The 57671-nt window shown below is 72.8% G+C and carries 45 protein-coding genes (1 of these 45 running past the window's edge); 17 read left to right on the top strand and 28 right to left on the bottom strand.

Translation table 11 applies throughout. From position 1 onward, the window contains the following. The 4 genes from sucC to IF89_RS0110005 all read right to left on the bottom strand — a co-directional run. Positions 1-669, bottom strand: partial view of an ADP-forming succinate--CoA ligase subunit beta gene (gene sucC, locus IF89_RS0110020; protein ID WP_030764275.1) — the 5' portion only. 510 nt of this gene lie to the left of the window's left edge; only the first 669 of its 1179 coding nucleotides appear in the window; the start codon lies at positions 667-669; its stop codon lies off the left edge, out of view. Positions 670-961: 292 nt separating this feature from the next. After that, the gene (locus IF89_RS0110015) at positions 962-2143 is read right to left on the bottom strand and encodes a VWA domain-containing protein (RefSeq protein WP_030764272.1); all 1182 of its coding nucleotides are present in this window, start codon (positions 2141-2143) and stop codon (positions 962-964) included. Between the two features lie 83 nt (positions 2144-2226). Next, the gene (locus tag IF89_RS44520) at positions 2227-4515 is read right to left on the bottom strand and encodes a DUF5682 family protein (protein ID WP_043193576.1); all 2289 of its coding nucleotides are present in this window, start codon (positions 4513-4515) and stop codon (positions 2227-2229) included. After that, positions 4512-5618, bottom strand: coding sequence for an ATP-binding protein (locus IF89_RS0110005; RefSeq protein ID WP_030764268.1), 1107 nt, complete (start codon positions 5616-5618; stop codon positions 4512-4514). The genes IF89_RS44520 and IF89_RS0110005 overlap by 4 nt, the downstream gene beginning before the upstream one ends. Positions 5619-5752: 134 nt before the next feature. Between IF89_RS0110005 and IF89_RS0110000 the strand changes: the two genes are divergently transcribed. Next, positions 5753-7096 carry an SWIM zinc finger family protein gene (locus tag IF89_RS0110000; RefSeq protein ID WP_030764266.1) on the top strand — a complete coding sequence of 448 codons (1344 nt, stop codon included), beginning with the start codon at positions 5753-5755 and terminating at the stop codon, positions 7094-7096. Positions 7097-7348: 252 nt separating this feature from the next. After that, positions 7349-8929, top strand: a complete 1581-nt coding sequence (locus IF89_RS0109995) for a DUF5691 domain-containing protein (protein WP_051806934.1) — start codon at positions 7349-7351, stop codon at positions 8927-8929. An 841-nt stretch (positions 8930-9770) separates the two neighbouring features. Here the strand turns inward: IF89_RS0109995 and IF89_RS0109990 are convergent. Beyond that, positions 9771-10172 carry a cobalamin B12-binding domain-containing protein gene (locus IF89_RS0109990; RefSeq protein WP_030764263.1) on the bottom strand — a complete coding sequence of 134 codons (402 nt, stop codon included), beginning with the start codon at positions 10170-10172 and terminating at the stop codon, positions 9771-9773. Between the two features lie 168 nt (positions 10173-10340). Here IF89_RS0109990 and IF89_RS0109985 point away from each other — a divergent pair, with 168 nt between their 5' ends. Next, positions 10341-11123: an esterase/lipase family protein gene (locus IF89_RS0109985; RefSeq protein WP_051806933.1), complete on the top strand. Its 783-nt coding sequence runs from the start codon at positions 10341-10343 to the stop codon at positions 11121-11123. A 164-nt stretch (positions 11124-11287) separates the two neighbouring features. Beyond that, on the top strand, positions 11288-12916 hold the full coding sequence (locus IF89_RS0109980; protein WP_234327714.1) for a M23 family metallopeptidase: 1629 nt from the start codon (positions 11288-11290) through the stop codon (positions 12914-12916). A 159-nt stretch (positions 12917-13075) separates the two neighbouring features. On the opposite strand, the gene pcrA is transcribed toward IF89_RS0109980, so the two are convergent. Together pcrA and IF89_RS0109970 are read right to left on the bottom strand one after the other, a co-directional pair. Then, positions 13076-15592 carry a DNA helicase PcrA gene (gene pcrA / locus IF89_RS0109975; protein WP_030764256.1) on the bottom strand — a complete coding sequence of 839 codons (2517 nt, stop codon included), beginning with the start codon at positions 15590-15592 and terminating at the stop codon, positions 13076-13078. Further along, positions 15576-15923, bottom strand: coding sequence for an ArsR/SmtB family transcription factor (locus IF89_RS0109970; protein WP_043193573.1), 348 nt, complete (start codon positions 15921-15923; stop codon positions 15576-15578). The genes pcrA and IF89_RS0109970 overlap by 17 nt, the downstream gene beginning before the upstream one ends. A gap of 224 nt (positions 15924-16147) precedes the next feature. On the opposite strand from IF89_RS0109970, the gene IF89_RS0109965 reads away from it, so the two are divergent. Then, complete coding sequence (locus tag IF89_RS0109965; RefSeq protein ID WP_030764252.1) at positions 16148-16501, top strand: hypothetical protein; 354 nt, start codon at positions 16148-16150, stop codon at positions 16499-16501. Positions 16502-16642: 141 nt separating this feature from the next. Beyond that, positions 16643-17692: a C40 family peptidase gene (locus IF89_RS0109960; RefSeq protein WP_030764250.1), complete on the top strand. Its 1050-nt coding sequence runs from the start codon at positions 16643-16645 to the stop codon at positions 17690-17692. A gap of 8 nt (positions 17693-17700) precedes the next feature. On the opposite strand, the gene IF89_RS0109955 is transcribed toward IF89_RS0109960, so the two are convergent. From IF89_RS0109955 to IF89_RS0109945, 3 genes are all read right to left on the bottom strand, one after another. Further along, the gene (locus tag IF89_RS0109955) at positions 17701-18804 is read right to left on the bottom strand and encodes an alpha/beta hydrolase (protein WP_030764248.1); all 1104 of its coding nucleotides are present in this window, start codon (positions 18802-18804) and stop codon (positions 17701-17703) included. 138 nt (positions 18805-18942) lie between these two features. Beyond that, positions 18943-19641: a LuxR C-terminal-related transcriptional regulator gene (locus IF89_RS0109950; protein WP_030764245.1), complete on the bottom strand. Its 699-nt coding sequence runs from the start codon at positions 19639-19641 to the stop codon at positions 18943-18945. Beyond that, complete coding sequence (locus IF89_RS0109945; RefSeq protein ID WP_030764244.1) at positions 19638-20933, bottom strand: ATP-binding protein; 1296 nt, start codon at positions 20931-20933, stop codon at positions 19638-19640. Before IF89_RS0109945 ends, IF89_RS0109950 begins: the two co-directional genes overlap by 4 nt. A gap of 131 nt (positions 20934-21064) precedes the next feature. Here IF89_RS0109945 and IF89_RS0109940 point away from each other — a divergent pair, with 131 nt between their 5' ends. Together IF89_RS0109940 and IF89_RS0109935 are read left to right on the top strand one after the other, a co-directional pair. After that, positions 21065-22393, top strand: a complete 1329-nt coding sequence (locus tag IF89_RS0109940; protein WP_030764242.1) for a PspC domain-containing protein — start codon at positions 21065-21067, stop codon at positions 22391-22393. Beyond that, positions 22380-22604: a hypothetical protein gene (locus tag IF89_RS0109935; RefSeq protein WP_030764240.1), complete on the top strand. Its 225-nt coding sequence runs from the start codon at positions 22380-22382 to the stop codon at positions 22602-22604. Before IF89_RS0109940 ends, IF89_RS0109935 begins: the two co-directional genes overlap by 14 nt. Here the strand turns inward: IF89_RS0109935 and IF89_RS0109930 are convergent. The 4 genes from IF89_RS0109930 to guaA form a co-directional block, all read right to left on the bottom strand. Then, positions 22550-23059 (bottom strand): TQO small subunit DoxD, encoded by a 510-nt coding sequence (locus IF89_RS0109930; RefSeq protein WP_030764238.1) that lies wholly within the window; start codon positions 23057-23059, stop codon positions 22550-22552. The two genes, IF89_RS0109935 and IF89_RS0109930, sit on opposite strands and share 55 nt — an antisense overlap. An 18-nt stretch (positions 23060-23077) precedes the next feature. Next, complete coding sequence (locus IF89_RS0109925) at positions 23078-24334, bottom strand: hypothetical protein (protein WP_030764236.1); 1257 nt, start codon at positions 24332-24334, stop codon at positions 23078-23080. A gap of 102 nt (positions 24335-24436) precedes the next feature. Next, entirely contained in the window at positions 24437-25207 is a 771-nt protein-coding gene (locus IF89_RS0109920) for a class II aldolase/adducin family protein (RefSeq protein WP_030764234.1), read from the bottom strand. Positions 25208-25330: 123 nt separating this feature from the next. After that, on the bottom strand, positions 25331-26917 hold the full coding sequence (gene guaA / locus IF89_RS0109915) for a glutamine-hydrolyzing GMP synthase (protein WP_030764232.1): 1587 nt from the start codon (positions 26915-26917) through the stop codon (positions 25331-25333). Between the two features lie 292 nt (positions 26918-27209). Here guaA and IF89_RS0109910 point away from each other — a divergent pair, with 292 nt between their 5' ends. After that, on the top strand, positions 27210-27470 hold the full coding sequence (locus IF89_RS0109910; RefSeq protein ID WP_030764230.1) for a chorismate mutase: 261 nt from the start codon (positions 27210-27212) through the stop codon (positions 27468-27470). Positions 27471-27727: 257 nt separating this feature from the next. Here IF89_RS0109910 and IF89_RS0109905 read toward each other — a convergent pair whose 3' ends face one another. The 7 genes from IF89_RS0109905 to IF89_RS0109875 all read right to left on the bottom strand — a co-directional run bounded on the left by IF89_RS0109905 (position 27728) and on the right by IF89_RS0109875 (position 41854). Further along, on the bottom strand, positions 27728-29368 hold the full coding sequence (locus tag IF89_RS0109905) for an LPXTG cell wall anchor domain-containing protein (protein WP_063831276.1): 1641 nt from the start codon (positions 29366-29368) through the stop codon (positions 27728-27730). A gap of 166 nt (positions 29369-29534) precedes the next feature. Continuing rightward, positions 29535-31343 carry a GMC oxidoreductase gene (locus IF89_RS0109900; protein ID WP_030764226.1) on the bottom strand — a complete coding sequence of 603 codons (1809 nt, stop codon included), beginning with the start codon at positions 31341-31343 and terminating at the stop codon, positions 29535-29537. Between the two features lie 10 nt (positions 31344-31353). After that, positions 31354-32985, bottom strand: a complete 1632-nt coding sequence (locus tag IF89_RS0109895; protein ID WP_030764224.1) for a succinic semialdehyde dehydrogenase — start codon at positions 32983-32985, stop codon at positions 31354-31356. A gap of 102 nt (positions 32986-33087) precedes the next feature. Continuing rightward, positions 33088-34731, bottom strand: a complete 1644-nt coding sequence (locus IF89_RS0109890; protein ID WP_030764222.1) for a serine/threonine-protein kinase — start codon at positions 34729-34731, stop codon at positions 33088-33090. A gap of 125 nt (positions 34732-34856) precedes the next feature. Then, complete coding sequence (locus tag IF89_RS0109885; RefSeq protein ID WP_030764220.1) at positions 34857-37367, bottom strand: protein kinase; 2511 nt, start codon at positions 37365-37367, stop codon at positions 34857-34859. Between the two features lie 78 nt (positions 37368-37445). Then, the gene (locus tag IF89_RS0109880) at positions 37446-39608 is read right to left on the bottom strand and encodes a protein kinase domain-containing protein (protein ID WP_420706900.1); all 2163 of its coding nucleotides are present in this window, start codon (positions 39606-39608) and stop codon (positions 37446-37448) included. A gap of 539 nt (positions 39609-40147) precedes the next feature. Continuing rightward, positions 40148-41854: a glycerol-3-phosphate dehydrogenase/oxidase gene (locus IF89_RS0109875; protein WP_030764216.1), complete on the bottom strand. Its 1707-nt coding sequence runs from the start codon at positions 41852-41854 to the stop codon at positions 40148-40150. A 226-nt stretch (positions 41855-42080) separates the two neighbouring features. Between IF89_RS0109875 and IF89_RS0109870 the strand changes: the two genes are divergently transcribed. Then, entirely contained in the window at positions 42081-43310 is a 1230-nt protein-coding gene (locus IF89_RS0109870) for a nucleotide sugar dehydrogenase (protein ID WP_030764214.1), read from the top strand. Positions 43311-43426: 116 nt separating this feature from the next. Further along, a complete protein-coding gene (locus IF89_RS0109865) occupies positions 43427-43897 on the top strand; it encodes a hypothetical protein (protein ID WP_030764212.1) in 471 nt (156 codons plus the stop codon). A gap of 128 nt (positions 43898-44025) precedes the next feature. Here IF89_RS0109865 and IF89_RS0109860 read toward each other — a convergent pair whose 3' ends face one another. From IF89_RS0109860 to IF89_RS0109845, 4 genes are all read right to left on the bottom strand, one after another. Then, a complete protein-coding gene (locus IF89_RS0109860) occupies positions 44026-45150 on the bottom strand; it encodes a GuaB3 family IMP dehydrogenase-related protein (RefSeq protein WP_030764210.1) in 1125 nt (374 codons plus the stop codon). Between the two features lie 139 nt (positions 45151-45289). Beyond that, a complete protein-coding gene (gene guaB / locus IF89_RS0109855) occupies positions 45290-46789 on the bottom strand; it encodes an IMP dehydrogenase (protein ID WP_030764208.1) in 1500 nt (499 codons plus the stop codon). 113 nt (positions 46790-46902) lie between these two features. Beyond that, entirely contained in the window at positions 46903-47532 is a 630-nt protein-coding gene (locus IF89_RS0109850) for a sigma-70 family RNA polymerase sigma factor (protein ID WP_030764206.1), read from the bottom strand. Between the two features lie 375 nt (positions 47533-47907). Beyond that, the gene (locus IF89_RS0109845; RefSeq protein WP_003948568.1) at positions 47908-48519 is read right to left on the bottom strand and encodes a response regulator transcription factor; all 612 of its coding nucleotides are present in this window, start codon (positions 48517-48519) and stop codon (positions 47908-47910) included. Positions 48520-48908: 389 nt separating this feature from the next. On the opposite strand from IF89_RS0109845, the gene IF89_RS0109835 reads away from it, so the two are divergent. Further along, complete coding sequence (locus IF89_RS0109835) at positions 48909-49235, top strand: WhiB family transcriptional regulator (RefSeq protein ID WP_030027725.1); 327 nt, start codon at positions 48909-48911, stop codon at positions 49233-49235. Between the two features lie 115 nt (positions 49236-49350). Here the strand turns inward: IF89_RS0109835 and IF89_RS0109830 are convergent, their stop codons facing one another. Further along, positions 49351-50250: a LysR family transcriptional regulator gene (locus IF89_RS0109830; protein WP_030764204.1), complete on the bottom strand. Its 900-nt coding sequence runs from the start codon at positions 50248-50250 to the stop codon at positions 49351-49353. 88 nt (positions 50251-50338) lie between these two features. Between IF89_RS0109830 and IF89_RS0109825 the strand changes: the two genes are divergently transcribed. The 3 genes from IF89_RS0109825 (at position 50339) to IF89_RS0109815 (ending at position 52647) form a co-directional block, all read left to right on the top strand. After that, on the top strand, positions 50339-51025 hold the full coding sequence (locus tag IF89_RS0109825; protein ID WP_030764202.1) for an MOSC domain-containing protein: 687 nt from the start codon (positions 50339-50341) through the stop codon (positions 51023-51025). A 31-nt stretch (positions 51026-51056) separates the two neighbouring features. Further along, positions 51057-51830: an SDR family NAD(P)-dependent oxidoreductase gene (locus IF89_RS0109820; protein ID WP_030764201.1), complete on the top strand. Its 774-nt coding sequence runs from the start codon at positions 51057-51059 to the stop codon at positions 51828-51830. 106 nt (positions 51831-51936) lie between these two features. After that, positions 51937-52647, top strand: a complete 711-nt coding sequence (locus IF89_RS0109815; RefSeq protein WP_030764197.1) for an ester cyclase — start codon at positions 51937-51939, stop codon at positions 52645-52647. Between the two features lie 91 nt (positions 52648-52738). Here IF89_RS0109815 and groL read toward each other — a convergent pair whose 3' ends face one another. Further along, a complete protein-coding gene (groL, locus tag IF89_RS0109810; protein WP_030764195.1) occupies positions 52739-54367 on the bottom strand; it encodes a chaperonin GroEL in 1629 nt (542 codons plus the stop codon). Between the two features lie 111 nt (positions 54368-54478). Beyond that, the gene (gene groES, locus IF89_RS0109805; protein ID WP_030011064.1) at positions 54479-54787 is read right to left on the bottom strand and encodes a co-chaperone GroES; all 309 of its coding nucleotides are present in this window, start codon (positions 54785-54787) and stop codon (positions 54479-54481) included. Positions 54788-55046: 259 nt separating this feature from the next. Here groES and IF89_RS40695 point away from each other — a divergent pair, with 259 nt between their 5' ends. Then, positions 55047-55502 (top strand): hypothetical protein, encoded by a 456-nt coding sequence (locus tag IF89_RS40695; RefSeq protein WP_158717833.1) that lies wholly within the window; start codon positions 55047-55049, stop codon positions 55500-55502. Positions 55503-55750: 248 nt separating this feature from the next. Then, the gene (locus IF89_RS0109795) at positions 55751-57145 is read left to right on the top strand and encodes an FtsW/RodA/SpoVE family cell cycle protein (RefSeq protein ID WP_030764192.1); all 1395 of its coding nucleotides are present in this window, start codon (positions 55751-55753) and stop codon (positions 57143-57145) included. Positions 57146-57671 lie beyond the last annotated feature (526 nt).

Here is a 57671-nt window from a genome sequence, read left to right as displayed (position 1 = left end):
CTCGTGACCCGGCTGGCGGAACTCGGCGTTCTCGTCGAGGGAGACCTTGCCGTCGAGGGCGATGACCTCGCCGGAGGCGACCTTCGCGAGCGGGTTGACCTCGACGAGGAGGGCGTCCTCGGCGATGAAGGTGTCCCACAGGGTCACGAGGACCTCGGCGACCTTCTCGGCGACCTCCGCCGGGAACTGCGCCAGCTCGACGATCTCGCGGGCCTTCTCGATGGTCACGCCCTCGTTGGCGTTCACCGGGACCTTGGCGAGCTTCTCCGGGGTCTCCTCGGCGACCTGCTCGATGTCCATGCCGCCCGCGACCGAGGCCATGGCCAGGAAGGTGCGGTTGGTGCGGTCGAGGAGGTACGAGACGTAGTACTCCTCGACGATCTCGGGAGCGGTCTCCGCAATCATCACCTTGTGGACCGTGTGGCCCTTGATGTCCATGCCCAGGATGTCCGTCGCGCGGGCGACGGCCTCGTCCGGGGTGCCGGCCAGCTTCACGCCACCGGCCTTGCCGCGGCCGCCGACCTTCACCTGCGCCTTGACGACCGACTTGCCGCCCAGCCGCTCGGTGGCCTCGCGAGCCGCCTCAGGCGTGTCGATGACTTCACCGGCCAGCACCGGTACACCGTGCTTGGCGAAGAGGTCCCTCGCCTGGTACTCGAACAGGTCCACGCGCGTCCGTCCCTTGTCTTTTTTAAAGATTCGCAGTGATTCGCGGTTGTCTGCTATCTGCGTGGGCGTGCCGCGGAGGGCAACGTGACGGCGCTGTCACTAGGAAGGCGCACACGGTGACCGTGGACGCGGCATGTCCGTCCGGCAGGTTATCCCCGTGGGGCGTGCGACCCTAAATCGCAGATCACACCTGAGCGGTGATACCTGTCACAGAACACCTCACGGTTGAACTGGAAATTCGTGTGATCGGCCCCTTCACACGAGGTGCCCGGACGGGCGTGTCGGGGGCGCCTCAGGGGACGGGCAGGGGCCGCTTCTCCAGCGCGGCGGCCATGACCTCGGGGAACAGGTCGGGCGTGCAGGCGAAGGCCGGCGCGCCCAGCGCGGCGAGGGCCGCGGCGTGGTCCCGGTCGTAGGCCGGAGCCCCCTCGTCGGACAGGGCCAGCAGGGTCACGAACTCCACCCCCGCCCCCTTCATCGCGGCGACGCGCTTCAGCATCTCGTTGCGTATGCCGCCCTCGTAGAGATCACTGATGAGGACGACGACCGTGTCGGCGGGCCGGGTGATCTTCGACTGGCAGTGGGCGAGGGCACGGTTGATGTCGGTGCCGCCGCCCAGCTGGGTGCCGAAGAGGACGTCGACCGGATCGTCGAGCTGGTCGGTCAGGTCGACGACGGCGGTGTCGAAGACGACCAGGCGGGTGGCGATCGACCGCATGGAGGCGAGGACCGCCCCGAAGACGGACGCGTAGACGACGGAGGCCGCCATCGAACCCGACTGGTCGATGCAGAGGATCACCTCCTTCTTCACCGACTGCGCCGCCCGGCCGTAGCCGATCAGCCGTTCGGGAACGACGGTGCCGTACTCGGGCAGGTAGTTCTTGAGGTTGGCCCGGATCGTGCGGTTCCAGTCGATGTCGCGGTGGCGGGGGCGGCTGATCCGCGCGGAGCGGTCGAGCGCGCCGGTGAGGGTGGCCCGGGTGCGGGTCGCGAGCTGCTTCTCCAACTGCTCGACCACCCGGCGGACCACGGCCCGCGCCGTCTCCTTCGTCGTCTCGGGCATCGCCTTGTTGAGGGAGAGCAGGGTGCCGACCAGGTGGACGTCCGGTTCGACGGCCTCCAGCATCTCGGGCTCCAGCAGCAGGGCCGACAGCCCGAGCCGCTCGATCGCGTCGCGCTGCATGACCTGCACCACCGAGCTGGGGAAGTAGGTGCGGATGTCCCCGAGCCAGCGGGCCACGTTCGGCGCGGAGCCGCCGAGCCCGGCCGAGCGGGCCGACCCCGAGGACCGGCGCGGACCCCCTTCACCGCCTCCCCCGTACAGCGCACCGAGCGCGGCGTCCATCGCCGCGTCCCGCCCGGTCAGCGCCCGACCGGTGCCGTCCGCGTCTCCCCCGCCGAGCACCATCCGCCACCGCCGCAGCCGCTCGCCCGCGGCGGTGTCCGCGGTGTCCCGGGCCGTTGCCGTGTTCATCCGCGTACCGCTCATCCGTCCGTCCCCCTGCACTCGTCGTACTCGTCGCTCTTCGATGCGGTCCCCGCAAGGGCGCCGCTCCCTCAGGCCGCCGTGGCCGCGTCGGCAGACGCGAGGAGCATCAGCACCAGCTCGGTCACCGCGTCCGCCCGCTCCGGGTCCAGTTCGGGGGCGAAGCCCTCGGGGGCGTCGTCCGTCGACCGGGTCGCCGACGGGCGGCCTGGGCCGCGGCGGACCAGCTCGCCCAGGCTCCGCCTGACCCCCGGCTCGTACGCGCCGAACGTCCGCCGCAGCAGCGGCAGCACATCGGTGAAGGCGCGCTCCGGCACTCCCGTCAGCCAGGCGTCGATCAGGCCCAGCAGCCGGTCGTCGTGGACCAGCAGGGTGCCGCCGCCCGAACTCCCGCCCGCGAAGCCCTCGATCCAGCCCGCCGCGTCGGCGGGCGGGGCCGCCGGGGACAGCGCGAGCCCCATCAGCCGGGCCGTCTCCTCGGCCTCCAGCCGCCCGTCGTCGAGGAGCAGCCGGGCCGCCCTGCCCCGCAGGACGCCCGGCACGGTGTCCCGGTCGGCCAGCTTCCGCAGCACTGCGGACCAGCGCTCCCGCAGCCCGTCGTCGGCGTCCGCCAGCAGGCCGACGGCCGTGTGCACCCCGTCCACGTGGCCGCGCAGCTCCGCCGCCGCGTCGGCGTCCAGACCGGCCGCGCACGCCGGCGGGAGCGCGACGCATATCCGCTCGGCGAGCCCGGCCGCGACGGCGCCGAGCGCCGTGGCGTCGGTGCCCCGCACGTCGCCGTACCGCAGGGAACGGGCCAGTGCCGGGAGGGCTCGGGCGAGCCGGGCGACGTCGGTGTCGAGCGCGGCGCGGTCGGCGAGGGCCCGCAGGACGGCCGGCAGCGCTTCGGAGAGCCCGGCGAGCAGGCACCGCTCGGCCAGCGCCGTGACGTCGCCCAGCTCCTCGGCGGTCGCCGCGTCCGCCTCGGCCTTGGCCGTGGCCGCGGCGAGGACGGTGGTGCCCCAGATCCCGGCCTCGGCGACCCGGACGGACAGCTCGGGCTCCCAGCGCAGCCGCCAGGTCTCCCGGAAGGTACCGGTGCTGCTCCGGGAGGCGGTCGGGGTGCCCCAGCCGATCCCGAGCAGCCGCAGGCGGTGCAGGAGCAGGGACTTGGCGGCGTCGGTGTCCTTGCGCAGGTCGAGCTCCAGCTCGCGCTCCTGTGCCTCCGCCTTGAGCCGCAGGGAGCGCTGCTGCCGGGTCAGGTCCCGCTGGAGCGGCACGACGGGCGCCCCGTCCGGGACCTCGCCGAGCACGTCGCCGACGACGAGGCGGTCCTCGATGAGCGCGAGCGGAACGTCGGAGCCGTCGCACATCACCGCCCGGACGGCTTCCAGGGTCTCCGTCAGCCCGGGCAGGGGCCGCCCCCTCATCGCGGCCAGCGTCTCGGCCAGCCGGACCGCTTCGATGACGTGCGCGGAGGAGACCTGGCGGTCCTCCTCGCGCAGCAGGCCGGCGACCTTGGTAAGCCACCGCTCCACGGGCCGGTCCCGGGCCGCGAACAGGTGGGCGTACCAGCCGGGGGAGGTGATGCCCGCTCCGTACCCGCCGGCCCGGGCCAGCCGGCGGTGGGTCCACGGCACCCAGGTCGTCTCCACCTTGACCTTCGGCAGGCCGGTCAGCAGCGCCTTGTCGGCGGCCACGGTGGTCCTCGCCCGCAGGGCCGGGACGTGCCAGGCACCGCACACGACCGCGTACCCGTCGCCGAACTCGCGGCGGGCGGCGCGCATCCGCTGCCGCATGTGGGCCTCGCGGACCAGGTCGCGGGAATGGCCGCCGTCGCCGTAGGCCTCGCGCAGGGCGGCCATGGCCTCCCCGAGGGCCTCGAACGCGCCGAGCGCCTCCTCCCCCGCGCCGCCGGTGCCCCGGTGCTCGACGACGTCCTCCCACCAGCGCTCGGGGTCGTCGTAACCGGCCGTCCCGGCGAGCACGGCGAGGGGGTCCAGCCGGACCGCGTCGGACTCGGCATGGTCGGCTTCGGGCTCCGCAGCGGCGGCCAGCGAGTGGGCGGCGGGCAGGTCCATGAACCGGACCGGTACGCCCGCCTCCTGCGCCCAGCGGATCGCCACCCACTCCGGGGAGAAGTCGGCGAGCGGCCAGAACGCGGCCCTGCCGGGGTCGTCGGAGGCGTGCGCGAGCAGCGCCACGGGCGGCCGCATACCGGGGTCGGCGGCCAGTGCGAGCAGCGCGTCCCCTTCGGGCGGCCCCTCGATCAGGACGGCCGCCGGGCGGGCCGCCTCCAGGGCGGACCGGACCGCACGGGCCGATCCCGGCCCGTGGTGACGCACGCCGAGGAGCAGTGGGCCCTGTCGGGCGGTGCTCATGCCGTCACCTCCCGGCAGGCCCGGTAGAAGTCCTTCCAGCCGTCGCGCTCGCGGACCACCGTCTCCAGGTACTCCTGCCAGACGACCCGGTCGGCCGCCGGGTCGCGGACGACGGCGCCGAGGATCCCCGCCGCCACGTCGGAGGGGCGCAGGACGCCGTCCCCGAAGTGGGCGGCCAGGGCGAGTCCGTTGGTGACGACGGAGATGGCTTCGGCGGTGGACAGGGTGCCGCTCGGCGACTTCACCTTCGTCCGGCCGTCGTCGGTGACCCCGTCGCGCAGCTCGCGGAAGACGGTGACGACGCGGCGGATCTCCTCCAGGCCCTCGGGCACGGCCGGCAGGTCGAGGGCGCGGCCCATCTGGTCGACACGGCGGGCCACGATGTCGACCTCCGCGTCCGCGGTCGCGGGCAGCGGCAGCACGACGGTGTTGAAGCGGCGGCGCAGTGCGCTGGAGAGCTCGTTGACCCCGCGGTCGCGGTCGTTGGCGGTGGCGATCAGGTTGAAGCCGCGGACGGCCTGGACCTCTTCGCCGAGCTCCGGTATCGGCAGCGTCTTCTCGGACAGGACGGTGATGAGGGTGTCCTGGACGTCGGCGGGGATGCGGGTGAGCTCCTCGACGCGGGCGGTCGAGCCGTCGGCCATGGCCCGCATGACGGGGCTGGGGACGAGGGCCTCGCGGCTGGGGCCGTGGGCGAGGAGCCGGGCGTAGTTCCACCCGTACCGGATGGCTTCCTCGGGGGTTCCGGCGGTGCCCTGGACGAGGAGCGTGGAGTCCCCGCTGACGGCGGCCGCGAGGTGTTCGGAGACCCAGGTCTTGGCGGTGCCGGGGACGCCGAGCAGGAGCAGGGCGCGGTCGGTGGCCAGGGTCGTGACGGCGACCTCCACGATGCGCCGCGGGCCCACGTACTTGGGTGTGATCACCGTGCCGTCGTCGAGGGTGCCGCCGAGCAGGTAGGTGGCGACGGCCCACGGGGAGAGCTTCCAGCGGGTCGGGCGGGGCCGGTCGTCGGCGGCCGCCAGGGCTTTCAGTTCGTGCGCGAAGGCGTCTTCGGCGTGCGGTCGCAGCGCCTCGGCGCCGATGCCGTTCTCGGGCTTGCTCATGGTCCCCCTCCAATGCTCCGCAGCCGCTCCCGACTGCTGTTCCCACGGTGCACCACGCCACTGACAACGCCCTTCACCCATCACGTCGTTGCAGGTCAGAGCGATTGTCAGAGGGGGTCTCTACGGTGGTTCACATGACTGAGCAGGGGGTCCGCTGGACGGCGGAACAGGTACTGGCTCTGGCTCCTGACGATGCCTCACGCAAGGCGGGCGGCAGACTCGGCGGGGCGGGGCCCTGGTCACAGATCGGAGGTTCCGCTTCCGGTTCTGTATGGGGGTTGTGCAAGGGCAGCGGGAGCAATCCGTACCGGACGGTCGTCGACCTGACGGGACCGGCCTACAAGTGCTCCTGTCCGAGCAGGAAGTTCCCGTGCAAGCACGCGCTGGGACTGCTCCTGCTGTGGTCCGCCGAGGGGGTCGGCGAGCCCGGGGAGGCGCCGGACTGGGCCGCTGCGTGGCTGGCGGACCGGGCGGCCCGGGCCGTGCGGACGGCGACGGGGGCGACCGGCCCGGCCGACGAGGAGGCGGCCCGGCGCCGGGCGGAGCGGCGCGCGTCGCGCATCGCAGCGGGCGTCACCGAGCTGGAACAGCGGCTGGCCGACCTGCTGCGCGGCGGTCTCGCCGGTCAGGAGCACGGGGGGTACGCGGCGTGGGAGGAGACCGCGGCCCGGATGGTGGACGCGCAGGCGCCCGGACTGGCCGCGCGGGTCCGCGAGTTGGGGACGATACCCAGTTGCGGCCCCGGCTGGCCCGCCCGGATGCTGGAGGAGGCGGCGCTGCTGCACCTGCTGGACCGGGCCTGGATGGGGGTGACGGGCCTTCCGGACGGGTTGGCGGCGACCGTGCGCAGCCGGGTGGGACTGCCGGCCTCCGGGGAGGGGGAGGCCGTGCGGGACCGTTGGCTGGTGCTCGCCCAGTACGACTCGGTGTCGCCGGACGGCCGGCTCACCACGCGCCGGATATGGCTGCGCGGGCTGTCGGGGGGACGGCCCGCGCTGGTGCTGGACTTCGGACCGCCCGGGCGGCCACCGGGGCTGGCGCTGCCGGTGGGGCTGGTGCTGGAGGCGGAGATGCGCTTCCGGCCCGGCTCTGCGGGGCTGCGGGCGGACCTCGGGGAGAGGTTCGCGGCAGCCGCGCCGTGCACGGAGGTGCCGGCCGGTGTCAGCACGGGGACGGCCCTGGAGTCCTACGGGGCCGCGCTGCGGGAGGACCCGTGGATCGAGTCCTGGCCGGTCGTGCTCGGCCAGGTGGTTCCGATACCGGGAGAGCTCGGCTGGCAACTGGCGGACGCGGAGGGCGACTCCGCCCTGCCGGTGCCCCTCACCGGGGCGGGCAGCCGCTCCCGCGGAGGGCTGTGGCAGCTGGCCGCGTTGTCGGGCGGGGGACCGGTGACGGTCTTCGGCGAGTGCGGCCACCGGGGGTTCACCCCGCTGACGGCATGGCAGCCCGGCTCGTCGGAGCCGGTCGCCCTGTCCTGAGCGGGCTGCAAGGAAAAGGAACCCGACGTCACAGGGGGCCTGGGGGGTCCTGTGCCGTCCCACGAGGACGGCCGGGAGTGCGGCGCCGGGGGGCGCCGTACACGCAACGACGAGAAGCCGGGGGGCTTTCATGAACGACAACCACGCCAGTTGACCGAAGCCGCACGAGACACAGACAGCCCCGGTCCCGCGGAGGGGGCGGGACCGGGGCACCGGACACGACCGAGGACGAGCAGCGAGGGAGGGGCACCGATGGGCGAGGGTGACGAGGGGTACGGGGAGTGGCAGGAGCTGGTCGGTGCCGCGCTGCTGGGCACCGACCGGCGCCGGGGCGGGGGCCCGGCCGGCTCCGCGGAGGCACTGCTGGACGCGGCGGCCGTGCATGCCGTCCGCCGGCGGGCCGGGCTGCGGCCGGCGCCGGCGCTGCCGCGACCGGAGCCCGCGCCGCGCGACCCCCGGCCGGCTCCGCCGGAGGCGGCCGGGCGCCGGCTCGCGCAGTTGCTGGCGGGTCGCAGCGGCCCGGTGAACGGCGGCGGGCGGCGCGGTTCGGCCCCCGATCTGACCGAGCTGCTCCCGCAGTGGCTGTCCGCGGCCGCGCGGCACGGCTACCGCGCGCCCGACGCGCTCGTACCGGCCCTGCTGGACGCGGCCCGGGCCCGTACGGACCTGCGGCCGCAGGCCCTGGCCCTGGCCGGGACGCGCGGGCTGTGGCTGGCCCGGATGAATCCGGACTGGCGGTTCGCACTGCGCGGTGGGGCGGGCGGCGGGGAACTGCCCGATGTGACCGACCGCTCCGCGGTGGAGCGGCTCTGGGAGGAGGGGCTGTTCGCGGAGCGCGTGGCCCTGCTCGGGGCCGTACGGGCCCATGAGCCCGCGGCCGCGCCGCGGCTGCTGTCGACGACCTGGGCGAGTGAACGGGCCGAGGACCGGCTGATGTTCCTCGATTCACTGCGGGCGGGGCTCTCCCTGGAGGACGAGGCCTTCCTGGAGGCGGCGCTGGGCGACCGCAGCCGCAACGTCCGCGCCACGGCCGCCGAACTGCTCTCCGCGCTCCCGCAGTCGGCGCTGGCGCAGCGGATGGCCGAGCGGGCCCTGGCCTGTGTGGGACCGGAAGGGGTGACACCGCCCGCCGAGTGCGATGCCGGGATGCTCCGCGACGGTGTGGTCAAGCGGCCGCCCGCCGGGCGCGGGGAACGCGCCTGGTGGCTCGGCCAGCTGGTGGAGGCGGCGCCGCTGTCGTGCTGGCGGGAGCGGTTCGGGGGGCTCGGCCCCGCGGAGCTGGTCGCGCTCCCGGTGGCGTCGGCCGAGGGGTGGACGGAGGAGCTGCACGCGGCGTGGTGTCGGGCGGCGGTGCGCCAGCGCGACCCGGAGTGGTCGCGGGCGCTGCTCGGCCCTGCGTCGGCGCCGCCCGCCGCCGGCCCGGGCACGGCCTCCCTCGCGGAGCGGGCCAGACTGCTGGAGACCCTGCCCGACGAGGAACGGGCTGCATGGGTCGCCGAGTTCATACGCGCCCACGGGCTCTCCGAGGCCTTCCAACTGCTCGGGGTGTGCCTGGTGCCGTGGGCGGGCGAGCTGGGCCGGGCGGTGGTGGACGCGCTGGACATCGCCCGCGAGGCCGGCAGCTATCCGTGGAGCTTCAGCGGGGTGATGGGACTGGCGGAGCGCTGCCTCGATCCCGTCGAGGCCGGCCGGCTGGAGGCCCTGACCGCCGCCGCGGAAGAACCCCCGGACGCGGCTCCGGGCGCGGCGGCGTACTGGGCGGAGGCCTTCCAGCGACTGGTGGCCACGCTCCGACTCCGCGCGACGATGCAGGCGGAACTGGCCCCCGCCTGACCGCGGCGCCCCGCCCGACGGCGGCCCGGGAGGGACGGCGGCGCCGACCCCCTCCTGAGCGCTGGCGCGCCCGGCCGGAACCGGGGACCGGGGCGGGTCCCGCCCCGGTCCGGGCCCCGCCCCGAGGACCGCCGGCCACAGCCGCAAGGCGTCCCTGGCGAGGCGTCTCCGGCGAAGCGGGGCCTGTCAGGCGGTGGGATGGAGGAGCCGGCCCCCGCATGAGCGCGGCGGCGCGCCCGACCGGAACCAGGGGCCGGGCCGCCGTGGCCGGTCACGGCCCGACACCGGGCCGGGCCGCGGCCCGATGACCGCCGGCCACCGCCGCGAGGCGCCCTGGCGAGGCGTCTTCGGCGAAGCGGAACCTGTTCGGCGGTGGCCAGGAGGGACGGCGCAGCCAGCCCCCGCCTGAGCGCTGCGGCGCGCCGGGCCGGGCCGGGCCCCGGCCGGATGATCGCCGGCCCCAGCCGCGAGGCGTCTCTGGCGAGGCGTCTCCGGCGAAGCGGGGCCTGTCCGGCGGGGGCCCGGGAGGGGTGGCGCAGGGGCAGGCGGCTCCGCGGAGCGGATCGGACACGCCGGGCACTGCCCGGCACCGCGCGGCCGCGGCCGGGAGGCGCACCCGGCCGGGCTGCCGCAGCGCGCCCCGTTCTACGCGCGGCGGGGCGGCCCGGCAGGCGGCGCGGCAGGGGGGCGCGGCCCCACACGGCAAAGCGGGCCCGGCCGGGCGCGGCACCCACGCGGCGGCGCGCCGCTCATCCGGACGGGTGAGCCCGGCAGGGCACGGCCCCACGCGGCAAAGGGGGCCCGGCGGCGGGGCACGGCCCCGCTGCCGGGCCGCCCGGGGTTACTGACGTACGTGGGCGTTGACCCAGTCCACGATGGAGGTCGTCGTCGCGCCCGGGGTGAAGATTTCGGCCACGCCCTTCTCCTTCAGGGGGGCGATGTCGTCCTCCGGGATGATCCCGCCGCCGAAGACCTTGATGTCCTCCGCGTCGCGCTCCTTGAGGAGCTCCAGCACGCGCACGAAGAGCGTGTTGTGGGCGCCCGAGAGGATCGACAGGCCGATCGCGTCGGCGTCCTCCTGGATCGCGGTGTCCACGATCTGCTCGGGGGTCTGGTGGAGGCCGGTGTAGATGACCTCCATGCCCGCGTCCCGCAGCGCCCGCGCGATCACCTTGGCCCCGCGGTCGTGGCCGTCGAGACCCGGCTTGGCCACCACCACACGGATCGGACCGGTCACACCCATCGCACTGCCTCCCGAGTGAACGAACGTTAAGTACAGCATCGCGCACGCTGCCGTTTCGCGGTCAAGCACGAGGGGGAAATCACACATGGGACGGCATTGCGCCACCGTGCCGCCAGCCGCACGGCACGGTGGCGCGGCAGCCGCCCCCGGAGGATCAGGAGGCCGTCGATGGGTCTGTCGTTACCCGTGCCCCTCCCCGTGACCGGTGCTGCTCTGCGGGCCGGCGCACTGGAATTCGTCGTGCTCGGCGGGCATCTGCTGCTCTACCCCACCGGGGTGTGCCAGGAGAAGCTCGTCGCCACCGCGGCCACGGCACGCCCGCCCGTCCTGCTCCTGCACGGGTTCACCGACAACCGCTCCGTCTTCGTCCTCCTGCGCCGCGCCCTCGCGGCCGGCGGCCTGCGCCACGTGGAGGCGTACAACTACTCGCCCCTCACCCTCGACCTGCGCGTCATCGCCCGGCACCTCGCCCGGCGGGTCGAGGAGCTGTGCGAGCGCACCGGACACGAGCGCGTCGACCTCGTCGGGCACAGCCTGGGCGGCCTGGTGGGCCGGTACTACGTCCAGCGTCTGGGCGGCGACACGCGCGTGCGCACCCTCGTCACGCTGGGTACGCCGCATTCCGGGACGCGCGCCGCGCCCTTCATGGACGCGCACCCGTTGGTCCGGCAGATGCGCCCGGGCTCCGAAGTGCTGGCCGAACTGGCGGCGCCCTCGCCCGGCTGCACCACCCGCTGCGTTGCGTTCTGGAGCGACTTCGACTCGCTGATGAGCCCGGTCGACAGCGCCCGCATCGAACACCCGGACCTACTGGTGGAGAACGTCCAGGTCACGGGTATCGGTCACCTCGCCCTGCCCGCGCATCCCGCGGTCATCGCCGCGGTGGTGCGCGCTCTCGACGGCCCTGCACCGAGGGCGGTGACGGGGCCCGACGCCGCTTCCGTCGCCTGACCGCACGACGACCGACAGTCGAACAGATATCGAACTCAAGGCCAAGGCTGCGTCTTTCGACGACCGAAAGGCGGCCGAATGCCCGGTTCCGCTGATCTGGTGACCCGGGGAAGATTGTCGTCGCGAGTAACCGCCGGGTACAGTCACGCCACTGCTCTCCTCCGGTGAACCTCGAGTTCCCGGCCACCCAGGCCCCCACTGCCGAGGCGAAAGAGAAGTTGGTGAACGACCGCCCCCCGTCGGGCCAGTATCCGGATTCCGGGTATGAAGGCCTTTCCACCACCGCTTTCGCTGGTGATTCGACCTACGTTTCCTACGAAACACAGGGCCAGGGGGTCAACTACGCCGCTTACGGCTATGAGACCGGCGCGTACGACACCACCGCGTGGACCTCGCAGGACCCCTACCTGGGCACGATCCCGTCGCAGTCCGCCCCCGAGGACACCACCGGGAGCTGGGACGCGAGCGCCTGGACCGCGGCCGGGGCGGGCACGGACCACTCCGGTCACCCCGGTTATCCGTCGGCCTCCTTCGGCTACGACACCCCCGCCGAGCAGACCGGGCACTGGGCGGTACCGGGCTTCGGCACCACCGGCACCGAGACCGGTGCCTACGACGCGACCGCCTGGAACACCGTCGCGCAGGCCCCGGCCCAGCCCGAGGCCGCCTATGCGTACGACTACCGGCCCGCGCAGCAGGACTACGCCTACGGCACGGCCACCCTCGGCACCGCCGACTACGTCCAGGACACCCACGAGGCGCATGAGGCCCATGGGTTCCAGGAGACCGGCGCGGCCCCGAACTCCTACAGCGAGACCGCCGTTTTCGAGGTGCTCTCCGACGACGCGGCCGCGGTGACGGAGACGTCCGAGTCCCCCGAGGCGCACGAGGCGTACGAGCTGCCCGAGGTCCACGAACTGCACGGCGTCCACGACATGCCCACCCAGGCCATGCCCGTGACCTCCGCCCCCCGCTCGGCGCGGCGCAACGCCGCCAAGGGCGCGGCCAAGACGTCGGGCGCCAAGGCGGCGGCCGGCTCCAAGGCGGCCGGCAGCCGTCGGCGCACCCCGGCGAAGCGTTCCGCCCTGTTGACCGTCGCCGTTCCGTCCGCCTGTGTGATGGGGGTCGCGGGTGTCGCGGCCGCCTCCGTCGGCGGGCTCACCGGGACGGACAAGCCCGCCGAGGACACCACCACGATGGCCGCACCCGACCCGGCCTCGGTGAAGCCGGTCGCGGCGAACACCAAGCTCGACACCCAACTGGTCGCGCTCAGCGCCGACGCGGGCGACTTCGCGGACCGCGCGAGCCGTACGCAGGAGCGCATCGACCTGCGCGAACGCCAGGAAGAGGAAAAGAAGAAAAAGGCCGAGGAGGCCGCGGCCAAGGAAGCCGCCCGCCCGAAGTTCGCGGTCCCCGTCGCCCAGCACGGCCTCAGCGCCAGCTTCGGCCAGTCCGGCGGCATGTGGATGTCGGTGCACACCGGCATCGACTTCCCGGTGTCCTACGGAACCCCGGTCATGGCGGCCACGGACGGCACCGTGCGCACCCAGTACAACAGCGCCTACGGGAACATGGCGATAGTCACCGCTCCCGACGGCACCGAGACCTGGTACTGCCACCTCAGCTCCACCAAGATCCGCGGCGGCAAGGTCAAGGCCGGCGACGTCATCGCCTACTCGGGCAACTCCGGCAACTCCACCGGCCCGCACCTCCACTTCGAGGTCCGGCCCGGCGGCGGCTCCGCGATCGATCCCCTGGCCTGGCTCCGCAGCAAGGGCCTGGACCCGAGGTAGCCACCCCGGCCCGACCGACCCCCCGGCCCGACCGACGGCGGCCCGACCGACGCAGCCCCTGCGGCCCGGACCCCGGACCTCCCGGCCCGACCGACTCCCGCGCGTGCCCGGCAGCGTTCCCGCTGCCGGGCACCCGTACGTGGAGCCCGGGCCGGAGCCCTAGAGCTTCTGCACCGGTGCGTAACGCAGCAGCAGCCGCTTCGGCTTGTCGTCGCCGAAGTCGATGGTGGCCTGGGCGTCCGCGCCGGCCCCCTTGACCTCCATGACGGTGCCCAGCCCGAACTGGTCGTGCGTGACCCGGTCCCCGACCACCAGGGCGACGACCGGCTTGTCCGCCGCCCGGCGCGTCGCGAAGCCGGAGGGTCCCGACTTCGTACGCGACGAGGACAGGAAGGCCTCGGGCGACGTGCCGAACGTGGCCCGGGCACCGCCCGAGCCCGTCCCGTAGCCCGAACTGCGCATCGGACCGGCCGGCTTCTGGGCCGCGCCGGTGCGCTTCCACTGCAGGTACTGGTCCGGGATCTCCTCCAGGAACCGCGACGGCGGGTTGTACGAGGGAGTGCCCCACGCGCTGCGCATGCTGGACCGCGTCAGGTACAGCCGCTCGCGCGCCCGCGTGATGCCGACGTAGGCCAGGCGGCGCTCCTCCTCCAGCTCCTTGGTCTGGCCCAGCGCGCGCATGTGCGGGAAGACCCCGTCCTCCATGCCCGTCAGGAAGACCACCGGGAACTCCAGGCCCTTGGCGGTGTGCAGGGTCATGAGGGTGATGACGCCGGAGCCGTCCTCGTCCTCGTCGGGGATCTGGTCGGAGTCGGCGACGAGGGCGACCTGCTCCAGGAACTCGGCGAGCGTGCCGGGCCCGGCGGGTGCCGCGCCGTCCGGCGCCTCGGCGGCCGCAGCCTCCCTGGCCTGTTCGAACTCCAGCGCCACTGCCGCCAGTTCCTGGAGGTTCTCGATCCGCGTCTCGTCCTGCGGGTCGGTCGATGCCTGGAGTTCGGCGAGGTAGCCGGTGCGTTCCAGGACCGCCTCCAGTACCACCGCCGGGCCGGCGCCCGAGTCGACGATCGTGCGGAGCTCCTCCATCAGCGCGTTGAACCGCTTGACCGCGTTGGTCGAGCGGGCCGCCATGCCGAAGGCCTCGTCCACCCGCCGCAGCGCCTGCGGGAAGGTGATCTTCTCGCGGAGCGCGAGCGCGTCGATCATGGCCTCGGCGCGCTCGCCGATGCCGCGCTTGGGCACGTTCAGGATGCGGCGCAGCGGAACGTTGTCCTCGGGGTTGGCGAGGACGCGCAGGTACGCGAGGACGTCGCGGACCTCCTTGCGCTCGTAGAAGCGGACGCCGCCGACGACCTTGTACGGCAGGCCGACCCTGATGAAGATCTCCTCGAACACGCGCGACTGCGCGTTGGTCCGGTAGAAGATCGCGACGTCGCCGGCCTTGGCGTCACCGGAGTCGGTGAGCCGGTCGATCTCGTCGGCGACGAACTGGGCCTCGTGGTGCTCGGTGTCGGCGACGTAGCCGGTGATGACCGTGCCGGTACCGGCCTCGGTCCACAGGTTCTTGGCGCGGCGGTTCTCGTTGCGCTCGATGACTGCGTTGGCCGCGGAGAGGATGGTCTGCGTGGAGCGGTAGTTCTGCTCCAGCAGGATCGTCGTCGCGTCCTTGTAGTCCTCCTCGAACTGCAGGATGTTGCGGATCGTCGCGCCGCGGAAGGCGTAGATCGACTGGTCGGCGTCACCCACCACGCACAGCTCGGCCGGGGGCAGGTCCGGGTAGCCGGTGCCGACCAGCTCGCGCACCAGCGTGTACTGGGCGTGGTTGGTGTCCTGGTACTCGTCGACCAGGACGTGCCGGAAGCGGCGCCGGTAGTGCTCGGCGACGTCCGGGAAGGCCTGGAGCAGGTGGACCGTGGTCATGATGATGTCGTCGAAGTCGAGGGCGTTGGCCTCGCGCAACCGCGCCTGGTACATCGCGTACGCCTGCGCCAGGGTCTTCTCGAAGCCGTCGGCGGCCTGGTCGGCGAAGGCCTCTTCGTCGATCAGCTCGTTCTTCAGGTTGGAGATCTTGGCGTTGAAGGACTTCGGCGGGAACTTCTTCGGGTCCAGGTCGAGGTCGCGGCAGACGAGCGCCATCAGGCGCTTGGAGTCGGCGGCGTCGTAGATCGAGAACGAGGAGGTGAAGCCGAGCCGCTTGGACTCGCGGCGGAGTATGCGGACGCACGCGCTGTGGAAGGTGGAGACCCACATGGCGTTGGCGCGCGGGCCGACCAGGCTCTCGACGCGCTCCTTCATCTCGCCGGCGGCCTTGTTGGTGAAGGTGATCGCCAGGATCTGGCCCGGGTGGACGTTGCGGGCGGCCAGCAGGTGGCCGATGCGGTGCGTGAGCACCCTGGTCTTGCCGGAGCCGGCGCCGGCCACGATGAGCAGCGGGGAGCCCGCGTGCACGACGGCGGCGGCCTGCTGCTCGTTCAGGCCGTCGAGGAGCGTCGCCGGGTCGATGACGGGCTTGGGCGAGCCGTCCCGGTAGTAGGCGTCCCCGGTCATGGGCACGTCGAAGTGGCCCCCGAAGAGGTCGTCCGCGCCCGCCTCCGGGGCGGGGTACTCCTCGGGCGGCGGGGGGACCTCGTCGGAGGGGGTGAGGTCCGCCAGGAAGCTGTCGTCAAAGAGGCTGCTCATCGCATTCCGAGTCTAGGGGGCGGGACCGACAGGCCAGGACGAGTTCCAGCAGACCGGGGAAGCGGAGCTCCAGGTCGTCGCGGCGCAGCGCGAGGTAGAGCTTGCGGCCCTGCGGGCGCTGGCAGATGACTCCGCTCTCGCGCAGCGTCCTGAGGTGGTGCGTGACGCTCGACCGGGGCAGGTCGGGCACGACCTCCCCGCAGAAGGCCTCCGCGCCGGAGGCGAGCTTGCGGACGATCTCCAGCCGGACGGGATGCCCGAGCGCGGCCAGCACGTCGACGAGCTCGATGCGGTCGGCGGCGGGGTGGGCCAGGTCGGCTGCGGCAGGCATGCCCCCACTGTACGCACTTCTCGTACGAACCCTGGCGCACTGTTCGATGATCTCGTACAGTCCAACCGTCGCTGCGCCGGGCCGTCCCGGCACTCGGCACCGACCCGCGGGTCGTCCGCGTCGACGACAGCGGCCACTGCCTGCCGGAGGAGCAGCCGCGGGCCGTCGCCGAGGAGCCGACCCGCTTCTTCGGCCGACCGCCCGCCGCCGTACGCTCGACTGCCATGGACGTTCTCATCAGTGTCTTCGTGGGCCTGCACATCATCGGCATCGCCGCCCTGCTCGGCGGCTTCCTGACCCAGATGAAGGCGATGGGCGCGGGCACCGCCCGCTTCACGCCCGCCATGCTGCACGGCGCGCTCACCATGCTCGTCACCGGTGTGCTCCTCGTCGGCTTCAACGAGATGGACGGCTCCCCCGTCAACAACGTCAAGGTCGGCGTGAAGCTCGCCCTGCTGTTCGTGATCCTCGCGCTCGTCTACGTCAAGCGCGACGAGGAGCGCGTGGACAAGGCGGTGTTCGGCACGGTCGGCGGACTGACCGTGATCAACATCTTCATCGCCCTTCTCTGGCACTGACCCACCGCGGAACGATCCCCTCCGGTCCGGTGCGGCCAGCTCCGATCGCATCGGGGCATTTACGATCATCGCCTCATCCGCCCGTTGCCCCCGGGTCTAGCGTCCTCCCCAGCACCGGCAGAGGAAGGACGTGAGGCCCTCGTGGCCAGTCATCGAAAGCCCAGGCAGCGCCCGCTCTCCGGCGGATCCGTCCGCACGACCGCCGCCCTCGCCCTCGCGGGCGCTGCCACCGCCACCGCCTTCGAAGGCACCTCCCAGGCCGACCCCCGGCCCACCCCCGCCCAGATCAAGACGGAGGTGGACCGGCTGTACGAGGAGTCCGAGGCGGCAGCGGAGCGGTACAACGGGGCGAAGGAGCAGGCCGACGAGGCCGAACGGGCCCTGACCGGCCTGCGCGAGGAGGCCGCCCGCAAGGCCGACCAGCTCAACACCGCCCGCGGCGCCCTCGGGACGCTCGCCGCCTCCCAGTACCGCAGCGGCTCCCTGGGTACCGCCGTTCAGCTCGCGCTGGCCGACGACCCGCAGGAGTACCTCGCCCAGGCCTCCTTCATCTCCCGCGCCGGCGACCGCAACGCCGCCGGGATCAGCGCCGTGCGCCGCAAGCTGGACGAGGTCTCCGAGCTGCGGGAGCAGGCGTCCGGCCGGCTCGCCGACCTGCGCGCCCGGCAGGACGAACTCGCCGCCCACAAGGCCGAGGCCGAGGAGAAGCTCGCCGCGGCCAAGCGGCTGCTCGCCAAGCTCACCGCCGAGGAGCGCGCCGCCTACGAGGCCCAGGCCCCCAGCGCCGCCTCCGCGGCCCCCGCCGGCCGGACCGCTCCCGCGCCCCCGCCGCCCGCCGACGGCTCCCGTGCGGCCCGCGCCGTGGCCTTCGCCCACGGGGCGATCGGGAAGCCCTACGTGTGGGGCGCGACGGGGCCGGGCTCCTTCGACTGCTCGGGGCTGACCCAGGCGGCCTGGCGCTCGGCCGGGGTGTCCCTGCCCCGCACCACCTACACCCAGATCAACGCCGGCCGCCGGGTCTCGCGCGACCAGCTGGCCCCGGGTGACCTGGTGTTCTTCTACTCCGGGATCACCCACGTCGGCCTCTACGTCGGCAACGGCCAGATGATCCACGCCCCGCGCCCCGGGTCGACCGTGCGCCTGGCGCCGATCGACTCGATGCCCTGGGCCGGCGCCTCCCGCCCCGCGTGAGCCGGCCCCTACGGGGCCTTGACCACGCCGCTCAGCCAGCCGAAGGTCTGCGGCAGCTGCCTGGACCACGATTCGAGGTTGTGGCCGCCGACGACCTTCTCCGCGTGCACGAAGGTCGGCTTCTGGGCGAGCCCCTTGAGGTCCATGCCGGACAGGTAGCCGTCCTGCTCCGCACCGGACAGCCACAGCGAGACGGCCGGCGGGGCCGGCTGCGCCGTGAGGATGTTCTTCAGGTTGTGGGCGGTGCGCGTCTGCGGGTCCTGCGCGACGAGCGAGGTGGGCTCCTGGCCGGGGTCGTTGTACCCGGACAGGGAGACGGCCGCGCTGTAGCGGTCGGGGTGGGAGATGGCCAGCTTGGCGGCGCAGTACGCGCCGGCCGAGTAGCCGGCGACGCCCCAGGTGCGGGCCTCGTCCGTGGCACGGAAGTTGTCGACGACCATCTTGCGGACGTCGACGCTGAACCAGCTGTCGGCGTTGACCTTGCCGGGGAGGTTGGCGCAGCCGGTGTCGCCGTTGCCGAGCAGCATGGCGCGCGGCGAGACGAGGATGAACGGCTGCACCTTGCCGCTCTTCATCAGCGGCTCCAGCACCTCGTGGACCTTGAGCCCCTGGAACCAGGACTTGCCCGTGCCCGGGATGCCGGGGATCAGCTCGACGACCGGGAACTTCTTGTCCTTGTAGGCCGGATCGTCGTACTGCGGCGGCAGCCACACCAGGACGTCGCCCTTGACGCCGGAGATCTTGCCGTCGAGATCGGTCTTCTGCACCCGGCCGCCGAGGCCCTCCACCGGCTGGAAGGCCTGCTTGACCTTCGGGGCCTCCGCGGCCTTCTTGCCGCCGAGCCCGTCCGGCCCGAGGTCGGGGGCCGCGGTGACGTACGAGCCGGTGCCGAGCAGGTCGTCCCACGAGTTGTAGAAGTGCTCGGCCCTGTTGACGGCGACGAACACCACGACGACGGCTGTGACCTGGGCGAACACCACCATCAGGAAGCGCAGGGCAGTGCGCACGACGGCGGGGCCGCGCACCTTGCTCCACACGGCCAGGGGCAGGAGGACGGCGAGCGCGGTGAGTGCGATCACCGTGGCGAAGAAGGGTGTCCCGGTCAGGCTCATCACGCCACCGTAGAGGGCTGCCGACCGGGCCCCGGTTGCCGCCTCCACCTGCGGTTTCGGTCACACCCCAGGTCAACGGCACATCGGGGCCGCCACGCATCGGACGTCAGGTGTCCGACATCACGCGCGCCCCGTGCGTCACACCAGTCGTCGGGCCGTCGCCCAGCGGGTCAGCTCGTGCCGGTTGGAGAGCTGCAGCTTGCGCAGCACTGCCGAGACGTGCGACTCCACCGTCTTCACCGAGATGAAGAGCTGTTTGGCGATCTCCTTGTACGCGTACCCGCGCGCGATCAGCCGGAGCACCTCGCGCTCGCGCTGCGTGAGCCGGTCCAGGTCCTCGTCGATCGGCGGCGCGTCCGTCGAGGCGAACGCGTCGAGCACGAAGCCGGCCAGCCGCGGCGAGAACACCGCGTCGCCGTCCTGCACACGGAAGACGGAGTCCACCAGGTCGCTGCCGGTGATGGTCTTGGTGACGTAGCCGCGCGCACCGCCGCGGATCACTCCGATGACGTCCTCGGCCGCGTCGGAGACCGACAGTGCCAGGAACCGCACCGGATGCTCGGCGGCCGCCATCAGCGGCGCGCAGCGCCGCAGCACCTCGACGCCGCCGCCTCCGGGCAGGTGCACGTCGAGGAGGACCACCTCGGGCCGGGTGGCCGTGATGACCGTGACGGCCTGGTCGACGTCGGCGGCCTCGCCGACGACCTCGACGCCGGTCCGGGCGGTCTCGCCGATCTCGGCCTGCACCCCGGTGCGGAACATCCGGTGGTCGTCGACGAGCACCACCCGGACGCGCCTGGTCTCCCCCGCGCCTGTGTTCTTCTCGTCCTCGGTCATGCCGTGTTCGCCGCCCTCTCCATCTCCAGCTCGACTTCCGTGCCGCCGTCGGGCGCGGACCGCAGCCGGGCCGTCCCGCCGTTGCGCTGCATCCGGCCGATGATCGATTCTCGTACGCCCATGCGGTCGCCGGGTACCGCGTCGATGTCGAAGCCCGGCCCGCGGTCCCGTACGGACACGAACACCGTCTGCCCCTCCACCTCCGCGTACACCTGCACCGGCCCGCCCTCGCCACCGTACTTGGCGGCGTTGACCATCGCCTCACGCGCGGCCTGGACCTGCGCGCCCAGCCTCTCGTCGAGCGGGCAGTCGCCGACGACGACGACCTCGATGGGCACGCCGTGGTGGTCCTCGACCTCGGCGGCGGTCTTCTTCACGGCCTCCGCCAGGGTGGCGGGCTCCTCGGCCTCCTCCTTGCCGGTGCCCTCGGGCTTGTAGAGCCAGTTGCGCAGCTCGCGCTCCTGCGCCCGCGCGAGCCGGCGCACCTCGCCCCCGTCCTCCGCGTTGCGCTGGATCAGGGTGAGGGTGTGCAGCACCGAGTCGTGGACGTGGGCGGCGACCTCGGCGCGCTCCTGCGCGCGGATGCGCATCAGCCGCTCCTCGGAGAGGTCCTGCGTCATCCGGATCAGCCAGGGGCCGGCGAGCAGGGCGACGCCGACGAGGACGGCGAGGGTGGCGGTGAGGACGTTGCCGAGCTGGGCGGCGGAGCCCCGTACGACGATGAAGACGGTCAGGCCCACGCCGACCAGGGCGACCCCGGCGAGCGCGCGGGCGGCCTGGAAGAGGCGTCCGCGGTGCCCGGCGGCGGTGCTCCAGTGGGCGCGGCGGGCGTTGTCGGCCTGCCGCCACACGAGGACCACGCCGGCCCCGACCAGCAGTGTGGGCCACACGTAGCGCCCGGACTCGCCGCCCACCTGGACCTTGGAGACGAAGATGGCCGCGCCGATGAACAGGGCGATGAGCGCCGTGATCTGTCCGCGGTCGGGTTTGCGCAGACGGCGGGTGCCGTCGGGGAGGGACTCGAAGAAGGAGCGGTGCCCGGCGCGCCCGCCGACGCCGAGCGGTACGAAGACCCAGAACGCGGCGTAGAGCAGCACGCCCAACCCGTCGCCCCACATGAACAGCAGCAGGAACGCCAGCCGCACCCAGCCCACGGGCAGCCCGAGGTGCCCGGCCAGACCGCGTGCGACGCCGCCGAGCATCCGGCCGTCGGCGCTGCGGTAGAGCTTGCGCTGCGGCGGGTCGTCGGCGTCCGGGGCGTGCGGGGGACGGGTGGCGGCGGCTACGGGCATGTCACCAAGGGTCACACGGCGGGCCGCGGCGCGGCATCAGGGCGTCCCCCCACTTCTGTTCGGGGGATATCAGGGTTGCGCCAGGGTAGGGCCGGATTCCGGGTGCCCGCGGCGGCCGTCACCATGGACGCATGACCGACGTACACGATGCCCCGCCGGCGGCCCCGGGAGCGCCCCGGGCCGCCGAAGCCCGGCCGCCCCTGCGCCGCAGCAAGCGCGACAAGGTACTCGCGGGCGTGTGCGGCGGCATGGGCCGGTATTTCGACCTGGACCCGGTGGTCTTCCGGATCGTGCTGGGCGTTCTCGCGGTCACCGGCGGTGTCGGCCTGATCTTCTACGGCTTCGCGTGGCTGCTGCTCCCGCAGGAGGGCGAGGAGGACAGCGAGGCGAAGAAGCTGCTGACGGGCCGGGTCGAAGGGGCCACGCTCGCGGCGGTGTTCGCGGCCCTGGTGGGCTGTGCGCTGTTCCTGTCGATGCTCGACAACGGCGGTCTGGCGGTCTTCTCGGTGCTGGTGGTGCTGGCGCTGGGCGGGGCCTCGTACTGGTCGCAGCGGCGGCGCCAGTCCTTCGCCCCGGAGACGGAGGCGCCCGCTCCGCGCGCCGCGCACTCCCCGGCGGCGCCGCCGGAGACGCAGGCGCCGCCCGCTCCGGGCGCGCCCTCCTGGTGGCGGGACCCGCTGGTGAAGGACGGCACCACCGGGCCGGTCGGCTCGACCGGCTACCTGTGGGGTCCCGACGTCGACGCCGTCGGCGCGGAGGGCGGCGGGGCCCGCCTGGTGGACCCGTCCCTGTGGCGGCCCGCGGCCGTCCGGGTCGGGCGGCGCGGCGGCATCGGGGGCCGGGTGTTCCTGCTCGCCCTGCTGGCGGGGGCGGCCGGTACCGCGGCGGACTGGGAGGGCAGCCCGCTGGGCGATGCCCTGCAGACGGGGCTCGCCTGCGCGCTGGTCGTCTTCGGTCTCGGCCTCGCGGTCAGCTCCTTGCTGGGGCGCACCGGCTTCGGCACGGTGGTGCTGGCCCTGTTCACCTCCGGCCTGCTGGCGGGCGCCGCCGCCCTGCCGCGCGACATCGGCACCGACTGGGGGAAGTTCGAGTGGCGGCCCGCCGCGGTGGCCGACGTACGGCCCGCGTACGAGGCGGGCACGGGGCTGGCCGTTGTGGACCTGAGCCGCCTGGACGTGCCCAAGGGCACCAGGGTGACCGTCAGGGCCTCCATCGACATGGGCCGGCTCCATGTGGTGCTGCCCCGGGAGGTGACGGCGGAGGCGGACGTCACCGTCCGGCACCTCGGCGACATCCAGCTGCCGGGCGACGACGCGGGCCGTATCGAACGGGCCGGGCCCGGGCAGCAGACCCGGACGGCGACCCTGGCGCCGCCCGCCGGCACCGAGGCCGGCGGGACGATCGAGTTGGATCTGACGGCGGGTGTCGGACAGGTGGAGGTGGAACGTGCGGCGTCATGAGTTCCAGCCGGGACGGCTGATCGCGGGTCTGGTCCTGATGCTCGCGGGGGTGCTCCACCTGGTCGAGAGCACCGGCGGCGCCGACGTGCCGTGGTACGCGGTCGTCCCGATGGCCGCGGGCGGCCTGACGCTGGCCGCGCTGGTGGGGCTGGTGACCTATGCCGTGCGCCGGGACCGGCGCGACCGGATCTCCGAGTCCAGCGACAGGTAGGGCGCGCCGGCGAGGATCAGCGGGGTCCACGCCATCAGGTAGATCAGGTCGTTGCCGTAGTAGTACGGGGACACCGCCCACGACACCGTGAGCCACAGGCTGAGCGAGATCAGCGCACCGCCGAGGGCGGCGGCCCGCGACAGCAGGCCCACCAGGGTGCCCAGGCCCACGAGGATCTCCGCGACGGCGAGGAACACGGCGAAGCCGACAGGGGACTGCAGGGCCAGGTCGACGAGGGCGGGGGCGGCGGAGGTGTCGCGCACCCCGCGCATCAGCTCGCCGATGGAGCCTTCGCCGGAGGCGGAGAGGAACGCGGGGTCGAAGAGCTTGTCCAGGCCGGCGTAGACGAAGGTGACGCCGAGGAAGAGGCGCAGGGGCAGCAGGTGGTACCGGGCAGCCTGTTCACGCAGGCCGCGCGGTACGTCGGTCCGGGGAGGTGCTTCGGTTCTGGTCACGCGTCATGTCTACCCCGATCACTCGGCCACGTCGATGGTGCAGCGGTTGGATTCCACTCCGGCGGCCGTGACGACCTGGATCTCGGTGCGCCCCGGTTCCACTTCCGCCGGTAGGGGCACGGTCAGCACCGCGTCGGACGGGTTGGTGAACCCGCCCGGCACCGGGACCAGCGGCACGTGCACGTGCACCGCCCCGATCCGCACCACCAGCCGGGCGAGCATCTCCGGGGTCTGCGCCCCGGGCGGCACGAAGCCCACCCCGCGGATCTCGATGTCGTCCCCGGGCCGGACTGCGGCGTCCAGGTCCCCGGGCTCCCGTCTGCGCACCACCGACAGCACCAGGGGGCGGCTGCCCTCGGCGTACTTGGCGGCCAGGTACACCGCGGCCGACAGCGCCACCAGCAGGGCCATGGCCCACGGCAGCTGCGGCAGCCGGTCCGGGAAGCGGGCGAGCGAAGCCGCCGCGTAGGCCAGGACGACGGTCGAGACGAGCACGTACTGCGCGTCCGGGAAGCTCCCGCGGCCGGCGTCGTCCGTGAGCAGGTCCGCTCCGCGCGGCCGGTCGGCCGGCAGCTTCTGCAGCCGCTGCCCCATGATCCGTACGGAGACCACCCGGCGCACCAGCACCGCCACCCCGGAGGTCAGCACGACCACCGACAGCAGCGGCAGCGCCCGGTCCAGGGCGAGGCCCGCGTACAGCGCCTGCCGTTGCGGACCCGGGGCGGAGGCGGCCAGCCGCAGCGCGAGCAGGAGCGTGGCGAACGCCGTGAGCACCACCCAGGCGGTGGGCACCGCCTTCGAGGTGGACAGCCGGTTGTCCTCGCCGACCAGCGGGGCGAGCAGGCCGCCGCGGACCGACTGGGCGCGAGCGGCGAGGGTCAGCAGCCCGGCCAGCAGCAGGGCGGCGAGCAGTCCGGCGGTCCGTGCCGTGGTCCAGCCGGTGCCGAGCGCGGCGGCGACCTGCACCAGCAGCAGGACGCCCGCGGCGATCCACACGGCGAGGACGGCCCGCCGTGAGAACACGTGCAGCCAGGAGGTCCCGGCCTCCCGGCCCCGGTCGGCGACGGTGCGGGCCGACAGGGTCAGTTCGTCGGAGACCCACTGCCGGGAGGCGCCGAGGGAGTGGGCGACGGCGGCCGGCACGCCCTGCCCGGCGGCGAACTCGTCGCGCTTCTCCAGGAACGCGGCGACCGCACGGCGGTGCCCTTCCCGGGCGCACTCCTCGCAGGCGCAGGCAGTGGTATGGGTGCCGCGGGACATCTCTTGGACAGCCACGTACGTGCCGCCTCTCTGAACTACGGTGCGATGCCAGCGAATTGTGCACCACTGGGGCAGTGCTCCGGATTGCGCACGATGTCAGAGCAGGTGATTAACGGTTCATGATGTTGACGGCAGGTCCGCGACGCTCTGCCAGAGCGGCTGGTAGCTCACCCAGGCGGCCAGGTCCCCGCCGAACCGCTCGCGGGTGGCGACGGCCTTGTGGTGGTCGATGAGCACCGGTTTCCCGGCGGCCCGCGCGATCAGCTGGACCTGGGCCGCCCGCTCGGCGGCGACGAACCACCAGGCTGCCGCGTCCACCGAGCCGCCGACCGTCAGCAGCCCGTGGTGGCGCAGGACGAGCGCCTTGTACGGGCCGATCGCGCGGCCGATGCGCTCGGCGTCGTGCGCCCCGGCGTACTCGTCGAGGAGCGCGTGGTCCTCGTAGAAGGCGCAGGCCTCGTGGGTGAGGGGGGCGAGCAGCTCGCCGAGGGCGGCGAGGGCCCGCCCGTACGGGGCGGGCGCGCGGACGACGGCGACCGCGTCGGGGCGGGCCCGGTGCACGGCAGCGTGCACGGCGAAGGCCAGCTCGTTGACCCGTCGCCCGCCCTGCAGCACCCGCCCGTCCCCGTCGACGAGCAGCAGGTCCTCGGGGCCGAGCAAGGCGAAGGCGCGACCGAACGGGTTCACCCAGTAGCAGTCGTCGAACTCCGGGTCGCGGGCGCTGACGTGCCCGGCGACGCCGTCCTCGTACCCGAGGCGAGCGAACAGCCGCAGCGTGCCCGCGAGCCGCTCCTTGCGGTACGCGCGCTCCTCGGCCGGGTCCGTGTGCGCGGGCGGCATCTCGAAGCGGAGCCGGTCCACGGGCACGGGTGCGGGCTGGTCCGGCATGGGCGCTCCTTCGAGGGCTCGGGTCGCGGCGCAAGGTACCCGCGCCCCTGCGAAGTGGCCAGAGAAACGGCGGAGCCGCCGCTCCACAGGGAGCGGCGGCTCTTCACGCGTGCCGGGCGGGGACTACTCCCACTCGATGGTGCCCGGCGGCTTGCTCGTGCAGTCCAGGACCACACGGTTCACCTCGGGCACCTCGTTGGTGATGCGGGTGGAGATCCGGGCGAGCACCTCGTACGGCATGCGCGTCCAGTCCGCGGTCATCGCGTCCTCGGAGGAGACGGGGCGCAGCACGATCGGGTGCCCGTAGGTGCGGCCGTCGCCCTGGACGCCGACGCTGCGGACGTCCGCGAGCAGGACGACCGGGCACTGCCAGATCTCGCTGTCCAGGCCGGCCGCGGTGAGCTCGTGGCGGGCGATCGCGTCGGCCTCGCGCAGCAGGTCCAGGCGCTCCTTGGTGACCTCGCCGACGATGCGGATGCCGAGGCCGGGGCCGGGGAAGGGCTGGCGCTGGACGATCTCCTCGGGCAGGCCGAGCTCCTGTCCGACCATGCGGACCTCGTCCTTGAACAGCTGGCGCAGCGGCTCGACGAGCTCGAACTCGATGTCGTCGGGGAGGCCGCCCACGTTGTGGTGCGACTTGATGTTCGCGGTGCCGGTGCCGCCGCCGGACTCGACGACGTCCGGGTACAGGGTGCCCTGCACGAGGAAGGCGACCGCCGGACCCTCCTCCTGGAGGATCTCCAGCTGGGCCTGCTCGAAGACGCGGATGAACTCGCGCCCGATGATCTTCCGCTTGGTCTCCGGGTCGGAGACGCCGGCGAGGGCGGCGAGGAAGCGCTCCTGCGCGTCGACGACCTTCAGCTGGACGCCGGTCGCGGCGACGAAGTCCTTCTCCACCTGCTCGGTCTCGCCCTTGCGCATCAGGCCGTGGTCGACGTAGACGCAGGTGAGCTGGGAGCCGATGGCCTTCTGCACCAGGGCCGCGGCGACCGCGGAGTCCACGCCGCCGGACAGGCCGCAGATGGCGCGCTTGTCGCCGACCTGCGCCTTGATGGCCGCGACCTGCTCCTCGACGATGTTGCCCGTGGTCCAGGTGGGGGCCAGGCCGGCGCCGCGGTAGAGGAAGTGCTCCAGGATCTGCTGGCCGTGCGTGGAGTGCATCACCTCGGGGTGGTACTGCACGCCGTACAGCTTCTTCTGGTCGTTCTCGAAGGCCGCCACGGGGACGACGTCCGTCGACGCGGTGACGGTGAAGCCCTCGGGGGCCGCGGAGCAGGCGTCACCGTGCGACATCCACACCGACTGGTTCGCGGGGGTGCCCTCGAAGAGGGTGGAGCCGGCCTTGGAGACGGCCAGCGGGGTGCGGCCGTACTCGCGGGCGCCGGTGTTGTCGACCGTGCCGCCGAGGGTGGTCGCCATCAGCTGGAAGCCGTAGCACATGCCGAAGACGGGGACCCCGGCCTCGAAGATCGCGCGGTCGAGCTGCGGGGCGCCCTCCTCGTAGACGGAGGACGGACCGCCGGAGAGGATGATCGCCTTGGGGTTCTTGGCCAGCATCTCGTCGACGGGCATCGAGCTCGGCACGATCTCGCTGTAGACCCGTGCCTCGCGGACGCGGCGGGCGATGAGCTGGGCGTACTGGGCGCCGAAGTCGACGACGAGAACCGTGTCCGGGGCGCTGTCGTGGGCGGCGGAGGGTGCTTCTGGCACGGGGCGGCCTTCCGGCGGAAGAGGTGGCTGTTCTGTCGATTCTAACGGGGGCCGCCGGGGCCCCTTCGTCTCACCATCCGAATGCGCTTGGCGTGCGGAAGGGCGGGTGGTAATAATCCCTTCCATGCGCGAGCAGCTGAGCTTCCTCTTTACCTATGGCACCGGTCGGTCCGGTCGCCATGGGTCATCGTGATGCTCGCTTGAGCCGCTGACTTCCCAGAGCGCCCCGGTCCGACAGGACCGGGGCGCTCTGCGTTCCCGCTCCTGCCGGCACGACCCACAGGAGAACACCATGAGCGTCACCACCACCCCCGAGCAGCTGATCGCCGAGTCCCGCACCCGGATCGACGCCATCGACGACCGGATCATCGGGCTGATCCAGGAGCGGATGGCCGTCTCCACGGTCGTCCAGGACGCCCGGATCGCCTCCGGTGGCCGCCGGGTGCACCTGTCGCGCGAGATGGAGGTGCTGTCCCATTGGAGCGATGCCCTCGGCCGGCCCGGCACCGCCCTGGCGATGACCCTGCTGGAGCTGTGCCGGGGCCGGGTGTGACGGCTGTTCGTCACCCGTCCGGAGCGTGACCGCCCCAGGAACGCTTCGTTGGTGAGGATGGCCGCGACAGCCAGCCGCGGGACCGCAACACCACGCGTGGCTCCGCAGGAGCGATGAGACGTACGCCTCGTGGTGCGTGCGTCGTGGGACCTCGCTCCTTCGCGTGACCGGACGGCAGGGGACAGCAGCCCGGTCACCCCGTTGAGGACGGCCGGCCCGGGGGACGCCCCGGGCCGGCCGTTCCGCGTCCGTGCGCCTCAGGCGTGCGTGCCGGTCCTGCGGCGGAAGGCCAGGACGAGGCCGCCGCCCGCGGCCATGAGCACCGCGCCGCCGAGCGCGAGCATTCCCGCGGAGCTGCCGGTCGCCGCGAGGTTGCCGTTCGCCGCGGGGCCGGAGGTGCCGGTGGGCGTGGCCGAGGCCGACGCCGAGGCGGACGCCGTCGCGGACGGCGAGGCGGTGGCCGTGGCGGTCGGGCTCGGCGAGGCGCCGCCGGTCTTCGCGCCGATCATCACGGACGCCTTGTCGTTGGCGTGGTTCGGGTCCCACGGCTGGCCCTTGGTGCCCTCGGGCGTCCACCGGCCGACCGAGACGGAGCCCGCCGCGTCGGCCACGACCTGCTCGATCTTCAGCTCGAACGGGTAGCTGAACTTCTCCCGCTCCCCCACGACGTGGCCGGTGGAGCAGAGGTAGCGCGGCGCGCCCAGCGTCTGCTCGCGGGCGGTGCCGTCGGCGTTGACGCCCTGGCAGCCGGCCGGGACCCTGGTGGCCTTCGTACCGGCCGGGATGACGATGTCGGTGCGGGCGACGCTCTCACCGGAGCGCAGGTGCGCCACCCAGGCGGGGCCGTTGTTGCGGAAGCCGAAGTCGGCCTTCACCGTCTCGCCCGCCGTGCCGGTGAGGGCGACGGGCCAGGCCACGAGGTCGGCGCTGTTCTTCGTCCTGAAGTCGAACTCCTGGAGGTTGTTCCAGGGGTCGAGGTCCGTCGACTGCGCGGACGCCTTGGCGGCGCGCTCGCGCACGGCCAGCTTCTTGCCGCCGCTCGGCTTCTTGGACGTCGTGCCCGCGGTGGGCCGGTCGCCGGCGGCGTACACGGCGTAGGTGAGGCCCTCGGCGAAGGCGTGCGGGGCGGCCTTGAGGGTGAGCGGGCCGTCGACCCCGTAGACGCTGCCCGCCTTGTACTCGCCCTCCAGCAGGCACTGCACCGTGCTCCAGCCGGTGTTCCAGGGCCGGCCCTCCGCCGGGTCCTCGGAGGAGGAGCAGTTGTCGTACTGCTCCACGAGGTTCATGCCGTGCGTGGTGCGCATCTCCAGGACGACGCCGTGGACGGACTCCGTGCCCGCGTTGGCGAAGACGATCGACAGCGGCTGCTTGTCGCCCGGCTTCTGCTCCTCGGTGAGCTCGGCCCGCTCCAGCACGAGGTCGGGGCCGCCGACCCGGACCTTGGTGGTGGCGCTCTTGAAGGTGGCGCCGTCGGCCCTGCCGGTCACGGTGAGGTCCGCGGCGGCGCCGGCCCCGCTGCCGTCGGCAGCGCTGAGGTCGAGGTCCACGACGGTGGTCTCGCCCTTCCACAGCGCGGGGCGCTTGCAGGTGACGGCCGCAGCGGTGAGGGTGCACTCCGAGCCCTGCTGCTTCGCGAGCGCGACGTCGGCGACGCCCTTGAGACCGGTCAGGTCGATCGTGAAGGTGCTCTGGCGCTCGAAGGCGGAACCGGTGTCGTTGACGAGCCGGAACTGCACCGAGGTCTTCTGCGGTCCGGCGTTCTGCCCGGGGTGCGGGCGCAGGCCGACCTGGGCCGGTCCGGTCAGGGTGAGGACGGGGTCCGCGGCGTGTGCCGGAGCGGCGGCGAGCCCCAGGGCAGCGACGCCACAGGCAGTCAGCAAGGAGATGCGCTTTCTCATGCTGCCGTTGACGGCCGAACGCGATGAGCAGTTGCCCGGTTCACCATGTGATCGACACCACAGCCCGGCTCGGCGGATTCCGGTACAACCATCGAGGCTGAACATCTGTCACGTATGTACCGCGGTGGGTACCGCGCTCGGAGGGGGAGCGCGGTACCCGCCGTCGTCATCCGGCCGGTTCCGGATCCCGTGGGGGAATGGCGGGGACCGCCAGGAACGGCAGCCGCAGCGCGCCGAAGGCGTCCTCGGGGACGGCGGGCCGGACCGGCTCCACCGCCTCCAGGCGGGTGTAGGCCGCTCCCTGTGCGGGCCGCGGGTCCGGCTCGCCCTTGTTCGGCCAGTACGCCATCGCCCGCTCCGCCTGCGCCGTGATCGTCAGCGACGGGTTGACCCCCAGGTTCGCGGAGACCGCCGCGCCGTCCACCACCGAGATGCCCGGGTGGCCGTAGAGCCGGTGGTACGGGTCCACCACGCCCTCGTGTGCCGACGCCCCGATGGGGCAGCCGCCGAGGAAGTGCGCCGTCAGCGGGGTCCCCATCAGCTCGCCGATGTTGCTGCCCGCGAAACCGTTGATCTCCTCGGCCAGCAGGGTGGCGGCCTGCGTGGCCTCCGCGATCTGCACCGGGTTGGGGGCGCCGTGCCCCTGGCGGGCGGTGAGCAGGCCCTTGCCGATGCCGCCCGGCTTGAGGTACGTGGTCAGCGAGTTGTCCACGGACTGCATGACCAGGCCGATGATGGTCCGCTCCGACCAGCGGCGGTTCGACAGGGACCGGGCCAGCTGCACCGGGTGCCGCGCCGTCCTGGCGAGCCAGGCGCGGACCCGGTGGGCGCTGTGGGGCACCTGGAGGACGGTCAGGAACCCCATGGCGTTGGAGCCTTTGCCGTAGCGGACGGGCTCGATGTGGGTGTCGGCGTTGGGGTGCACGGAGGAGGTGATCGCCACGCCGCGGGTGAAGTCGGCCCGGCGGTCCTCGCCGTGGCGCCGGCGGTAGCGGCGGTCGTCGGTCTGCGCGCCGACCAGTCCCTCGGAGTTGGTCCGTGTCAGTTCCCCGAGCCGCTGCGACAGGCGCGGCAGTTCGCCGCGGTCCTTCATGGCGTGCAGCAGGGTCTGCGTTCCGTACGTGCCCGCCGCGACGACCACGTACCGGCAGCGCAGCACCTTCGCCTTCCCGCGGCGGCGGCCGTCGGTGGGCACGGTGCGGACGCGGTGGCCGCCGTCGGGGTGCTCGGACAGGGCGGTGACGGTCGTCATGGGGTGGATGACGGCGCCGGCCCGCTCGGCGAGGTGCAGGTAGTTCTCGTTCAGGGTGTTCTTCGCGTCGTGCCGGCAGCCGGTCATGCACTCGCCGCACTCGGTGCAGGCCCTGCGGGCGGGGCCGGCCCCGCCGAAGTACGGGTCGGCGGCCTCCTCGCCGGGCCGGGCCCTGGACGCCCCTGCGGCGTCCTCGCCGTCGCCGAAGAACACGCCGACGGGCGCCATGTGGAAGGTGTCTGCCACGCCCATCCTCTCGGCGGCCGCCTTCAGGTGGACGTCGGACGGCGTCATGGTGGGGTTCAGGCGGACGCCGAGCATGCGCTTGGCCTGGTCGTAGTACGGGGCGAGTTCCTCGCGCCAGTCGGTGATGGACGCCCACTGCCGGTCCTGGAAGAAGGCGTCCGGCGGCACGTAGAGGGTGTTGGCGTAGTTCAGCGAGCCCCCGCCGACGCCGGCGCCCGCGAGCACCATGACGTTGCCGAGCAGGTGGATCCGCTGGATCCCGTACAGCCCGAGGGCCGGCGCCCACAGGTAGTTGCGCAGGTCCCAGCTGTTCCTGGGCAGGCTCTCGCGGGTGAAGCGGCGCCCTGCCTCCAGAACGCCGACCCGGTAGCCCTTCTCGGTCAGGCGCAGGGCGGAGACGGACCCTCCGAAGCCCGATCCGATGACGATGACGTCGTAGTCGTAGGCGTCGTCGCCGGATGCGTCGTCGTGCGACACGGATACCTCCTCAGCGCAGTCGGAGAGCCTTCATGACCTTGAGGCTGCGGGTCATGAACGCCGCGTACTTCTCGTCGTCCATGCCGAGCGAGGGCGCCATCGGCACCAGCCGCTGGTGGGCGACGGTCTGCGCCTCGGTGTACTTGAGGATGCCCTCGGAGCCGTGCCGGCGGCCGAGTCCGGAGTCCTTCATGCCGCCCATGGGCGCCTGGGCGCTGCCGTAGGCGGGGGCGTAGCCCTCGTTGATGTTGACGGTGCCGGTGCGCAGGCGGGCGGCGACGCGGTGGCCCCGGCGCGCGTCCTTGGTCCAGACGCTGGAGTTGAGGCCGTAGGCGGTGGCGTTGGCCTCCGCGATGGCCTGCTCCTCGTCGGTGAAGCGGTAGATCGAGACGACCGGGCCGAAGGTCTCCTCGCCGCAGACCGCCATGGGGGCCTCGACGCCGTCGAGGATGGTGGGCTCGTAGAACAGCGGCCCGATGTCGGGGCGGGCGGTTCCGCCGACGACGAGGGTGGCGCCCTTGGCGACGGCCTCGTCCACGTGCCGCTGTACGGTCTCCAGCTGGCGCTCGCCGACCAGCGAGCCCATGTCGGCGCCGTAGGCGAGGGAGGCCCCGAGCCGCATGGCCCTGGTGCGGGCGGCGAACCGCTCGACGAAGTCGTCGGCGACGGAGGCATGGACGTAGAGCCGCTCGATGGAGATGCACAGCTGGCCGGCGGAGGAGAAGCAGGCGCGGACGGCGCCCGCGGCGGCCTTCTCGACGTCGGCGTCGTGCAGGACGAGCATGGCGTTCTTGCCGCCGAGTTCGAGGGAGACCCCGACGAGCCGGTCGGCAGCGCCCCGGGCGACCTCGCGGCCGGTGCGGGTGGAGCCGGTGAAGGAGACGTAGTCGGCGTGGCGGACCACCTCGGGGCCGACGACGGGGCCCTCGCCGAGCACGATCTGGAAGACCTCGGCGGGCAGCCCGGCCTCGATCAGCAGGTCGCGGGCCCACAGGGCGGTCAGCGCGGTCTCGGTGTCGGGCTTCATCACGAGCGCGTTGCCCGCGACGAACGCCGGCAGGGCGTCGCCGACGGACAGTTCGAGCGGGTAGTTCCAGGGGGCGATCTGGCCGACGACCCCGCGCGGCTGGCGCAGCTCGGTCACCTTGGTCAGGGTGGGCATCGCACCCGTGTGGCCCTTCGGGCGCAGGTACGAGGGCGCCTTGCGGCCGTAGTGGCGGGCGGAGACGGCGACCGCCTGGACCTCCTCGTGGGCGTGCAGGCGGGCCTTGCCGGTCTCCAGCTGGATCAGGTCGAGGACCTCGGCCTGCCGCTCCAGGACCAGGTCGTGGAAGCGCAGCAGCACGGCGGCCCGCTTGCGCACGGGCACGGCGGCCCAGGCGGGCTGGGCGGCGCGGGCCCGCTCGAAGGCCTCGGCGACGTCCTCGGGGGTGGCCTCGGGGAGCTCCGCCAGCCGGTCCCCGGTGAAGGGGGTGTGGTTCGCGGTGCGGCCGGAGCCGATCACGCCGCGGGTCAGCCGGGCGACCAGGGCGGGGGTGACCACGTCGGCGGCGGTGCGGGCGCCGGCCGGCGCCGGGGCGACCGGGTTGGTGGGCTGCGGTGCGGTCCGGAGGGGGGCGGCGGGGGCCTGCGAGTCCGTCATGCGGGTGAGCGTATTGCGCCGGGACGCCTTTGGGTACCCGCCGGTAACCGGATTTTGTCTTTTACGCCAGCGATCGCTGGCAGGATGCCGGGCCGGTGCCGGTCAGGACTTCCCGGCGGGCGGCTCCCAGCCGCTGAGCACCACGTCGAACTGCTGCTCCGTCGTGGCCCAGCTCGCGACCGGACTCGACATGTAGATGGCGTACTCGGTGCCGTCCGGGGCGATGTACATCTGCTCCTTGGCCCGGCGCGGGCCGGGGTGGTTCTGCTTCTCCGTCCAGGTGAAGTCCCACAGGGCGGCCCGCGTGCTGTCCCGGAAGGTGTTCTGGTTCAGCCGCACCTTCTTGTAGTCCGTGCGCTTCTGCACCTGCTGCTCCAGGTCCAGGAGGTGTGCGAGCGGGTCCCGGTAGTCCGGTGTGGAGTCGGCGGCGATCCGGATGAAGTGCTTGCCGTCGTCCGGGGTGTAGTCGATCTGGTCGCCGTTGGCCTTGCGCGTCCACCCTTCCGGGACGAACAGCGTGAAGCCGGCCAGGGGGTCGGTGACCTTCGTGTAGCCGGCCGGCGGAGTGGCCGCCCGCGGCTTGTCCTCGTCACCGGACGGGCCGCCCGTCGAGCTCGTGACCCGGTCCTGGCCGCCGTCCGCCCCCGCGTCCCCGGTGTACTTGAGGACCCCGAAGACCCCGCCGCCACCGAGCAGCGCGGCCACCAGGGCCACCACCGCGGCGCGCTTGAGCCAGCCGCCGTCCCGGTCCGCTGGCACCTGCGCGGCCACCGTCCCGGACACCGCCGGCTCCGGCAGCGGCGCCGTCCCGGCCGCGTCCTCCTGCGGGGCCGGCGCCTCGGGCCGGTCCTGCGCCGGGGCCAGCTCCTCGGACGTGACGGCCCGCGTCGGCACGTACGCCTGCGCCGCCCTGGGCTCGCGGCCCTCCATCGCCTCCAGCAGCATCCGCTCGGCCTCTTCCGCCGAGGGCCGCTCCGTCGGGTCCTTGCGCAGCAGCGAGGTGATCACCGGGCCCAGCACCCCGGCCTGCCGCAGCGCCGGCGGCTCGTCGTTCACCACGGCCTGCAGGCTGGAGATCGGCGACGTTCGGCGGAACGGGGAGCGGGCCTCCACCGCGGTGTACAGGGTGGCGCCCAGCGACCACAGGTCGGACGACGGGTCGGGGATCCCGCCGGTGACCCGTTCGGGCGCCAGGTAGTCGATCGAACCCACGATCTCGCCGGTGCGGGTGATGGAGGAGTCGCCCTCGATGGCGGCGATCCCGAAGTCCGTGAGCAGCACCCGGCCGTCCTTGGCGAGCAGGACGTTGCCCGGCTTGACGTCCCGGTGCAGTACACCGACCGCGTGCGCGGCGCGCAGCGCGCCCAGCACGTGCAGCCCGATCCGGGCCGCCTCGCGCGGTTCGATGCGTCCGGCCGCCTTGGCCGCGTCCGCGAGGGAGGGACCGTCGATGTACTCCATGACGATCCACGGCCGGTCGTCGTGCTCCAGCACGTCGTGGACGGTCACCACCGCCGGGTGCTGGATGCGGGCCGCGGCCCGCGCCTCCTTCTGCGTCCGGGCGTGCATGACGTCCCGGTCGGCCTGGGCGACGTACAGACCCGCCGTCAGTTCCTTGACGGCGACGGTCCTGTGGAGCAGCTCGTCATGCGCGCGCCACACCTTCCCCATACCGCCCCGGCCGATCGGCTCGACGAGCCTGTACCGGCCCGCCAGCACGGCGCCCCCACCAGTCTGCTGTTCCACGAAATCCCGCCGCTCTCTGCACTTCAGGCCAGATTACGGAGCCCACGGGTGCTGCCGGAACCGCACGGGCGCCGAAAGACGGCACTGTGACGCAATCGCCGTACTGATCAGTCGTCAATATCCGCTCATCCGCCCGCCTTGTAACTCGCCGTGGCCTTCTCGAAGACTTCGGTGACCTTGCTCTGTTCGTCCTCCGGACCGGTGACCATGACGACGTGGTAGCTGCCGCCCAGCGCGACGACGAAGTTGCGGGCGAAGACGCTGCGACCGGTGCCGTCGATCCACGTGTAGCGTCCTGTGGCCCGCAGTTGCTGCCCGACCCGGGTCGTCTTCACGTCCCCGACGGTCGACCAGGTCGAGGTCCGGTACGGCGTCAGCTCCGGCTCCCTGTCCTTCTGGTACGCGGCCGGGTCGGGATTGCCCTCGACCTTGTCGCGGCCGGGGACCACGGTGAGCACGAACGACCCGTCGGTGTACCGCACCTGACCCGCCTCGTTGATGCCGCGGCGCTCCCAGTTCTCGGGGACGGCGATCTCGAAGTGCTCCGGGTCCTGCTGGGTGGTGTAGCCGGGCGGGGCCGGCGCGGGGGCGGGCTGCGAGGCGGCGGGCCCGGTGGTCTGGGGCGCCGGCCTGGACTCGGGCGTTCCGGTGGGGACCTGGGAGGGGCTGGGCCTCGGCGACGCGTGTGCGGTGGTCTCCCCGGAACCGTCCTGCTCCTGCGGGACACCGGCCCGGGGCATGAACAGCATCGCGTACGCGACGGCCCCGGCGAGGAGGAGCAGGATGCCGAGGAGCAGGGTGCGGCCGAGCGCCCGCGGCTTGCGGGCGGCCGTGGGATTGCGGTGCCGGCCGTGGACCTCGCCGCGGCGGCGTACGACGGGCAGCCGCGCGGGATCCGGCTCCGCCATCGGGAGCATGCCGAGCCCGGCGTCCGGCTCGGGGGCGGACCGTACGAGCGAGCGCAGCCAGCCGCGCAGTTCCTCGAAGTCGGGCCGCTCGGTGGGGTCCTGCCGGAGCAGGGACTCCACGACCGGGCGGAGCGCACCACACTCCTCCGCGAAGGCGGGCGGCTCGGCGCAGACCATCTCGACGAGCTCGGTGACGCTGTCCTCCGGGTACGGGGCGTGTCCCTGCACGGCGCGGTACAGCAGCGCGCCGAGCGCCCAGAGGTCGGTGGCGGGTCCGACGGGCGCCGCCAACTGCCAGTGCCCGTGGACGGGCCCGGCCTGTTCGGGGGCCCACCGCTCGGTGATCGCGCCGACCACGGCCATGCGCGTGTGCCGGGCCCGCTCGGCGTCGAGCCCGGTCCACGAGGCGGCCCGGGGCGGCCGCTGCGGGTCCGGCTGCCGGCCGCCGGGGGCCGGGAGTCCCGGGGTCTCGGCCTGCCGGTAGCCCTGCGGCAGGGCGAGCTGCGCGGGCAGGACGGGCGCTGCCTGCGGTGCGGGCGCGTACGGCGGCTTCCGGCCGGGGTCGGCCTCGGGCACGTACGGCGGCTGCTGACCGGGCGCGGGCACAGGTGCGTACGGCGGCTCCTGGCCGGGCGCGGGCAGGGCCTCGGGTCCGGGGCCGGGCTCGCGCTGCTGGTCGGGCCCCGGCTCCTGGGCGGGCGGCGGCAGCACCGGGAGGCGCGGGGTCGCGCCGTGCCAGGCCCCTGCGGCGCGGGCCTCCGGGCCGCCGTACGGGTACGAGTACCCCTGCGGGAGGGTCGAGCCCGAAGGCCTGGACTCGGGCGGAGCACCGGCGTCGTCCGCGGCCCTGCGCTGCTCGGTGACCCGGGCGGCGGCCGCCCGCGCCCCGGCCCGGTACGCGGCGACGACTCCGGCGCGCGCGGCGGCCTGCACGTCGGCGCCGTCCTGCGGACGACGGGGGGAGATGTGGTCGTTGTAGCGCGGACCGGTGTCGTAGCCGGGGGCCACGAGCGGTGCGTACCCGCTGTCGGCGCGCGCGCCGGACGGTTCGGCCGGACGGGGTGCGGCCGGCGCCGCGGGGGTCGGTACGGGGGGCGGTGACGGAGCGGGGCCGGGGGGCGCGCCCCAGCCCTCGTCGGGACCGGAGTCGGCACTGCGGGGGACGGGGTCGTAGCCGCAGAGGGCCTCCTCCGCGGCGCCGGCCGCCAGGCCGGTCAGCACGACCCGGCCGTCCTCGCACACCAGCACCGTCCGCACGGTGATGTTCCGGTGGGTCCAGCCGTGCGCGTGCAGCGCCCGCAGCGCGGTGAGCACGTCCGACGCCACCTCGGCCGCCCGGTAGGGGCTGAGGGGTTGTTCGGCGAGCAGCGCGGCCAGCGGTCTGGCCGGGACCAGTTCGCTCACTATCCACAGTGACTCGCCCTCGGCGAAGACGTCGAAGACCTGGTCCAGCCGGGGGTGGTCGGGAATCGAGGCCGCGGCCTGCGCCGCCTCGATCGCGCGCCGCACGGCCGGCAGGTCGGCCGGAGCGCGGCGCGCCGCCGGGACCGCCAGCGGCCCGTCGACCAGCTCGGCGTCCACGACCTCCGGCAACGGCACCTGCCGTACCAGCACTTCCTGTCCGCTGCGCGTGTCGAACGCCCGGGTCTCGACCAGTTCGCAATCGTCGGACGGCGGCAGCGGCAGGCGGTAGCGGCCGGCCAGGATCCGGCCCGCGTACTCCTCCACATCGCCTCCCCCGAGTGCGGCGGGCCTCCCAGGGCCCTGTCGACACGATACGTCGACAGGGGCACCTGCGTCCCGGGGTCAGCCGAGAGGCTGGAAGGTCTGGAACGCGACGTCGCGCATCTGGGTGCACTCGGGGCCGTCCCACTGGTCGGCGGGGCAGCTGATCATGATGGCGTAGCCGTGCGTGGCGTCGATCTTGAACCCGCGGTTCAGTACGCGAATCTTCGTCCCGCCCTGCTCGCGCTCGAACTCCCAGTCGGCGACGGTCGGGTAGCCGCGGTACTCCGCCTTGTCGATGCGGATCTGCCGGTAGCCCTTGCTGCTCGGACCCACGGAGAGAGCCAGCTTGCTCCAGGCGAGGGCGGCGTCGTCGGTCGGCTTGCTGTTGTAGTCGACCTGGATGCGCGGGAAACCACCGTCGCGGCTGAATATCCCGCCGGAGTTCTCACCGGCGGTGCCCGTCCGCTTGAAGCCCTCGGGCATCGCCATCGAGAAGTGGAACCCGGGCTCCGTGATGAGCGCGTAGCCGGCGGGGAGCGCTCCGCCGACTCCGCCGGTCGTGGCACCTTGGCCCTGGCCCTGGCCCTGGCCGGCAGGCGGGGTCTGCTGGCCCTGGCCGCCGGCGCCCGCGTCGGTACCGGTGCCCGCGGAGTCGCCCGTACCCGCTCCGCCGGTGTTCCCCGAGGGCTTCGGGGAAGCCTGGTCGGCGCCGCCCGATGCCTGCGGGGCGGACGCGGCCGGGGTGGGCGTGCCGCCCTTGCCCTCGTCCTTGGGGTCCTTGTCGTCACCGCTGACGGCGTACGCGATCAGCGAGCCGACCACCGCCAGGACCGCGATCACGGCGACCACCGCGAGCGCGATGGTGCGGCGCGGCATGACGTCCGTGAGCGGCGCGACGACGGACGCGGGACGGCCCTTGGGCGCTTCCGCGGCCGAGGCCGTCGCCGTGGCAGCGGCGGCCGGGGTGGCCGTCGCCGCCTTGCGCGCGGCCTTCAGCGCGGCGCGGGCGCGCTCGCGCTGCTCCCGTTCGCGGCGCTCCCGTTCCTTCTTGGCCGCCTTCTCGGCCGCCTTCTCGGCGGTGGCCTGCTCCGCGGCCTGCCTGGCGTCCGCCAGCGAGATCTGCCGGGTCTCCTCGGCGACCGCGGGCGCGGGGACCGGTGCGGGCTCGGGCGCCGCGAGGACCGCGGTGAGCATCTGGCGGGCGCGCGCCTCGTCGAGACGGCGGGCCGGGTCCTTGGCGAGCAGACCGTAGATGACCTCGGTGAGCGGGCCCGCGTTCTTCGGCGGGTCGACCGGCTCGGTCATCACCGCGGTGAGCGTGGCGAGGGCGGAGCCCTTGTCGTACGGGGGCACCCCCTCGACGGAGGCGTACAGGAGGCCGCCGAGCGACCACAGGTCGGCGGGCGGACCGGGCTTCTGGCCGCGGGCACGCTCGGGCGAGATGTAGGAGGGCGCGCCGACGAGCATGCCGGTGGAGGTGACGGAGGGGTCGCCCTCGACCTGCGCGATGCCGAAGTCGGTGAGGACGACGCGGCCGTTGCCGGCGATGAGCACGTTGGAGGGCTTGACGTCGCGGTGCAGGATGCCCTGGCCGTGCGCGGCGCGCAGGACGTCGAGCACGGCGAGGCCGACCTCGGCGGCGCGGTGCGGGGTGAGGGGGCCGTTCTCCCGGATGAACTCGGCCAGGGAGGGCCCCTCGATGAGCTCCATGACGATCCAGGGGCGGGCGTCCTCGTCGACGACGTCGTAGACGGTGACGGCTCCGCCGCTGCGGATACGGGCGATGGCCTTGGCCTCGCGGAGCGTACGGGTGATGAGGCGGCGCTTCTCGTCGTCGTCGACGCCGCTGCTGAAACGGAGTTCCTTGACGGCGACGGTGCGGCCCAGGGTCTCGTCCTGGGCCCGCCAGACGGTACCCATGCCGCCCTTGCCGAGCACGGCGTTCAGCCGGTACCGCCCGGCCAGCAGCCGTCCTTCGTCCTGCCCGTCCCCGGCCGCCTTGGCGGCGGCGGCCTTCACGGCGGCAGCCATGGCATCGGCCTTCTCGACGACGGGGTTCGCCCCGGTCGCCCCGACGCCCCCCTTGGACGCCCCCGGCTTCGCCTCCCCGGGCTCCGCCGCGGCCGCGCCGTTGCCGGGCCGCGCCCTGTCGGCCGCAGGCTTCTCCCCGGCAGGCACGGCCTTGCCCAGCCCCACCTTCTTCACCGCAGGCTTCGCGTCCTCGGGCTCCGCCGCGGACACGGCCTTGCCCGGCCCCGGCTCCGCAGCCGTAGGCTTCGCGTCCTCCGGCTCCGCCGCAGCCGCGGGCTCCGCCTCAACGTCCGACTCCGCCGCAGGCACGGCCTCGCCCACTCCCGGCTTCACAGCCTCAGGCTTCGCATCCTCGGGCTCCGCCGCAGACTCGGGCTCAGCCTCGACATCCGGCTCCGCCGCAGGCGGCCCGGCAGCCGCGGGCTTCGCCCCGTCAGTCTCCGCGTCGGCGGCGGTCCTTGCCGCGGGCACGGAAACATCAGCGGGCTTCGCCGCAGGCGACCCGGCAGGCGACCCCGCAGAGGCGCCATCGTCAAGCTTCGCCGCAGGCGCCCCGGCAGGTGACTCGGTGTGCTCCGGCTTCGACATGCGTCCCCTCTGCGATCGTGCCGCTGCTCCGCCCGCCCCAGCGGCTGAGCGACCCGGCGGCCGGGGCCCACGGTAACCCGCCCCGGCAGAGCCATCATTGTTCCTCACTCCGCAACGGACGGACCCCCCGGGTCTGCGGTTCCGCCTCCCGGATCCCGGAGTTACAACGGAACGATGTCGGGCGCCCCCAGCCGCGCCGCGTCCGCCGTCTGGTCGTCAGGCTGCCGCTGTGATTCCCGTTCCGCCTGGACCCGCTTCTCGTAGTGCTCCACTTCCTTCTCGATCTGCTGCTTGTCCCACCCCAGCACCGGCGCCATCAACTCCGCGCACTCGCGCGCCGACCGCGTCCCCCGGTCGAAGGTCTCGATCGAGATCCGCGTCCGCCGGGTCAGGACGTCGTCCAGGTGCCGCGCCCCCTCGTGGGAGGCCGCGTAGACGACTTCCGCCCGCAGGTAGTCGTCCGCGCCGGTCAATGCCCTGCCCAGCTCCGGATCGGCCGCGATCAGCTCCAGCAGTTCCTCCGTGAGCGTCCCGTACCGGTTCAACAGGTGTTCCACCCGCACCACATGAAGCCCCGTCCGGGCCGCGATCCTCGCCCGCGCGTTCCACAGGGCCCGGTACCCCTCGGCCCCCACCAGCGGCACGTCCTCCGTCACGCACGGCGCCACCCGCTGGTCCAGCCCGTGCACCGCCTCGTCGACCGCGTCCTTCGCCATGACCCGGTACGTCGTGTACTTGCCGCCCGCGACGACCACGAGCCCCGGCACCGGATGCGCCACCGTGTGCTCGCGCGACAGCTTGCTCGTCGCGTCCGACTCACCGGCCAGCAGCGGCCGCAGGCCCGCGTACACACCCTGGACGTCGTCCCGCGTGAGGGGCACCGCCAGCACCGAGTTCACATGGTCCAGCAGGTAGTCGATGTCCGCGCTGGACGCCGCCGGGTGCGCCTTGTGCAGGTCCCAGTCGGTGTCCGTGGTCCCCACGATCCAGTGCCGCCCCCAGGGGATGACGAACAGCACCGACTTCTCGGTCCGCAGGATCAGTCCCGTGGTCGAGTGGATGCGGTCCTTCGGCACGACCAGGTGGATGCCCTTGGAGGCCCGGACGTGGAACTGCCCGCGCTCACCGATCAGCGCCTGCGTGTCGTCCGTCCACACCCCCGTGGCGTTCACGACCTGCTTCGCGCGGATGTCGTACTCGACGCCGCCCTCCACGTCCCGCACGCGCGCGCCGACCACCCGCTCGCCCTCACGCAGGAAACCGACGACCCTCGCCCGATTGGCGCAGTGCGCCCCGTACGCCGCGGCCGTCCGCACGAGCGCGGTGACGAAGCGCGCGTCGTCCATCTGGGCGTCGTAGTACTGCAGGGCGCCCACCAGGGCGTCCTTGCGCAGCGCCGGGGCGACCCGCAGGGCCCGCGAGCGCGAGAGGTGCCGGTGGATCGGCAGGCCCCGGCCGTGCCCGCTGGAGACGGACATCGCGTCGTACATCGCGACGCCCGCACCGGCGTAGAGCCGCTCCCAGCCCTTGTGCTGCAAGGGGTACAGGAAGGGCACCGGCTTCACCAGGTGCGGGGCGAGGCGCTCCAGCAGCAGCCCGCGCTCCTTCAGCGCTTCCCGCACCAGGGCGAAGTCGAGCATCTCCAGATAGCGCAGGCCGCCGTGGATGAGCTTGCTGGACCGGCTGGAGGTGCCCGAGGCCCAGTCCCGGGCCTCCACCAGGCCGGTGGACAGGCCTCTCGTCACGGCATCGAGCGCGGTGCCGGCACCGACCACGCCCGCACCCACGACCAGCACGTCCAGCTCGCGCTCGGCCATCCGGGTGAAGGCCACGGCTCGCTGCTCCGGCCCCAGTGTCGCTGTCCTCACGGCTGCCTCCCGTTGGTGCGGGTGATCCCGCTCACATGCCCCCGTCTCTCGATTCTGACCTTCCGCATCCACATCAGCCACCGCCTGTGGACAACACAACGGTGGCGTTCACTCCGGAATGCGACATATCTGTCATATATAAGCCTAGTCTGACATTGCGCCAGCTCCCCTGTCCTCGGAGGACTCGCGCGGCACCCCCTCACGCCAGGGAAGGGACGGCATCCCCATGCCCGCAGACCTCGCCGTCATCGGACTGGGCCACCTCGGCCTCCCGCTCGCGCAGGCGGCCGTCGCCGCCGGAATCGAGACGGTCGGCTACGACAGCGGTCCGGCCACGGACTCCACTCTCTCCGCTGCCGAGATCCGCCGCATGTCGGCGGCCGGCTTCCGGGTCACCACCAACCCCGCCGAGCTGGGCCGGGTCCGCACGGCCGTCATCTGCGCCCCCACCCGGCTCGGCGCCGACCGCGCGCTGGACCTCTCCGCCGTCGGCGGGGCGGGGCGCGCACTCGCCGCCCGGCTGCGCCCGCACACCACGGTGATCCTCGAATCCGCCGTCCACCCCGGCGTCACCGAGGACTACCTGCGGCCGATCCTGGAGGAGGGCTCCGGACTCCGCGCCGGCCGGGACTTCCACCTGGCCTACTCCCCCAGCCGCCTCGACCCCGGCAACCGCACGCACGGGATCGCCAACACCCCCAAGGTCATCGGCGGCCTCACCCCCGCCTGCACCGAGTCCGCGCACGCCTTCTACGCCCGCCTCACCGAGAAGGTGGTCCGCGCGCGCGGCCTGCGCGAGGCCGAGACGGTGCAGCTCCTGGAAACCAACTACCGGCACGTGAACATCGCCCTGATGAACGAGATGGCCGTGCTCTGCCACGACCTCGGCGTCGACCTGTGGGACGTCATCCGCTGCGCCGAGACCAAGCCGTACGGCTTCCAGGCCTTCCGCCCCGGCCCCGGCGTCGGCGGCCACGGCGTCCCCCTCGACCCGAACTACCTCCCGCACACCACGCGCACCCCCGGTCACCCGCTGCGCATGGTGGGCCTGGCGCAGGAGATCAACGACCGGATGCCGCAGTACGTCATCCAGCGCTCCGCCACCTTGCTGAACGAGCACGGCAAGTCCGCCCGCGGGGCCCGCGTCCTGCTGCTCGGCGTCACGTACAAGCCGGACCTCGCCGACCAGGAGGGCTCCCCGGCCGGGGAGATCGCCAGTCGCCTCATCGACCTCGGGGCACTGATCAGCTACCACGACCCGTACCTCACCGGCTGGCGCGTCCGCGAGCAGCCGGTCCCCCGCGCGGAGTCCCTCTACGAGGCCGCCGCCAACGCCGACCTGACCATCCTGCTCCAGCACCACCGCACCTACGACATGCAGGCCCTCGCGGTGAAGGCCCAGCTGCTCCTGGACACCCGCGGCGCCAGCCCGGTCGGCTCCGCCCACCGCCTCTGACCGCCGGAAATCCCCCCTGCCGATGTCCGACCCGCCTGCTAGCCTGCGGCGTCACTTATCTCGCACTTACGCCCGATGGCCGGACGTGCGACCACATCCCTGGGGGGATCCTTCCGATGAGCCAGCAGCACACGCCGCCCGCGCCCGACTCCTACTCCCCGGTCGCCGCCCCGGCCCCGGCCCGCGGCGGCAACACCGGCCTGGCCATCCTCGCGGCGGCCGGCACCGCCCTGGTCACGGGCGCCGTCTACGGCGGCATCATGAACGCGATCTCGTTCCAGATCGGCTACCTGGCCGCCGGCGTCGGCCTCGCGGTCGCCCTCGTCGCCGTCCGCATCGGCGGCCGCAACCCGCTCCTGCCGGTCCTGAGCGCCGCGCTCACCGTCGCCGGCGTCTACGTCGGCTACCTCCTGGACGTCGCCCTCGCCGTGTCCGAGCACCAGGGGATCCCGGTCTCCGAACTGCTCACCACCGACCTCGTGAAGCTGAACCAGTTCTACGTGGACAACATCGACCCGATCTCGCTCCTCTTCTACGGGATCGGCGCGTACGCGGCCTTCCAGACGGCCCGCAAGTCCACCGACTGACACCTCGCCCCGCCGCGCCGGGGCGCTGAACAGGCACGGCGGGACCGCAGCGGCCACGACTGCGCCGAACGCCGGAGGGCCGGCACCCCGAGCGGGGTGCCGGCCCTCCGGCGTGCGCGTGGGAACCGTCAGCGGCGGTGCTGGGAGTCCGCGACGGTGACCTCGACGCGCTGGAACTCCTTCAGCTCGCTGTAGCCGGTGGTGGCCATCGAGCGGCGCAGCGCGCCGAAGATGTTCATCGCCCCGTCCGGGCTGTGCGAGGGACCGGTCAGGATCTCCTCGGTGGTGCCGACGGTGCCGAGGTCGACCTTCTTGCCGCGCGGCACGTCCTCGTGGACGGCCTCCATGCCCCAGTGGTTGCCCCTGCCGGGCGCGTCCGTGGCGCGGGCCAGCGGGGAGCCCATCATCACGGCGTCGGCGCCGCAGGCCACGGCCTTCGGGATGTCGCCGGACCAGCCCACGCCACCGTCGGCGATGACGTGCACGTAGCGGCCGCCGGACTCGTCCATGTAGTCGCGGCGGGCCGCGGCGACGTCCGCGACGGCGGTCGCCATCGGGACCTGGATGCCCAGCACGTTGCGGGTGGTGTGCGCGGCGCCGCCGCCGAAGCCGACGAGCACGCCCGCCGCTCCGGTGCGCATCAGGTGCAGGGCCGCGGTGTAGGTGGCGCAGCCGCCGACGATGACCGGGACGTCGAGCTCGTAGATGAACTGCTTCAGGTTCAGCGGCTCGGCCGCACCCGACACGTGCTCGGCGGAGACCGTGGTGCCGCGGATGACGAAGATGTCCACGCCCGCGTCGACGACCGCCTTGGAGAACTCGGCGGTGCGCTGCGGGGACAGGGCGGCGGCGGTGACGACGCCGGAGTCGCGGACCTCCTTGATCCGCCGGCGGATCAGGTCGGCCTGGATCGGCGCGGAGTAGATCTCCTGCAGGCGGCGGGTGGCCGACTCCTCGTCCAGCTCCGTGATCTCGTCGAGCAGCGGCTGCGGGTCCTCGTAACGGGTCCACAGGCCTTCGAGGTTCAGCACGCCCAGGCCGCCGAGCTCGCCGATGCGGATCGCGGTCTGCGGGGAGACGACCGAGTCCATGGGGGCGGCCAGGAAGGGGAGCTCGAAGCGGTACGCGTCGATCTGCCAGGCGATCGAGACCTCCTTCGGGTCCCGGGTACGCCGGCTCGGGACGATGGCGATGTCGTCGAACGCGTACGCCCTGCGGCCGCGCTTGCCGCGCCCGATCTCGATCTCAGTCACGTGTGGTGGCCTTTCCTCTGGGTCTGCCCGTCCAGTATCCCCGAACCCCGGCGGGCCGCGTTCCGGTGACCGCTGTACGGACGTCATGCGCGAGGGGCGGACCCGGTGGCCCGGGCCCGCCCCTCGTACGTCTGCCTGCTCAGCCCTTGCGGGAGTAGTTCGGCGCTTCCACCGTCATCTGGATGTCGTGCGGGTGGCTCTCCTTGAGGCCCGCCGAGGTGATGCGCACGAAGCGGCCGTTCGCCTGGAGCTCCGGCACGGTGCGCCCGCCCACGTAGAACATCGACTGGCGCAGGCCGCCGACGAGCTGGTGGACGACCGCGGCCAGCGGACCGCGGTAGGGCACCTGGCCCTCGATGCCCTCGGGGATGAGCTTGTCGTCGCCGCCCACGCCCTCCTGGAAGTAGCGGTCCTTGGAGAAGGAGCGCTGGTCGCCGCGGGACTGCATCGCGCCGAGCGAGCCCATGCCGCGGTAGGACTTGAACTGCTTGCCGTTGATGAAGAGCAGTTCGCCCGGGGACTCCTCGCAGCCCGCGAGCAGCGAGCCGAGCATCACCGTGTCGGCGCCCGCGACGAGGGCCTTGGCGATGTCGCCCGAGTACTGCAGACCGCCGTCACCGATGACCGGGACGCCGGCCGCCTTCGCGGCGAGGGAGGCCTCGTAGATGGCGGTGACCTGCGGGACGCCGATGCCGGCGACGACGCGGGTGGTGCAGATGGACCCGGGGCCGACGCCGACCTTGATGCCGTCGCAGCCGGCGTCGATCAGGGCCTGGGCGCCGTCGCGGGTGGCGACGTTGCCGCCGATGACGTCGACCGTCGCGTTCGACTTGATCTTGGCGACCATGTCACCGACGAGGCGGGAGTGGCCGTGCGCGGTGTCGACGACGATGAAGTCGGCGCCCGCCTCGATCAGGGCCTGGGCCCGCTCGTACGCGTCACCGGCGACGCCGACGGCCGCGCCGACGAGGAGGCGGCCGTCCTTGTCCTTGGCGGCGTTCGGGTACTTCTCGGCCTTGACGAAGTCCTTGACCGTGATGAGGCCCTTGAGGACGCCCGCGTCGTCCACCAGCGGCAGCTTCTCGATCTTGTGGCGGCGCAGCAGCTCCATGGCGTCCACGCCGGAGATGCCGACCTTGCCCGTGACCAGCGGCATCGGGGTCATGACCTCGCGCACCTGGCGGCTGCGGTCGGACTCGAAGGCCATGTCGCGGTTGGTGACGATGCCGAGGAGCTTGCCCGCCGGGTCGGTGACCGGCACGCCGGAGATGCGGAACTTCGCGCAGAGCTCGTCGGCCTCGCGCAGCGTCGCGTCCGGGTGCACCGTGATCGGGTCGGTGACCATGCCGGACTCGGAGCGCTTGACGAGATCGACCTGGTTCGCCTGGTCGGCGATGGAGAGGTTGCGGTGCAGCACGCCCACGCCGCCCTGGCGGGCCATCGCGATGGCCATGCGGGCCTCGGTGACCTTGTCCATGGCCGCCGACAGCAGCGGGATGTTCACGCGCACGTTGCGGGAGATGAGGGAGGAGGTGTCGATGTCGTCCGGTGCCATGTCCGACGCGCCCGGCAGCAGCAGCACGTCGTCGTAGGTCAGTCCGAGCGTGGCGAATTTGTCGGGCACTCCGTCGGCGGTCATGACACCTTCCCAATGGTCTTGCTCAGCGCGGACGTCCATGCTAACGGGATCCCGACGCGTCTCATTCCACGACCAAGGTCAACCGGAAGTTTCGTCGTTTCCTACGACTGCGCCTACTGCTCGGCGAGTGCGCGGAGCCGGCTGAGCGCGCGGTGCTGGGCCACACGGACCGCCCCGGGGGACATCCCGAGCATCTGCCCGGTCTCCTCCGCGGTCAGTCCGACGGCCACCCGCAGGACGAGGAGTTCGCGCTGGTTCTCCGGGAGGTTCGCCAGCAGCTTCTTGGCCCAGGCGGCGTCGCTGCTCAGCAGCGCGCGCTCCTCCGGGCCCAGCGAGTCGTCCGGCCGCTCGGGCATCTCGTCCGACGGCACGGCGGTGCTGCCCGGGTGCCTCATGGCGGCCCGCTGCAGGTCGGCGACCTTGTGCGCGGCGATGGCGAAGACGAAGGCCTCGAAGGGCCGACCGGTGTCCCGGTAGCGCGGCAGCGCCATCAGAACGGCGACGCAGACCTCCTGCGCCAGGTCCTCCACGAAGTGGCGGGCGTCACCAGGGAGCCGTGACAGCCGGGTGCGGCAGTAGCGGATCGCGAGGGGGTGCACGAAGGCGAGCAGGTCGTGCGTTGCCTGCTCGTCCCCCTCCACGGCCCGGCGTACGAGCGCGCTGACGCCCCCGGCACCGCCGCCTCCGGCGGCGCCGGTGGGGCCTGTGGCCGCGGGGGACCCCAGGGCCTCGTCGTCGCGCATCCGTCCATGGTGCCTTGACGCCGGAGCGTCCGCGGCACCGCGGCCCTTGTTGTGCGTCGAAGCGTTATGAGCGGGTGCGCCGGAGCTCTGCATCTGCGCCCTCCCCTCCCGCTCGGCCGAATAGTCCCCGAGAGACTCCACACCCTCAAGGATGCGGCATCGCGCACGAAGCGAGACGTCCCCCGGATTGTGCCCCGCCAACCCCCGGGTGCGCACCGGGTACGGCGGGACGGGGCCACCGCGACGAGAAGAGGTGCCCGCGAGGTGCCGGGCGACGGCAAGAGCGGCGCGCCGCCCCGTCCACCGGTGGCGGACGGGACCGCTCTCGACGATCCGCGGTCTGCGGCGGTCCGGGCGGGGCCCGGCCGCTGCGGGTCAGCGGACCAGACCCCAGCGGAAGCCGAGCGCCACGGCGTGGGCGCGGTCGGATGCGCCGAGCTTCTTGAACAGCCGGCGGGCGTGCGTCTTGACCGTGTCCTCCGAGAGGAAGAGCTCGCGCCCGATCTCCGCGTTGGACCGGCCGTGGCTCATGCCCTCCAGCACCTGGATCTCGCGCGCGGTGAGGGTGGGCGCGGCGCCCATCTCGGCGGAGCGCAGCCGGCGGGGGGCCAGGCGCCAGGTCGGGTCGGCGAGCGCCTGGGTGACCGTGGCGCGCAGCTCGGCGCGCGAGGCGTCCTTGTGCAGGTAGCCGCGGGCGCCGGCGGCGACCGCGAGGGCCACGCCGTCCAGGTCCTCGGCGACCGTCAGCATGATGATGCGGGCGCCGGGGTCGGCCGAGAGGAGGCGGCGGACCGTCTCCACACCGCCGAGCCCGGGCATCCGTACATCCATCAGGATCAGGTCGGAGCGGTCGGCACCCCAGCGGCGGAGGACTTCCTCGCCGTTGGCAGCCGTCGTCACACGCTCGACGCCGGGCACGGTGGCAACCGCGCGACGGAGCGCCTCTCGGGCAAGCGGGGAGTCGTCGCAGACGAGGACGGATGTCATGACCGCCCTCCGCAGCTGCTGATGCGCGTCACCTTGAGCCTCCAGGCTGGTACGTATCGTCACCTGTGCGGTCGATGCTCCCGGACAACTGTCCGAGAACTCATTGGTTCAACCGCCTTCGCACTCTCAACGATGGTCACTCGAAAGAGTTACGGGTCGGACGGACACCTTCGGCACTCTACGTGAGGAAGCGAACACGGCGGTGGAGGCGCGAGCCGCCTGTCCTCCATCTGGATCTATGCCCTATTTGGCGGCTTTCCTTCCGTTTGGCACGTGTCTGAGGCTAGATTCCCAATGAGTCATATTTACATCTACTCCGACAGTAGGTGTGGAGACCCTTGGAGACATGGACCGTATCCGCCTCAGTACCGGCACCAAGAGGACTACCAATGGCAGATTTCTCCCGCCTCCCCGGACCGAACGCCGACCTCTGGGACTGGCAGCTGCTAGCCGCCTGCCGCGGGGTCGACAGCTCCCTCTTCTTCCACCCGGAGGGCGAGCGGGGCGCGGCCAGGAGTGCGCGCGAGGCCTCGGCTAAAGAGGTCTGCATGCGATGCCCGGTTCGTTCGGAATGCGCCGCGCACGCACTCGCCGTCCGCGAGCCCTACGGGGTGTGGGGCGGCCTCACCGAGGACGAGCGCGAGGAACTGATGGGCCGCGCCCGGCACCGCCTGATCCCCGCGTCGAGTGCGATCGGACCGATCGCGCCGCACTGAGAGCCGACGAAACGACGGAAGGAACGTTTCCTCCGCACCATCCGCCCGCCCGGGCGCGCCGCCGCCCGGCCCCGGTTCCACGCGTTCGGCCGTACGCACGCCCCCGCGCGTACGGTCAGCGCGTGGCCGCCCGCTCCAGCTCCGCCAGCGTCGCGGCCACCGCCGGGACCCGCGCCAGGTCGGGCAGGGTCAGCGCCACGACCTCCCGCTCGACGGCCGGCTCCACGGCGACCGTGCTGACGCCCTTGGCCCGTACGGACTCCACGGCGAGCTCCGGCAGCACCGCGACGCCCAGTCCGGCGCCCACCAGGCCGACCACCGCCGGGTAGTCGTCGGTGGCGAAGTCGATCCGGGGGGTGAAGCCCGCGTCCTCGCACACCTCCACCAGATGCCGGCGGCAGCGGGGACAGCCCGCGATCCACGGCTCGCCGGCCAGGTCCGCCATGCCCACGCGCTCCGCCCCGGCCAGTGCGTGCCCGTCGGGAACCAGCCCCACGAGCCGGTCGGTCAGCAGCGGCCGCACCACCAGGTCGTCCCACTCGGCCGCCGACCCGGCGGCCCCGCCGTAGCGGAAGGCCAGCGCGAGATCGCAGTCGCCCTCGCGCAGCATCTCCACCGACCGCGGCGGTTCGGCCTCGACCAGCGAGATACGGGTGCCCGGGTGCTCGGCGCGCATCGCGGCGAGCGCGGTCGGCACCAGGGTGGAGCTGCCGCTGGGGAAGGACACCAGCCGCACCCGGCCCGCGCGCAGGCCGGCGATGGCCGCGACCTCCTCCTCGGCGGCGGTCAGCCCGGCCAGGATCCCGGCGGCATGCCGGACCAGGGCCTCGCCGGCCTGGGTCAGCCGCATCTCGCGGCCGGTGCGGATGAGCAGCGGGGTGCCGGCCGACTGCTCCAGCGCCTTCATCTGCTGGGAGACGGCGGGCTGGGTGCAGCCGAGTTCGCGTGCGGCGGCGGAGAAGGACCCGGTCCCGGCGACGGCGCGCAGGACCCGGAGATGACGTGCCTCGATCACCCTCCGAGCATAAGGCCCGCTTTCATCGCCGCGCGAATACCCTCGTGACGCCTTGGAGACGCGCGGATAACCTGTGCCCATGGGCCCCATGCATCTGATCTCCGTGAACGTCGGCACCGCGACCCCTTCCGAGCACACCGACGCGGAGAGCGGGGTGACGGGCATCGCCAAGCGCCCCGTCGTCGGTCCGGTCCGCGTCGCCGCCCCCGGCGACAGGGCCACGGGCCTCGGCAGCGGCCTGGAGGGCGACACCGTCGGCGACCGGCGCCACCACGGCGGGGACCACCAGGCCGTCTACGCGTACGCCCGCGAGGACCTGGACCTGTGGGAGCGGGAGCTCGGCCGCGAACTGCCCGGCGGGCTCTTCGGCGAGAACTTCACCACCTCCGGCATCGACCTGAACACCGCACGGCTCGGCGACCGCTGGCGGGTCGGCGCGGACCTCGTCCTCGAAGTGGCCTCGGCCCGTATCCCGTGCCGCACCTTCCAGGGCGTGCTGGGAGAGGCCGGCTGGGTCCGGCGGTTCACCCGGCAGGCCCGGCCGGGAGCGTACCTGCGGGTGCTCCAGGAGGGTTCGGTGTCCCCCGGCGACCCCATCGAGATCATCCACCGGCCGGACCACGACGTGACGGTGGAGCTGTGGTTCCGCGCCTTCACCACCGAGCGGGCCCTGCTGCCGCGCACCCTGGCCGCGGGCTCGGCAATGGAGCCGCGGGCGCACGAGACCGTCCGCCAGTACGTGGAGAAGTACGGGGCGGGGGCCGGGGCGCGGTAGCGCTGTCGTCCGGGGCGGCTAGGTTGCGCCTATGACGACTGCGTTGATTACGGGATCCACGGCGGGCATCGGCGCCGCATTCGCCCGGCGGCTGGCCGCCCAGGGGCACAACCTCGTGCTGGTGGCGCGCGACACCAAGCGGCTCGGTGAGCAGGCCACGGAACTGCACGACCTGCACGGCATCGAGGCCGAGGTCCTGGCCGCGGACCTCGCCACCGAGGACGGCATCGCGGCGGTCGAGAAACGCCTCGGCGACCGTACGCACCCGGTCGACCTGCTGGTCAACAACGCGGGCTTCGGCAACAAGGGCCGCTACCTCGAAGTCTCGATGGCCGACGAGCTGACCATGCTGAAGGTGCACGTCGAGGCCGTACTGCGGCTGACCTCGGCGGCCTCGGAGTCGATGCGCTCGCGCGGCCGCGGCGGCGTGATCAACGTGGCCTCGGTGGCCGCCTTCGTACCGCGGGGTACGTACGGGGCCAGCAAGGCCTGGGTCGTGCAGTTCACGCAGGGTGCGGCGCGGGACCTGGCGGGTTCCGGCGTCCGGCTGATGGCGCTGTGCCCCGGTTTCGTGCGCACGGAGTTCCACCAGCGCGCCGGGATGGGCACGGACAACATCCCGGGCTGGATGTGGCTGGACGCCGACAAGCTGGTGGCGGCGGCCCTGGCCGACCTGGGACGCGGGAAGACGGTCTCGGTCCCGGATCCGCGCTACAAGGCGCTGATGGGTGTGGTGAAGCTGACGCCGCGCGGGCTGCTGGGCGGGGTGTCCTCGCGCACGGGACGCAAGTACGGGCCGCAGTAGCCCTCGTGGCCCGGCGGCGAGCGTCCGCCGGAACCCGCCCGGAACCGCCGAACGGGTCAGTTCTCCCTAAACTGGACATGTCCCATCTCAGGCGGGAGGCGACGCGATGACATTCGTACAGGTGATCGATTACGAGACCACGCGGTTCGATGAGATGAACGCGCTCATCGACCGCTGGGCCCAGCAGAGCAGCGGCAGGCGCACCGCCACGCACACGATGATCGGCCAGGACCGCGAGGCCCGGAACCACTACGTGGACATGGTGGAATTCGCCTCGTACGAGGAGGCGATGAAGAACTCTCAGCTTCCCGAGACGGACCGGATGTTCCAGGAGATGGTGGCCCTCTGCGAGGGCATGCCGACCTTCATGAACCTCGACGTGGTCCGCGACGAACACCTCAACAAGCAGCTCTGCAGCCGGGTGCTCCAGGAGGCCGCCGCGGGCGGTGACATGTCCGTCCTCGACGAGTGCTTCGCGACGAACTACATCGACCACGACGTCAGCAAGGAGGAGCCCACCGTCGTCGGACGCGAGGCCATGCGCCGCGACATGGAGACGTGGCGCGCGGCCTTCGACATGACCTTCGAGCCGGTCGCCCAGGTCGCCGAGGGCGACATGGTCACGACGGTGTGGAACTGGCGCGGCACCCACAAGGGGGACTTCATGGGGGTCGCACCGACCGGGAAGACGTACGAGATGTCCGGGAGCACGACCTTCCGGTGCCAGGGCGGAGAGATCATCGAAGGCTGGTGGCACTACAACCCGGGAGCGCTGCAGCGCCAGATGGGCGGGTCCGGAACGCCCTACGGAGGCTGAGGCCGCACACGGGAAGGCCGCACACGGGAAGGCCGCACACGGGAAGGCCCCGCTCCGCGACTGCGGAGCGGGGCCTTCGACGTGGAGCGGGTCAGTGGCTGTGGCCGTGACCGTGGCCGTGACCGGCGTCGCCCTCGTCCTCCGCCGGCTTCTCGACGACCAGGGTCTCGGTCGTGAGCAGCAGGGAGGCGATGGAGGCGGCGTTCTCCAGCGCGGAGCGGGTGACCTTCACCGGGTCGATGACGCCGGCCTTGACCAGGTCGCCGTACTCGCCGGAGGCGGCGTTGAAGCCCTGGCCCTTGTCGAGCTCGGAGACCTTCGAGGTGATGACGTAGCCCTCGAGGCCCGCGTTCTCGGCGATCCAGCGCAGCGGCTCGACGGCGGCGCGGCGCACGACCGCGACACCGGTGGCCTCGTCGCCCGACAGGCCGAGGTTGCCCTCCAGGACCTTGACGGCGTGGACGAGCGCGGAGCCACCGCCGGAGACGATGCCCTCCTCGACCGCGGCGCGGGTCGCGGAGATGGCGTCCTCGAGACGGTGCTTCTTCTCCTTGAGCTCCACCTCGGTGGCGGCGCCGACCTTGATGACGCAGACGCCGCCGGCGAGCTTCGCCAGGCGCTCCTGCAGCTTCTCGCGGTCCCAGTCGGAGTCCGTGGCCTCGATCTCGGCCTTGATCTGGTTCACGCGGCCGAGGACCTCGTCGGAGCTGCCCGCGCCGTCGACGATGGTGGTGTCGTCCTTGGTGATGGTCACGCGGCGGGCGGAGCCCAGCACGTCCAGACCGGCCTGGTCGAGCTTGAGGCCGACCTCCTCGGCGATGACGGTGGCACCGGTGAGGGTGGCCATGTCCTGCAGCATCGCCTTGCGGCGGTCACCGAAGCCGGGGGCCTTGACGGCCACCGCGTTGAAGGTGCCGCGGATCTTGTTGACGACGAGGGTGGAGAGCGCCTCGCCCTCGACGTCCTCGGCGATGATCAGCAGCGGCTTGGAGCCACCCGCCTGGATGACCTTCTCCAGCAGCGGCAGGAGGTCCTGGATGGAGGAGATCTTGCCCTGGTTGATCAGGATGTACGGGTCGTCGAGGACGGCCTCCATACGCTCCTGGTCGGAGACCATGTACGGGGAGAGGTAGCCCTTGTCGAAGGCCATGCCCTCGGTGAACTCCAGCTCCAGGCCGAAGGTGTTGGACTCCTCGACGGTGATGACACCGTCCTTGCCGACCTTGTCCATCGCCTCGGCGATGAGCTCGCCGACCTGGGCGTCCTGCGCGGAGAGCGCGGCGACGGCGGCGATGTCGGACTTGTCCTCGATCGGGCGGGCGGTCGCGAGGAGCTCCTCGGACACGGCCTTGACCGCGGCGTCGATGCCCTTCTTCAGGGCGGCCGGGGACGCGCCGGCGGCGACGTTGCGCAAACCCTCGCGGACCAGGGCCTGGGCCAGCACGGTGGCGGTGGTGGTGCCGTCACCCGCGATGTCGTTGGTCTTGGTCGCCACCTCCTTCACGAGCTGCGCGCCCAGGTTCTCGTACGGGTCGTCCAGCTCGACCTCGCGGGCGATGGTGACACCGTCGTTGGTGATGGTGGGGGCGCCGAACTTCTTGTCGATGACGACGTTGCGGCCCTTGGGGCCGATCGTCACCTTGACCGTGTCGGCAAGCTTGTTGACGCCGCGCTCGAGGGCGCGACGGGCGTCCTCGTCGAACTTCAGGATCTTCGCCATGGGAGCGGTTCAGCCCTCTCGAAAACTCGGTTTAACGGGCTGCGCCCCTCGCCGCCCGGCAATCAGCGGGGTGACCAGGGGCGCAGCTCAAAGCAGTGCTGTGAAGCGAAATTACTTCTCGACGATCGCGAGGACGTCGCGAGCCGAGAGGACGAGGTACTCCTCGCCGCTGTACTTCACTTCGGTGCCGCCGTACTTGCTGTACAGCACGATGTCGCCGACGGTGACGTCCAGCGGGAGACGCTGGCCGTCCTCGAAGCGACCCGGACCGACCGCGAGGACGACGCCCTCCTGGGGCTTCTCCTTCGCGGTGTCCGGGATGACCAGGCCGGAGGCCGTGGTCTGCTCGGCGTCGAGCGGCTGGACCACGATGCGGTCCTCAAGCGGCTTGATGGCAACCTTGGAGCTGGCGGTCGTCACGATCCGACCTCCCCCTTCGGAGATCCGGGGTTAACTGTCTGAGGTGGCGACCAGGTCGATCCGTCGTCGCGGGTGCCGGACCTGCCTGTCGCTGTGTTGGCACTCACCCGGGGTGAGTGCCAGGTGCGAGACTATTCCGGCGATTAGCACTCGGTCAAGCGGAGTGCCAATTTCGCGCGACCGGGCGTTGCGCGGAGGCCGACCCGGCCCCCGGAAACCCCCTACCGCGCACCCGTTCGGGATCACTACTGTCCCGTGCATGACCAGGACAAACTCCGGGGTGCGGTGGGTGCACGCCGCCCCGATCGCCATCGGCCTCGCCGTCGGCATCTGGATGTGCCATGCGGCCGTACCGCGGCTCGTCACGCAGCTGACGGGAGTGGACGGGACCTTCACCGCGGAGCGGTGCCTGTGGGGTGAGCCCGATTCCGACGGGGACCGCACGACGACGTGCCGGGGGTCCTTCACCGCCGCCGACGGATCCTTCACCCTGCCGGGCATCAGGATCGACGGCGTCTTCGACGAACCGCCCCCGGCGCCGGTGGCCGCCCGGGCCGACGGCCCCGGGGCCGACCGGGCCGTACAGACGGAGCTGCTCAGCTCCCTCGCCCCCATCGGCATCGCCCTGACCGCCTTCGCCTTCCCGGCATGGGCCCTGACGGCGGCCACCCGCGACGCCCTGACCCGCCGCCGCTCCCCGTCGAGCGCTTCATGAGAACCGAGGAACCTCCGGGAGGACATCGACGTCGTAGTTGATATGAAGATAAAGCGCCCCATTGCAGAGCAGATCGGACTCAAGGCTTCCGCAAGCCCCGGCGCACCCAGCGCCGCGACCCGTTCGGCCGGCTCCGCACCGGGCGCGCGCGAGGCGTCGCCGCCGCCGTCGCCTCCGCCCTCCCCGCAGGCCTTGTCGGCGGGGAGGGCGACGTCCTCCTCGGCCCGCACGGACGGCGGCGGCGTCCCGTGCGCGGGCTGAGGCCCCTGACCGCGGCCGGCGCCCGCCGCCGCACCGAGGTGCTGCTCCTCGTCCTCGTCCTCGTCATCGCCGTCTTCGGGCACGCCGCCGCCGGCCTCGCGATGAACGGCGAGCTCCCACCCAACCTGGCCGACTTCACCCTCTCCATGACGCTGCTGGCGCTGGTGGGACACCTGGGAGTGCGCCGCTTCGCCGCCTACGCGGATCCGCTGGTCCTCCCGCTCGCCATGCTGCTGACCGGGCTGGGGCTGGTACTGATCCACCGGCTCGACCAGGGCTACATCGAGCGGTGGAACGCGGACGCCAACGCCCCTGGCCAGCTCCTGTGGACGGTGGTCGGCGTCGCCGCCTGCATCGCCGTCCTGGCCCTGCTGCGCGACCACCGGCTGCTGCAGCGGTTCATCTACATCACCATGGCCGTGGCGCTGGTCCTGCTCATCGCGCCGGCGTTCTTCGGCGCGGACACCTACGGCGCCAAGCGGTGGATCATCCTCTTCGGCTTCTCGATCCAGCCGGGCGAGTTCGTGAAGATCATGATCGCGATCTTCTTCGCCGGCTACCTGGTCGTCCACCGCGACTCGCTGGCCCTGACCGGCCGGAGGTTCCTCGGCATACGGCTCCCGCCGATGCGCCAGCTCGGACCCCTCATCACGGTGTGGATCCTCTCGATGCTGGTGCTGGTCTTCGAGCGCGATCTGGGCACGTCGCTGATCTTCTTCGGCGTCTTCGTGGTGATGCTGTACGTCGCGACCGAACGCACCAGCTGGATCGTGTGCGGCGTGCTCATGGCCGCGGCGGGCGCCTTCGTCGTCGGCTCGACCGAGCCGCACGTCAAGGCGCGGGTGGCGGCCTGGCTGAATCCGCTCTCCATCTACTGGGACACCCCGCCCCCCGGCGTCACCTCGGATCAGTCCGCCCAGGCCCTGTTCAGCTTCGGCACCGGCGGCATCTCCGGGACCGGCCTCGGCCTGGGGCACCCGGAACTGATCAAGTTCGCCGGCCGCAGCGACTTCATCCTGACGACCGTGGGCGAGGAACTCGGCCTCGCTGGTGTCATGGCCGTACTGATCCTCTACGCGCTCCTCGTACAGCGCGGGCTGCGGATGGCACTCGGCGCCCGCGACCCCTTCGGCAAGCTGCTGGCCGTGGGCCTGGCCTCGGCGCTGGCCCTCCAGGTCTTCGTGGTCGCCGGCGGCGTCACGGGCCTGATCCCCCTCACGGGCAAGGCCCTGCCCTTCCTGGCGAAGGGCGGCTCGTCCCTCCTGGCCAACTGGATCATGATCGCCCTCCTCCTCCGCATCAGCGACAGCGCGGAACGCCAACGCGAGGCGGACACCCGAGGCCCGGCGGAAACGACGATCACGCCGGCGGTGGGGGCGTAGGGGGCGGGGGGCTTCGGGGAGCAGTGCGGGATCAGGGGTGCGGACGGGGTCGGGGGTGGGGGTGGGCGGTGTTTCGGTGGGGCGGTGTCGGGGAGGGTCTGGGGGTTTCCCGTCAGTCCCATCGTCCTTCCGTGCCGGGCCGGTCCGTCAAGGGCGCTCCCTGCGGTCGCGTCGCTTCGCGATGGCCTTCGGCCACCCTTGACCGACCGCCCCGTCCCGGAAAGCCGAAAGACTGCCGGGAACCCCCCAGAAGAACGGGCCGGGTGATCCCGATTGGGGGTGGTGCACTTTGTCCTGCCGGGCGGTAGCCCGGTGCGCCCCCGATCGCTACGCGCTCCTGCGGGTAGGCGGCTGCGAGCCCCGTGGGCTGGGCATAAGCCGCCATCGATCGCTACGCGCTCCTGTCGGACGGCGGCCGCAGGCCCCGTGGGCTGGGCATAGGCCGCCATCGATCCCAAGCGCTCCTCGATCACGCGTCCACAAGTTGTTCGGGGCGGGGCATAGGCCGCCCAGTGTGTTGGGCGCT

Source organism: Streptomyces sp. NRRL F-2664, from assembly GCF_000719345.1.
GTDB lineage: Bacteria > Actinomycetota > Actinomycetes > Streptomycetales > Streptomycetaceae > Streptomyces.
This window is presented reverse-complemented; position numbering and strand designations above follow the sequence as displayed.

Bases quoted from the DNA above. Each gene is read 5' to 3' on its own strand.
- IF89_RS0110015 (WP_030764272.1), bottom strand. From the start codon at position 2,143: ATGAACACGGCAACGGCCCGGGACACCGCGGACACCGCCGCGGGCGAG.
- IF89_RS44520 (WP_043193576.1), bottom strand. From the start codon at position 4,515: ATGAGCACCGCCCGACAGGGCCCACTGCTCCTCGGCGTGCGTCACCAC.
- IF89_RS0110005 (WP_030764268.1), bottom strand. From the start codon at position 5,618: ATGAGCAAGCCCGAGAACGGCATCGGCGCCGAGGCGCTGCGACCGCAC.
- IF89_RS0110000 (WP_030764266.1), top strand. From the start codon at position 5,753: ATGACTGAGCAGGGGGTCCGCTGGACGGCGGAACAGGTACTGGCTCTG.
- IF89_RS0109995 (WP_051806934.1), top strand. From the start codon at position 7,349: ATGGGCGAGGGTGACGAGGGGTACGGGGAGTGGCAGGAGCTGGTCGGT.
- IF89_RS0109990 (WP_030764263.1), bottom strand. From the start codon at position 10,172: ATGGGTGTGACCGGTCCGATCCGTGTGGTGGTGGCCAAGCCGGGTCTC.
- IF89_RS0109985 (WP_051806933.1), top strand. From the start codon at position 10,341: ATGGGTCTGTCGTTACCCGTGCCCCTCCCCGTGACCGGTGCTGCTCTG.
- pcrA (WP_030764256.1), bottom strand. From the start codon at position 15,592: ATGAGCAGCCTCTTTGACGACAGCTTCCTGGCGGACCTCACCCCCTCC.
- IF89_RS0109970 (WP_043193573.1), bottom strand. From the start codon at position 15,923: ATGCCTGCCGCAGCCGACCTGGCCCACCCCGCCGCCGACCGCATCGAG.
- IF89_RS0109965 (WP_030764252.1), top strand. From the start codon at position 16,148: ATGGACGTTCTCATCAGTGTCTTCGTGGGCCTGCACATCATCGGCATC.
- IF89_RS0109955 (WP_030764248.1), bottom strand. From the start codon at position 18,804: ATGAGCCTGACCGGGACACCCTTCTTCGCCACGGTGATCGCACTCACC.
- IF89_RS0109950 (WP_030764245.1), bottom strand. From the start codon at position 19,641: ATGACCGAGGACGAGAAGAACACAGGCGCGGGGGAGACCAGGCGCGTC.
- IF89_RS0109945 (WP_030764244.1), bottom strand. From the start codon at position 20,933: ATGCCCGTAGCCGCCGCCACCCGTCCCCCGCACGCCCCGGACGCCGAC.
- IF89_RS0109940 (WP_030764242.1), top strand. From the start codon at position 21,065: ATGACCGACGTACACGATGCCCCGCCGGCGGCCCCGGGAGCGCCCCGG.
- IF89_RS0109920 (WP_030764234.1), bottom strand. From the start codon at position 25,207: ATGCCGGACCAGCCCGCACCCGTGCCCGTGGACCGGCTCCGCTTCGAG.
- IF89_RS0109910 (WP_030764230.1), top strand. From the start codon at position 27,210: ATGAGCGTCACCACCACCCCCGAGCAGCTGATCGCCGAGTCCCGCACC.
- IF89_RS0109905 (WP_063831276.1), bottom strand. From the start codon at position 29,368: ATGAGAAAGCGCATCTCCTTGCTGACTGCCTGTGGCGTCGCTGCCCTG.
- IF89_RS0109895 (WP_030764224.1), bottom strand. From the start codon at position 32,985: ATGACGGACTCGCAGGCCCCCGCCGCCCCCCTCCGGACCGCACCGCAG.
- IF89_RS0109870 (WP_030764214.1), top strand. From the start codon at position 42,081: ATGCCCGCAGACCTCGCCGTCATCGGACTGGGCCACCTCGGCCTCCCG.
- IF89_RS0109865 (WP_030764212.1), top strand. From the start codon at position 43,427: ATGAGCCAGCAGCACACGCCGCCCGCGCCCGACTCCTACTCCCCGGTC.
- guaB (WP_030764208.1), bottom strand. From the start codon at position 46,789: ATGACCGCCGACGGAGTGCCCGACAAATTCGCCACGCTCGGACTGACC.
- IF89_RS0109850 (WP_030764206.1), bottom strand. From the start codon at position 47,532: ATGCGCGACGACGAGGCCCTGGGGTCCCCCGCGGCCACAGGCCCCACC.
- IF89_RS0109845 (WP_003948568.1), bottom strand. From the start codon at position 48,519: ATGACATCCGTCCTCGTCTGCGACGACTCCCCGCTTGCCCGAGAGGCG.
- IF89_RS0109835 (WP_030027725.1), top strand. From the start codon at position 48,909: ATGGCAGATTTCTCCCGCCTCCCCGGACCGAACGCCGACCTCTGGGAC.
- IF89_RS0109825 (WP_030764202.1), top strand. From the start codon at position 50,339: ATGCATCTGATCTCCGTGAACGTCGGCACCGCGACCCCTTCCGAGCAC.
- IF89_RS0109820 (WP_030764201.1), top strand. From the start codon at position 51,057: ATGACGACTGCGTTGATTACGGGATCCACGGCGGGCATCGGCGCCGCA.
- IF89_RS0109815 (WP_030764197.1), top strand. From the start codon at position 51,937: ATGACATTCGTACAGGTGATCGATTACGAGACCACGCGGTTCGATGAG.
- groL (WP_030764195.1), bottom strand. From the start codon at position 54,367: ATGGCGAAGATCCTGAAGTTCGACGAGGACGCCCGTCGCGCCCTCGAG.
- IF89_RS40695 (WP_158717833.1), top strand. From the start codon at position 55,047: ATGACCAGGACAAACTCCGGGGTGCGGTGGGTGCACGCCGCCCCGATC.